The following is a 44,875-nucleotide window of genomic DNA, read 5'->3' as shown; positions in this document are numbered from 1 at the left end:
AAATAATAATTAAGTTTAATTTATTTATTAAAAATAAAGGTGCGAAAGTAGTAATTTTAAATAACACAAAAAATTGAAATTAAAATTTATTGTAATAACTTAAAATTGTGTACATTTGCTTAAATTTTTAAAAATGAACTCCTCGGAGCAAATAGAATTTTACATTAAACTTTTTGAAACAACCCCTGATATTAAGTATGTTTATGACTTAGAAACGAAAAAAGTCATTTATGTAAATAATAATGTTAATGAACTTTTAAATTATACTACCGAAGAAATAATAAAATCCAATGAAAGTTTCATATCAATATTCCATCCCGATTCACGGGATTTGTTTTTTAATGAAATTAATAAAAGTAGAAATTTAAAAGATAACGAAGTTAATGTGGTTGATTATAAATTATTGCATAAAAACGGAGAACATCTTTGGTTTAACTGTCGCACAATGGTTTTTAAAAGAAATGCCGAAGGAAATCCTGTTCAATTAATTGGCATTGCTCAAAATATTACTGAGCTGAGGCAAAAAGAAAAAGCGTTGAATTTAAGTGAAACCAGATTCAATGATATTATTGATTTGGTTCCTGCCGCAATAGGTGAATGGGATGCAGAGGGTAAAATTACTTTTGTTAACGACATTGTATTAGAGTATACCGGGTATTCAAGAGAAGAATTTCATAATAATTTTAATATCACAAAACTTTTAGTTCCCGAGGATAGAGAAAGAGCATCAGAGAATATAAAAAAAGTTTCTAAAGGAGAAGAATTACCAATTAATGAATATCATGCTTTACGTAAGGATGGTTCTACTTATCATGTAATTGCAAAAACACATCCTATTTTAAAAGATGGGAAAATAATCGGTTCAAGGGGAGTATTTCTAAATATAAATGACCGCAAAAAAGCCGAACTTGCTTTAAAAGAAAGCGAAGAAAAATTTCGTACAATCTTTGATAATAGCAACGATGCAATATTGATTCATGATTTTGAAGGTAATTTTATTGATTTTAATAAGAAAGCTCATGAGATAAACGAATACGCTAAAGAAGAATTTCAAAAACTTTCGTTAAAAGACATTAATACCGAAGAAAGCGCAAAATTTATTGAACCTCACATTAAAGAAATAATTAAAAACGGGTCAAATATTTTTGAGGTTTTTCATAAAACTAAAAGCGGAAAAATCATGCCCGTAGAAGTGAGTGCTAAAATAGTTAATTACTTTGGCAAACCTATAATACTTAGTATTTTTCGTGATATTACAGAACGTAAAAGAGCTGAATTTGCTTTGAAAGAAAGTGAAGAACGCTTCAGAAATCTTACTGATACGCTTCCTGTTTTTGTTTATGAACTGGATACTCAATTTAAAGTTACTTATGTTAACAAATTTGGAATCGAATTCATGAAAGCCAAAAAGGAAGAAGTTGACGAAGGCATTTACGCTTTTGATTTTTTTACACCTGAATATAAACAAAAAGCCATTGATAATGTAAAAAGCATAATGGCAGGAATTAAAATTTCTTCACACGGATACGACTTAACTGACAAAAAAGGCAATATCTTTCATGTCATATCAAAATCTACACCTATAATTAATGAAGGAAAATTTTGTGGGTTACGAGGTGTTTTTATTGATATAACTGAACGTAAAAAAGCTGAAGAAGATTTGCGTGAAAGTGAAGAAAAGTTTCGTGTTCTCATTGAAAATACTCCAGATATTATTATTAGAGTTAATAAAGACCTGAAATTTTTATATATAAATCAGTCGGTAGAGAAAATTACAAAAATTCCTGTAGAAAAATTTATTGATAGGACACTTTCCGAACTCGGAATTAACGAGGAGTTTTGCAACTTCTGGGAAAGCAATATCACAAGGGTTTTTAAAACAGGTAAATCTCTTGAAACTGAGTATTTGTATAAAGGAAAAAAGAGAATTATTTATGTTAATATAAGAATAATTCCCGAATTTGACTATTTGAAAGAAGTAAAATCTGTATTGGTTATTGGACAGGACATAACCGAACAAAAAAGCAATGAAATAAAAATATCCGAAACTCTTCTGGAAAAAGAAACTTTGCTTAATGAGCTTCATCACAGGGTTAAAAATAATTTTCAGATTATTACAAGTTTATTCAATCTGCAGGAAGAGGAAATCAAAGATTCAAAGCAATTTGAAATATTTTTAAAAGCAAAAGCAAGAATAAGAGCAATGACTTTGGTTCATGAAAAATTATACGAATCGAAGAATTTTTCAAAAATTGATTTTGCCGAGTATATTAAATTAATAACTGAAGAATTGCATCATACTTTTTTTAAGAAAACAAAAAAAGTTAAAATAATTTATAATCTTAATAAAATCTCAATAAACATTGATAAAGCTATACCATGCGGAATTATTGTGAACGAACTTATTACAAATTCTTTTAAACACGCTTTCAATGGAAATATTAATAAATCATACACTATCAAAATATTACTTATTAAAACACCAGGTAAAAAAATAAATTTAATTATAAATGATAACGGAAAAGGAATCGGAGAAAAAATAAATGTAGAAAATCCTAAAACACTTGGTCTGCAACTTGTTTCCCTCCTTACAAAACAAATTAGAGCTTCAATATCCCTCGACAGGAAAAAAGGAACAAAATGGAGTATTACTTTTTAATTTGACTTATGTCAATTATTTGTTATTGAATTTTATTATTTCAAGAATTTCTTCTTTTCCTGTTTTTAATTCAGAAGATGTAATAATTGCAATGGGAAGCTCTTTCCAGTATTTTTCAAGTTCGGTTTTATAAAATAAAATATTTTTCTGAAGCTCCTGTTTTTTTAATTTATCAGTTTTTGTATAAAGCAATACAAAATTTATTTTTTTCTCGCCAAGCCATTCTAAAAATTTTAAATCGCTTTGCTGTGGCTCAATCCGCGAATCAATCAATATGAATGTTGTAACTAATTTTTCCCTTTTCAGAATAAAATTTTTAATCATCCCTTCCCATTTTTCTTTTATCTGTTTTGAAACTTTTGCAAATCCATAACCGGGTAAATCAACAAAATAAAATTCTTTATTTATTAAAAAATAATTTATAAGTTGTGTTTTTCCAGGAGTAGAAGATGTTTTGGCAAGATTTTTTTCATTAACAAGCATATTTATTAATGACGATTTTCCAACATTCGACCTGCCTATAAAAGCAAATTCACGCAGATTATCTTTTGGACAATTGCTCACATCAGTCGCACTCTTAATAAACTCTGCCGATTTGATTATCATATAAATTTGTTGTTAGTTGACAGTTGTTAGATTATTGTTTAATTGCTGAGAGCATTATTGAAAACTTTTTTCTTATTTCTTGCGACCTATTTCTTTATTCACTACCTACTTCTTTTTTGGAACCTTTATAGATTTCAAATTTTACAAACCTACATTCAAGCGGTCCATTAAAAAGTGCAATCTTTCTTGATGTTTTTAATCCTATAGATTTCAATGCTTCAAAGTTTGAACTTATGAGCCACGCATCATAACCGTCATATTTTTTTTTCAATGTATCACCTAAACTTTTGTAAAAACCATTAATATCTTCTTTTTTCATTCTTTCATCATAAGGCGGGTTTGTTATGATTATGCCTTTTTCTTCAGGTGGAACAAAATCTTCAAATGAAGAAATATTTAATTCAATATCTTTGTGAAGCTTTGCGTATTTTATGTTTTTTTCTGCAATGCTTATTGACCTTTCCGAAATATCAGAACCGAGAATTTTATTTTCAAATTCTGTTTGTTCTAATAAGGAATTTTTCTTGATTTCATCCCATAGCTCTTTATCAAAATCTTTCCATTTTTCAAAACCGAATCTTCGGCGGTAATATCCGGGAGGAATATTATTTGCTATTAACGCTGTTTCAATTAAAATTGTTCCTGAACCACACATCGGGTCAATGAAATTGCATTTTTTATCCCAGCCACTAAGTAAAATCATGCCTGCAGCCAATACTTCATTTATCGGTGCTTCGAAACTTGCAATTTTATAACCTCTTTTATATAAAACATCGCCTGAACTATCAAGCGAAACCGTGCAGTTATTATTGCTCAGGTGAATATTTATTCTCAATGTTGAATTTTCCAAATCAACTGAAGGTCGTTTATTGAATTTGTGGCGAAACCTGTCAACTACCGCATCTTTTGCCTTTTGGGCAGCATATTTCGAATGTGTGATAATTGAATTATTTGTAACACAATCAATTTGCAAAGTATTGTTAACATTCAAATATTCCTCCCAGTTTATTTTATAAATTTCATTGTAAAAATCACTTTCATTTATAATGCTGAAATATTTTACAGGTTTAAGAATTTTTAAAGCTGTCCTACACCATAAATTCGCTTTATACATCAATTCCTTATTTCCGGTAAAACTAACGGCGCGTGTCAATATTTCAACTTCGCCTGCATTAAGCGATTTTAATTCATCAGCTAAAATATTCTCAAGTCCGGCAAGAGTTGTGGCAACAATTTTATATGTTTCTGTAGTAGACATTTTGATGGAATAAAAAAATGCAATTTATATAAAATTTTCCTACTTGTTGCTATATTTGAAAAATAGTACCTTTGTTGCTGGAATTTGTTATAAAAAAATAAAATCATGTTTTTGAAAAAAATATTTTTATTGCTATTTCTAATTTCAGCGTTTCAGCTTTATTCTCAGAATGTCATCATCAAAGGGAAAGCAAAATTATTTGAAGGAGAAAAGGTAAAACTTAATATTTACGCAAACCAAATCAGCTATCATGAAAAAACAATTGCTGTTGCCATTGTTGACAATAAAAGTAATTTCATACTTAATGCCAGCATAAGTGAAACGGTTTTTGCAAAAATAAAAATTAACAATTTCAGCGGTGATGTTTATCTTGAGTCCGGAAGAACTTATGAAATAATTTTTCCTCCTAGAGATTCTTTGGTTAAGGAAACTGAAAACATTGAAAATTCAATATTACCTCAGGAAGTATATATAAGCATAATGAATAACGATTCAACTGAACTTAATTATCAGATTCAAAAATTCAATATGCTTTATAATAATTTTATGGCTGAAAATAAATCAAGATTTATTTATTTTACACCTAAAAACAGAAGTTTTGTTGATACGCTTAAACAAAGAATAAAAAATACATTCGGAAATCCGAAAAATAAATATTTGTCTGCATATATAGAATATAGAATTGCCGGATTGGAACAGATGAATAGTTTGCTGAGCAGAAAAAAACTTGCCAATAAATATTTTGCCCGAAGGCCTGTTATGAATGAAAATATTGAATATATGTATTTTTTCAACCAGTTTTTTGTAAAATATTTTTCCAATTTCACTGCAAACGGTAAATATGAAGAAATTTTAAATGAAATAAATAAAAATAAAAGTTATACCGGTATGGTGAGAGTTCTTTCTTTCGACTCACTTTTATTGCTCAATGATACTTTAAAGGAATTGATTTTACTGAAAGGGTTATACGAAGTATACAACGAACCGGCTTTTGAAAAGAAAAGCGTTATCGAAGTAATTAAAGCATTAGCAAAGCAAAGTATTATTAAAAAAGACATAGAAATTGCAAAAGATTTTATTGCAACTCTTGAAAAGCTATCTCCGACAACAAAAGCTCCCGATTTCGCTTTATATAATGCAAATAAAAAACTTGTAAAACTAAGCGATTTTAAGGGTAGATACGTTTATCTTGGATTCTGGACAACGTGGAGTGTGCCTTCTTTACAAGAAATTCAGATGTTTTCAAACATACAGAAAGAACTTAAAGATACTGTCGAATTTATAGGAATTTGTGCTGATAAAAAATACGAAAATTTTGAAACTTATGTAAAAAAACAGAATTTCGATTGGAATGCTCTTTATTATGGAAACCAGCCTGAAGTATTAGAAAATTATAATGTAATAGTATTCCCGACTTTTATTTTACTCGACCGCGATTGCAAAATAATGGAATCGAATGTAAAAAAACCAAGTGAAAATTTCCACGATTATATCCACACAATTATTGAAAAGGAAAAACAAAAAAAGAAAGAAGAAGATAAATTAAAGAAAAATCCGAAAGACAATATTTATCATTGATGCTCCGCTTTACTAAACCTTGAAGGTTTAGTAAAGCTCTGCCATCAACATAATAATTTTCTCAATTTTCTTTTTCATTTCTGCAGGTGTGCATTCATAGTTGTTTACTAAAAATGAAAAAGCCAATTGTTGCTTTGATTTAGTGTCAACATAACCGACATAAGCTCTTACATTTTTCATAAAACCACTTTTAGCTCTTACATTTCCGTCTGCCTGCGAATTTTTACAAATGTTTTTTATGCTTCCCGATTGTCCGACAACTGGCAATGATTCGTAAAAAGTTTGAAAAAACGGTTCTTTTGTTGCTGCAATCAATATTTCAACAAATTGATTTGCGGAAACTCTGTTTGAAGCTGAAAGTCCGCTGCCATCTTTCATTATAAGATTATTCAAATTTACGCCTCTTGATTTCCAATAATCAAGTATGGCTGAAATTCCTTTAGTTGTCGAGCCATAATTGTACTTTATTTTTCCACACATTTTTAATAATGCTTCCGCAAAAATATTCACACTTTTAAGATTTGTTTCTTTAATAATTTCTTTTAGTGAAGGAGAATAAATTGTATCAATAATAATTAAATTATCCGATTTAAGATTCTTGTTTTTTCTTGTGGTTGTTGCATTTCCGCTTATAGTAATTTTATTTGCAGCAAGAGTTTTGTATAATTGAAAAGCGCAAAAGTAAGCAGGGTCGGGAACAGAGCCTTTTACAATAAATTTTTTTGCACCGAAAGGAATTGTTCCCTCACACCTTATTTCATCAGAATACGGGTGTGAATAAATAATCACATTATCTCCGGACCACTTATTTCCTGTTTTGACATTATTAATAAATTTAATATTGGAAATTTCAGAACTGACAGAAACGATGGAAGTAGCATCGCCAATATATTTTCCGGATTTAAAATAAATATTATATGAATTTTCGTTGAAATTTAAACCGGCACAACCGGCACCATAATAATTACCTATATCAGCAGTATCCCATGATGCAGGAATAATTGAATCTTTAAAAAAATCAGCATTTGCAATAATATTTCCATCAATTTTTTTAATTCCTTTATTTTTTATTATTTCTGTCCAGTGAGATAATACTAATGAATCATTACTTCCGAACCTGCATGAGCCAAGTGTTGGGTCGCCGCCGCCAATTATAAAAATGTTTCCTTTTAATATACTGTCTTTATTTATTTTTCCGTCATATCCGAGAAAAGTTTTAAATCTAAATTCTTCACCGAGAATTTTTATTGCGGCAATGGTTGTTATTACTTTCATTGTTGAAGCAGGAATCAATCCTGTATCACTTTTGTATTTGCAAATTAAACTATCGTTATCAATTTTTTTTACACAAAAACTCCATTGTTCGTTTTTTAAAGTTTTGTCTTTTTTTAAGCTATCTATTGTGAATTTGAGTTTATTTAAAGGAGAGAGGGAATCATTTTTATTTTGCGAAAATGAAGAAAGTGTTATTGAAACCGATATTATAAAAAATATTAACTTTGTTTTCATAATTGCAAAATTAAGTGTTTATAGTTTTTAATTTGTAATTATTTTAAAAAAATAAAATGTTTGTAATTTGTTGTTAACCTCTTTTTTCTCATAGCTTTTAGCTCGTAGCTCGAAGCTTGTGACTTATTGCTACAGTTGTTAAAAATATTTTAAAAATCGGATTTAAAGTAAAATAAATTAAATACATAAAAATGGAAGATTTTAAAAACAAATATGTTTTAATAACCGGCGGCTCAAGAGGTATTGGAAAAGCTACTGCTAAGGCATTTGCCGAACTTGGAGCAAACGTTGCGATTTCATTTAATGTTAATGAAAAAGCTACAAAACAAACATTGGAAGAATTGAATGGAAGCAATCATATAATGATTAAAGCCGATATAAGCAATCCTGATGATTGTGAAAAAATGGTAAATGAAGTTATCGGAAAATTCGGAAGAATAGATGTACTTGTCAATAATGCGGGATTATATAAAAAACACAGTATTGACGAAGTAAGTTACAGTGATTGGAAAAACTCATGGAAGCAGACGATTGATTTGAATCTCATTGGCGTTGCAAATGTTTGTTATCTTGTTTCACAACACATGATAAAACAAAAATACGGTAAAATAATAAATATTTCTTCGAGAGGTGCATTCAGGGGCGAACCCGATTATACTGCTTATGGTGCAAGCAAAGCAGGAGTGAATTCATTAAGTCAGTCGCTGGCGTTGAAACTTGGTAAATACAATATTTTCGTCGGAGTTATTGCTCCCGGATTTGTTGATACGGATATGGCAACTGAGTTTATTCATGGCAGCGATAAAGAAAAAATTCTTGCACAAAGTCCTTTGAACAGAGCTGCAAAACCTGAAGAAATAGCTTATGCAGTTTCGATGCTGGCTTCCGATAAAGCAGGATATATGACTGGATGCATAATTGATGTAAATGGTGCATCTTATTTGAGAACATAGTTTTTTCATTTGGGTTAAATAAGTTGAAACCCCCGCAAGGGTTCTAAACCCTTGCGGGGGTTTTCAATATAAAATTCATCAATTTTAATAAACAACATTTTTTAAAATGGAAATAAAATCAAGAATAATTCTTAAAAAGAGAAAAGAAGAATCGCTGCTGCGCTATCATCCATGGGTGTTTTCGGGTGCTGTTAAAAGCATTGAAGGAAATCCTGCAAACGGAGATTGGGTTAATGTTTACAGTGCAAAAAATAATTTTCTCGGTGCAGGGCATTATCAGAACAAAGGTTCAATATCGGTTAGAATATTATCATTCGAAGAATGTATTCCCGATATTGAATTCTGGAAAATGAAATTATCTGCTGCTTACAAATTCAGAAAAGAAATAAATTTACCTTCAGCAGAAACAAATTCATATCGCTTGGTTTATGGCGAAGGAGATGGATTACCGGGGTTGATAATTGATGTTTACGCTCAAACTGCCGTTATTCAGGCACATTCTGCCGGAATTCAAAATGACAGGAAACTAATTGCAGAAGCATTATTAAAAGTGATGCAAGAAGAAATAAATTCTGTTTATTTTAAAAGCGAATCTTCGGGAAATAGTATAAATGAATATTTGGTTGGTAATTTAGAAACACCTTCAATAATTACAGAAAATTGCAATAAATTTTATGTTGATTGGGTTAACGGGCAAAAGACAGGCTTTTTCATTGACCAGAGAGAAAACAGAAACCTTCTTTCAAAATATTCAAATGGGAAAAAAGTTTTAAATACATTTTGTTACACGGGAGGATTTTCGGTTTATGCAATTAAAGCCGGCGCTGCAATCGTTCATTCTGTTGATTCATCAAAGTCGGCTGTTGAACTTACAAATAAAAATATAGAATTAAATTTTCCCGATTATAAAAATCATGAAGCAATTGCTGCTGATACATTTGATTTTTTAGAAGAAAATAAAAATAAATACAATCTCATTATCTTAGACCCACCTGCATTTGCCAAACATAAGGATGCAAGGCATAATGCCATAAGAGGATACCAGCGTTTGAATACATTGGCAATAAAAAATATTGAAGAAGGTGGAATTATTTTTACTTTTTCTTGTTCGCAGGTTATTTCACGAGAAATGTTTTATAGAACAATAATGTCAGCTTCGATAATTGCAAAAAGAAAAGTTAAGGTTTTGCATCATTTATCGCAATCACCCGACCATCCCGTTTCCGTGTATCATCCCGAAGGCGAATATTTGAAAGGGCTTGTTTTGTATATTGAGTAAAATTTATTTGAAGATGTCTTCAATAACGAATATTGAATCATGAAGTTTTTTTTACTTCAATATTCATTATTCGATATTCGATATTTATTTTTTTTATTTTGCCAACGCCACAGCCCTTGTTTCGCGGATGACAGTAATTTTTATTTGTCCCGGGTAAGTCATTTCGCTTTGTATCTTTTGCGATAAATCGTAAGCAAGCTGATTTGCTTCGGTATCTGAAACTTTATCGCTGCCTACCATAACTCTTAACTCTCTTCCTGCCTGAATTGCATAAGTAGAAACAACGCCGGGATAAGAAAGAGCAATTGTTTCGAGGTCTTTTAATCTTTTTATGTATGATTCAACAACTTCACGCCTTGCACCCGGACGTGCTCCAGAAATAGAATCACAAACTTGTACTATCGGAGATATTAATGTGTCCATGTCAATTTCATCATGGTGAGCACCGATAGCATTGCATATTTCAGGAAGTTCTTTAAATTTTTCAGCAAGTTTCATTCCTGAAATGGCATGTGGCAATTCAGTTTCGGTTTCTGCAACTTTCCCTATATCATGTAGTAATCCTGCTCTTTTGGCATATTTCACATTTAGTCCGAGTTCAGATGCCATTGTTGCACAAAGATTAGCAACTTCACGAGAATGTTGCAGCAAATTTTGTCCATAAGAAGAACGGTATTTCATTTTGCCGATTAAGCGGATTAACTCATGATGCAAGCCATGAATACCAAAGTCAATAGAAGTTTGTTTTCCTATTTCGATAATTTCCACTTCAAGTTGCTTTTTAACTTTTGCAACTACTTCTTCAATTCGTGCAGGATGTATTCTGCCGTCAACAACAAGTTTATGCAGAGCCATACGTGCAATTTCGCGTTTTAACGGGTCAAAACATGAAAGAATAATTGCTTCGGGAGTATCATCAACAATAATTTCAACACCAGTAGCTGCTTCCAAAGCTCTTATATTTCTTCCTTCTCTGCCTATTATTCTGCCTTTCATCTCATCGTTCTCGATATTGAAAACAGTAACGGCATTTTCAATTGCATATTCCGAAGCAGTACGTTGAATAGTTTCTATTACAATTTTCTTTGCCTCAAGGTTTGCCGTTTGCTTGGATTCTTCAATAGTATCTTTTATGTACGACATTGCTTCGGTTTTTGCTTCTCCCTTTAATGACTCTACGAGTTGTTCTTTGGCTTCTTTTGCAGATAACCCTGAAATTACTTCCAACTGCTCAACATGCATTTTATGAGTTTTTTCAAGGTCTGACTGTTTTTTACTGATGATTTCAAGCTGATTGGTAAGGTTTTCTTTTATTACGGTCAACTCTTTTTGCTTCCTCTGCATTTCTTCCATTCGCTGTGAATAAGATGATTCCCTTTGTTTTAAACGATTTTCGGCAGAAGAAATGTTAATATTTTTTTCGTTAATTATTTTTTCATGTTCCGCTTTTAATTGAAGAAATTTTTCTTTTGCCTGCAGTATTCTTTCTTTTTTTGTTAATTCTCCTTGTTCCTGAGCATCTTTTAAAATTCTTCTTGCTTTCTTTTCGATATTTTTTCTTAAAACGACACCTGCAATAAAAGCACCAACAAGTAATCCGACCGCTCCTGCTATAATTGTTATCAGTTCCATAATTTTTTTTTTAACAGTTAGTAATTAATTCTTAAAATAAATGTCATTAACCTCAAAACAAAGTTTCGGGTTATTTGACCAATTCCGAATCGCTTCGCTCTCGGAATTTTTCGACTTAATGATTTCATTGCACTTTCGGTTTATGAAATCATAGTATCAAAAAAAATCCCACATTATTTCAATACAAAATATTTACTTCTACCTGTAAACTCAGGTAAATTGTATGAATTAATGCGGGATTTGCAATATTAAACTGCCAAAGAACTCGACGCTTCTTTTAAACAATCTGTTACTGAACTATCAATCTCATTTATTATTTGTAAAACTTTACTTTCGCTTTCCTGTTTGCTTTTCTCAATTTCAAGCTTGTTTGATGAAAAATCCAATGCTACCATTGCCAGCAAATCCTGCTTGTCCTTGTAAAAATAAGCTTGTGAATATTCGCTTATTTTCTTATTTATAAGCTTTGCCGATTGCCTTACAATTTCTTCTTCACTTTCTTCAATTTTCAACTTATATGGCCTGTCTGCTATTGTTAATGTTATTGTTAGTTCTCCCATTTGGGTTTATTAGGTCAATTTAATTGTTTAAAAGAATTACACATTTGTCAATTTCCCGCACTATTTCATTTATCTTTTTCTTGACTTCAACATTTTCCGACCCAGAAAATGTTTTAGTTACTTTTATTATTTTATTCTCTTCCTGTAAATTTTTTAATTGAGTTTGTAAATTTTCTATTATTTTTAATAATTCTACTTTTTCGTTTATTAATTTTTGACTTAACTCGTTGGTTGATTTTTGCAAATATAACAATTTTTTTATCTTGCAGCTAAGATTTTCTATTTCGTTTGCTATATTGCTCATAATCAATTATAAAAAATAATTTGCAAATATAGCTTATTAAAAAAAATTATGCAATTTTCTTTCTTAATATATTTTTATTATACTTTAAACGGCTACATTGTTAAATTGTTGTTTTATTTCTTATATATTTTGCTGATGATTGATTTATAATAATTTTTTTAAAAAAAAGCTATATTTTTAATCACTTGCAGTATATCATAATCATTTGATAATAAACTTAAAAACTTATAAACCGTGACCGAAGAATTTTTACATTACATCTGGAAATACAGATTGTTTAATCAAGACAACCTGATTTCTTCAAACGGAGAAAAAATTGTAATTCAGAGAGTTGGTGAATATAACTCTGATTCAGGTCCCGACTTTTTTAATGCACAAATAAAAATAGGTAAAACAACATGGGCAGGAAATGTTGAAATACATCTTGATTCTTCTTCATGGAATAAACATAATCATAATAAAGATAATGCATACAACAACCTGATTTTACACGTTGTATACAATAACGACCAAAATAATTTCAGGAAAAATGGTGAACTTATTCCAACTCTGGAACTGAAAAATTATTTCGATGAAATAATTTATGACAGATATATCGCTCTTAAAAACAGTATTTTATGGATTCCATGCCAAAATTCCATTTCCTCTGTTAACAAGTTTACTTTAAATAATTGGGTTGAACGCTTATTAGTTGAACGGCTCGAAAGAAAGACAACTTCAATTTATAATTCTCTGAAATTAAATAAAAATAACTGGGAAGAAACATTTTACCAATATCTTGCCGCCAATTTTGGTTTCAATACAAATTCGCAGGCATTTGAAATGCTTGCAAAATCACTTCCGCAAAAATATATTGCAAAACATAAAAATAATTTGTTTCAGGTTGAAGCACTTCTTTTCGGTCAAGCCGGAATGCTTGAAAAAAAATTCAATGATGAGTATCCTCAAAAATTAAAAAGAGAATATGATTTTCTGAAAGCAAAATTTTCGCTTGTTCCTCTTCAGGAGCATTTATGGAAATTTTTTCGTGTTCGTCCTTCTAATTTTCCAACAATACGAATAGCGCAGTTTGCCGAACTTATATATAATTCATCAAAATTATTTTCGAAAATTATTGAAATGCCAAATATGAAAGAGTTGAAAAAAATATTTTCTGTTTCTCCTTCTTCATACTGGCTCACTCATTATTATTTCGACAAGTCATCTCCGCGAAAAACAAAAAAAATAAGTGATTCTTCTGTCAATTTGATTTTGCTCAATACCGTAATTCCTTTGGTCTTTGCATACTCAAAACAAAAAGATGATGAAAAATTAAAACAGAAAATTTTAAGCTTGTATGAAATAATTGAAGGAGAAAATAATTCGGTAATAGCAAAATGGAAAGAACTTGGTATTCCTGTCAAAACCGCATATTATACGCAGGCGCTTCTTGAACTTAAAAAACAATATTGCAACAATAAAAAATGTCTTGAATGTGCAGTAGGGGTTTGTATTTTGAAGAAAAATTAGGAGATTTTAGTATGTTTTTTTAAGTGGGAAGTTACAAACTTCGCACAACTGATGTCGTTATGTTAGACCCTTGAATTCACCACAAACTTAAATTTTTCTGTTTGTAAGCTTTGGTTCTACAAATAATTTAAAATTTCTTTGGAATAATATTTTTCGTTTTTCGAAATCGAATTTATTATAATATCGAGCTCTTCTTTTTTTGTATTTTTAAGTAAAAAACCTTTAGATATAACTTCGAGCTTGTTTTGTGCATTTCCAATTTTATTGTATAAGGACAGAGCAACAACCTTGAGTTCGGGGTTTTTTTGAAGTGTACCTTTTGTTGCTTTAATGCCATCTGTTACGGGCACTTTAATATCCATTAATATTACATCGGGGTTATGCAAATTTAGTAATTCAATGAGTTCTTGCCCACTATTCGGATGAACATTAATTTTAGTGGTTTCTAAGTTTTTGGCAACTATTTTTAATTCTTTATTAAAAACATTGTGTCCGTTTGTTGTAATTGCATTGATTTTATTTTTCATATTTAAACCTGTGTTATTTTTATTTTGTATAATTTCAACAACAAACATAGAGTAAGAAAATATACATAACAAGTGCCTTTTAGAATTTGCTGCAGTTTTTTGAGAATTTGCCGGAAAGTTTTTAGAATTCGTAAAAAATATATTCAGGTTATTAAAAATTCAACCCTTGATTCACATTACTTACTCTATTTTAGAAAATAAAATTTTGGAATAAGTATGAAGTTGCAATCTGCACAATTTATGCCTTTGCCAGTGTGTAAGCCATTATGATTTCCATAGCTTTATGGATACATAAATTCCCATTATAATATATGTTATTAAGGCAACCAAATGTATTAATGGATGCAAATGGCTTTTAACTATTTCAGGCATATTTAACACAATAGGTAATAAATTAAGTATGCTAAATATTATCGCAGGTACTATCGGCACTATAATTATCAAGATTTGTATTGCCGGTTTATACAATGGAAACTTCGGAAAGTTTTCTTGGAAATAATGTTCCCAATTAATCCACCGGCTTTCAGGTGTGTCGTCAGTACCGTCTCCGGAAAGCAAGTTTGGAAAAATTTTTTCTTCCAATACTTTAAGATAGCCACCCATTATAACTATTACATTTTGCTCCCAAATATATCTTAAACTTAATGCTATAGAAAAAATAGGGATTACAAGTAATGCATCATAAACATTTTTTGTAATTACCCAACCAAGTATTATTGTAATAGCTGTTACTATTATTGAATATATTTGTAAATGGTGTTGGAACTTCTGGAGCATCTCAGAACGTATCGCCTGATATTCTGCGAGGACAGCTTGAAGTCGTAATTGCTTTAATTCTTTAGTATTTATTGGTCCTTTCAACATGAATTTCACTTTTATAAAAAATTATTTTACACGCAAATTACAAAAAATTAATATTAAAAAAGCAGAAAAGGGGAAAAATAATCTGATACAGTTTATATTATATTCCCTCTATCCCAACCTTTTCTGAAGCTCAAACATTTCATCTCTCAATCTTGCAGCTTCTAAAAAGTCAAATTCTTTAGCTGCTTTTTCCATTTCTCTTTTTGTTTTTGCAATGGCTTTTTTCAGTTGCTCTTTTGTCATGTATTGAACAACGGGGTCGGCAGCGATATTGTTTTTTTCATTTTCAATATAAACATTTTTAAAAGCAGCGTTTGTATTTGCAATAAATGTTTGTCCGAGAATTTCTTCTCTTGTTTTTGTAATTTGTGTCGGTGTTATATTATTTTCCGAATTATATTTAAGTTGTTTTTCTCTTCTTCTGTTTGTCTCGTCAATTGTACGTCGCATTGATTCGGTGATTTTATCGGCATACATTATTACTTTGCTGTTAATATTTCTTGCTGCTCTTCCTGCGGTTTGCGTAAGTGAACGCTCCGAACGTAAAAATCCTTCTTTGTCGGCATCGAGAATCGCAACAAGTGAAACTTCAGGCAAGTCAAGTCCTTCACGCAAAAGATTAACGCCAATGAGAACATCAAACAAACCGAGTCGTAAATCACGCAGTATTTCAATTCTTTCAACTGTGTCAACATCAGAATGAATATAACGACATTTGATGTTGAATCCATGTAAATATTTTGTAAGTTCTTCTGCCATGCGTTTTGTAAGAGTTGTTACCAAAACTCTTTCTTTAACTTTTGTTCTCTGATTTATTTCTTCGAGCAAATCGTCAATCTGGTTTAAACTCGGCTTTACTTCAATTATCGGCTCAAGCAAACCGGTAGGACGAATTAACTGTTCAACTATTACTCCTTCACTTAGCTGCAGTTCATATTCGGCAGGCGTTGCGCTTACAAAAATAACCTGATTTATTTCCGATTCAAATTCTTCAAATTTCAGTGGTCTGTTGTCCATCGCAGCCGGTAAGCGAAAGCCATATTCAACAAGATTTTGTTTTCTTGCTCTGTCGCCTCCATACATTGCGCGAACCTGCGGAACCGTAACATGGCTTTCATCAACAAATAAAATAAAATCATCGGGAAAATAATCGAGCAAACAAAAAGGACGCGAGCCCGCAGGACGCTTGTCGAAATATCTCGAATAATTTTCAATTCCCGAGCAATATCCCAATTCACGCATCATTTCAATATCATAAGTTACCCTGTCATTTAATCTTTTTGCTTCTTCAATTTTTCCTGTTTCGTTGAAATATTCAACCTGCTTAACCATATCGTCTTGTATTTCATTTAAAACGTCATGAAGCTGCTCCTGCGATGTAACAAAAATATTTGCCGGATAAATTGCAATGCTGTCCAAATCTTCGAGTTTATGCCCGGTGGCTGGTTCAAACGATTCCATGGTTTCTATTTCATCACCAAGAAAAATTATTCTGTATGCAAAGTCAGCATAAGCAAGAAATACATCAACAGTATCGCCTTTCACCCTGAAATTTCCTCTGTGGAAATCGGCTTCAGTTCTCGAATATAAAGCATTGACAAGTGAAAATAAAAATTTATTCCTGCTGATTAACTGACCTTTTTTTGCTCGCACAACGTTATTTTTAAAATCTTCGGGATTACCGATTCCATAAATACATGATACCGACGAAACAACAATAACATCACGTCTTCCCGATAGTAACGAAGACGAAGCACTCAAACGGAATTTTTCAATTTCATCATTTATTGATAAATCTTTTTCGATGTAAGTATTTGTGGAAGGAATATAAGCTTCGGGTTGATAATAGTCATAATACGAAACAAAATATTCTACGGCATTTTGAGGAAAAAATTGTTTGAATTCACCATACAACTGGGCAGCAAGAGTTTTGTTATGACTTAAAACAATTGTTGGTCGCTGGGTTTGGGCAATTACATTTGCCATTGTGAATGTTTTTCCCGAACCCGTAACACCCATCAATGCCTGCGCCCTGACATTTCCGTTGATGCCTTCAACCAATTGCTTTATTGCTTCGGGCTGGTCGCCGGTGGGCTTGAAATCGGAAATGAGTTTGAACTTCACAATTAATATTTTATGCAAAATTATCGAAAAAAATGTGAGGATTTGAATAAACCAATAAAATAATATATAAATTTGAGTTTTACAATTTGTGACAGAAAAATAAGATGATAAAAAGATTATTTTTAATATTAATTTCAATATTTTTATTGAATGGTTTAAAATCTCAGCCTACTGCAAATTCTATGTTTGATGCAGGAGTGAGATGTTTAAGTGCTAAAGATTACCAACAGGCAATAAAGCAATTCACAGCTTGTCTGAAAAAAGCCCCGTATTTTTTTGATGCTTATTTTGAAAGAGGAAATACATATTTTGCAATGGGCAATAAAACCAATGCAATTAATGATTATACCGATTGCATTAAAATAAATAAAGCATATATGCCTGCGTATTACAGAAGAGGAATGGCTTATGAGGCGATTGGAAACGACAATTTTGCTCTTGTCGATTATAATGAATGCATTGCGAAAAACTCAAAATTCGTTGACGGATACAGCGGAAGAGGTTTGATTTATTATAAACTCGGAAAGTTCGACCTTGCACTTGCCGACTTGAACAAGGCAATTGAAATGAAAAGTGATAAGCCGGAAATATTTTTCAACAGAGCGTTGCTTTACGAAGCTCAAGGCAAGGATGCACTTGCAATAAATGATTATACAACCGTTCTTGAAAAAGAAAAAGATAATGTAAAAGCATATTACAACAGAGGAAAATTGTTTTATAAAGTAAATAAAAAAGCAGAAGCAGTTGCGGATTTCACAAAAACAATAGAATTAAAATTTGATGTAATAGAAGTTTACTCGCTTAGAGCAACTTCATATAGGGGAATGAATAAATTAAATGAAGCAATTGCCGATTACACAAAAATTATTGATGGCTTCAAATCGAAAGATGATACGTTTATTGTTTGCAGAGCTTTATGTTATATGACTCAGAAAAATTATGCAGCAGCAATTAAAGATTTCAATAAATTGATTATGCTAAAACCTGCGGAAGAAAAGGGATACATATACAGAGCAAAATGCAATTTTAAATTAAATAAAGGAAATGCTTCACTTATGGATTACAATAAAATTTTATTAAATATAAATCCGCAAAGCACGCAGGCATTAGAAGGCAGAGCTACAATTTATTTCAATCAAAAAAAATATCCACTTGCCAAAGCCGATTTGGACAAGGTTATTGAAATTAAACCAACTGCAGATGCATATTATTACAGGGCAACATGCAAAGAAATGATGAAAGATCCGGCAGGACCTTGCGATGATTTGAAAATGGCTGCGAGCATGGGCAATCAGGAAGCAAAAAGAATTGCAGATAAAAATTGTAAGGATTTTGTACTCCCCGATGAAAGCATAAAATCAAATAAACACTAAAAAGATATTTGTGGTTTGTAGTTTGTTGTTATTTTATTGTTGAATTGTTAAATTGCTGAATTGTTAATCACATTAGTCATTAACAAAAAGATTTGAGCTAAAAATTATGTAACTTTGAACTTTAAACCATAAACTTTAAACTAATTTCATGTTTCGTCCGCGAGTCATACCCTGTTTACTGCTGAAAAATCTCGGATTGGTAAAATCCGTGAAATTCAAAGAATACAGGTATATCGGCGACCCGATAAATGCAGTGAAAATTTTTAATGATAAAAAAGCTGATGAGCTTGTTTTTCTTGATATTACTGCTTCCGGTGAAAAAAGAAATGTTTCCTTGAAATTAATAAAAGATATAGGTGATGAATGTAATATGCCTTTCTCGGTTGGTGGAGGAATAAGAACAATTGAAAACATAAAAGAAACATTAAATGCTGGAGCGGAAAAAATTTGCATTAATTCTCATGCATTCGAAAATCCTGAATTTATCCGAAAAGCATCGGAAACATTCGGAAGTTCAACAATTGTAGTTTCTATTGACGTGAAAAAAAATATTTTCGGCAAGCAAAATGTATATATTTACAGCGGAACAAAAAATACGCGAACAGATGCGGTTACTCATGCAAAGAATATGGAAATGTTCGGAGCAGGAGAAATTATTATCAATTCAATTGATAATGACGGAACAATGAATGGCTATGACATTGAATTGATAAAAAAAGTTTCAGACGCAGTTTCCATTCCCGTGATTGCACTCGGTGGTGCAGGAAAAATCGAGGATTTCAGAAAAGCCGTTGACGAAGGAAATGCTTCGGCAGTGGCTGCGGGAAGTTTTTTTGTTTATCACGGTCCGCGTAGAGCCGTGCTTATTAGTTTTCCGAAAAATGAGGAATTGGTAGAGATTTTTAAAAATTAAATATAAAAAACTTTGCGTCTTTGTGGTAAAAAATTACCGCTAAGACGCAAAGTCGCAGAGAAAAAGAAATATTATGGAATTTTTATTTTTATTAATTGGGTTGGTTGATGGTTTTGCGATTGCGTATTTTATGAACAAATCAAAAATACAAAATCTCGAAAAACAAAATCAGGAAAAAATTACAGGCATTGATAAAGAAAAAAGTAATTTGGAAGTTGAAATAAATTTTTTGAAATCGGAAAAGGAAAAAACAGAAAAAGAAATAATTACTGAAAGAGAAGAATCGAAACGCTTAAATGACCGATTAGCAAGGGCAGAAGAAGTTTTCAAAAATCAGGAAGAAAAAATAAAAACTCAAAAAGAAGAACTCGAACAATTACAAAATAAATTAATAACCGAGTTTGAAAATTTGGCAAATAAAATATTAAAAGAAAATTCAAAAGAATTTACCGAGAAAAATCAAAAAAATATTGGTGATATTTTAAATCCGTTAAAAGAAAAAATTGAAAAGTTTGAAAAGAAAGTTGAAGAAACTTATGATAAGGAAGTGCGCGATAAAATAAGCTTGCGCGAAGAAGTAAAAAAACTTTATGAGTTAAATACTAAAATAAGTCAGGAAGCAAACAACCTCACAAAAGCACTTAAAGGCGATACGAAAAAACAAGGCAACTGGGGCGAAATTGTTTTGGAAAAAGTTCTTGAACGCTCGGGTTTGCGAAAAGGTGAAGAATATGACACGCAAGTTAATCTTAAAACAACAGATGGCGAAATATTTATTCCCGATGCAATAATTTATTTGCCCGAAAATAAAAATGTAATTGTTGATTCTAAGGTTTCGCTTATTGCTTATGAGAATTACATTAATTCCGAAATTCCCGAAGAAAAGGAAAAGTTCTTAAAACAACATATTGATTCACTCAAAAATCATATTAAAGGATTGAGTGAAAAAAATTATCAAAATTTGGAAGGGATAAATTCTCCCGATTTCGTTCTAATGTTTTTGCCTATTGAATCATCATTCAGCATTACAATACAAGCCGAAAACGAATTATTTAATTTTGCATGGGATAAGAAAATTGTAATTGTAAGTCCAACAACTTTGCTTGCAACATTACGAACCATTGCATCAATATGGAAACAGGAAAATCAAACAAAAAATGCAATGGAAATTGCACGACAAAGCGGTGGTTTATACGATAAATTCGTATTACTTTTAAAAGATATTGAAAATATCGGAAATTACATATCGAAATCAAGTGAAGCATATAACGATGCTGTAAAAGCAATTTCAACAGAAAAGGGAAATATTATTGGCAGAATTGAAAATATTCGTAAACTTGGAGCTAAAGCAACAAAAACAATTCCTAATAAATTTTTAAATAATGAAGATAAAGATATAATTGTATCAGAAGAATAATGTTAAAAAATTCAGAAATAAAATATTTTGTATTAATACTTTCATTGCTCGTTTTTATTGAAGGATGCAAAGTAAGTACAAATTCCGTGGGCAGGCAAAATATGTCATATCTGTATAATAAAGCAGAGGCGGCTATTCATCCCGAATATCAGATTTATCACATTTCCGATAGCATATCAAGATTGTTTTATAAAGTTAATTCATCGGAATTGCTTTTTGCGAGGCAAACCGATAAAGAAGAGTTTAACGCAAAGTTTTCCATAACATATAAAATATATTCATCATACAACTCAGGTGTGGTATCTGATACGGGCAGTGTAATTGAGATACGTAAATCCGAATCAGACTCGGCAGTTGTATTTTTCGGACAGGTTGATTTTAAAGCAAAAACAGGAAGTAATTATCTTCTCGAAGTAGTGATAAAAGATTTGAATAAAAACAAATTATTGAAAACATTTCTGAATGTTCAGAAAAAAAATAAGTTTGTGAGGCAGAACTTCCTTTTAACAGATACAAACGATATTCCTCTTTTCAGATATTATATGGGAAGCAATACAAAATTCAAAATAAAATTTAATAATTCCGGAAAATCAAAATTTTTCGTGAAATATTATAAAAATGATTTTCCTTTAGCTTCGCCGCCATTCTCGTCTGGTTCCGAAAAATATTATTTAGTTAAGCCCGATAGTATTTTTATATTGGATTTGAAAATAAATGATAAATATTTAAAATTCGCTAAATCCGGAATATATCACATATTAACTGATACATTAAATAATGATGGATTAAGTGTAATGGTATTTTATAGTGATTTTCCGCACATTGCACATTCTGAAAATTTACTGAATCCATTAAGATATATTACAACAAAACAGGAATATGATAAAATGTCGGAAATCCCGAATAAAAAAATATCGGTTGACAATTTCTGGCTTGAAAATGCGAGTAATCCGGAAAGAGCAAAGATGATGATAAAAAACTTTTATCAGAAAGTTCAGTATGCAAATGAATTTTTTACTTCATATACCGAAGGATGGAAAACCGACAGGGGCATGATATATATTGTTTTCGGCGAACCTAATATTGTTTATAAATCGGAAAGCCAGGAAGTATGGATTTACGGTGAAGTTAATAATATGAATTCGGTAACGTTCAGCTTTAATAAAATGACAAATAATTTTTCTGATAATGATTATTCTTTAAGCCGTTCGCCGGTTTATAAAAATGTATGGTATAATGCTGTGGATATGTGGAGGAGGTAGAGATTTAGGAATTAGGAATTAGAATTTAGGATTTTAAAAATAATTAATAATTTGTCTTGTTGATAAAGTTAATTTATTTAGAATAAACCCGATAGGGTTTAAATGTTAATAGCCCCGTGCTTTAGCACGGGGTAAAGAAATAGTAACATTTTAGCGTCGCAAGTAAAAAATCCTTAAATGTTAAAATGTATGATGCGACGCAAGGTAGAGAGTTTAAAATACGGTCACTAATTAATAATAAAAGCAATATAAAAAAATTGAAAAAAGAAAATATTATATACGGAATTCGACCGATTATTGAGGCAATAAAATCGGGAAAAGAAATTGACAAGGTCATATTTCAGGATGGATTAAAAGGACAATTATTTTTTGAACTCAGGGATTTATTAAAAGAATTTGAAATTCCGTTTCAGTTTGTTCCAGCAGAAAAGCTAAATCAAATTACAACTAAAAATCATCAGGGAGTTGTTTGTTTTATTTCATCAATAGAATATCAGAAAATTGAAGATATAATTCCTTTGTTATTTGAAAACGGAGAAGTTCCTTTAATTATGATGCTCGACAGAATTACCGATGTTAGAAATTTCGGGGCGATTTCGCGAACAGCCGAATGTGCAGGAGTTCACGCAATAATAATTCCCGTTAAAGGTTCGGCACAAATAAATGAAGTTGCAATTAAAACTTCTGCCGGAGCATTGAATAAAATTCCTGTTTGCAGAACAATCAAAACAGAGGAAACAATAACTTTTCTTAAAAATAGCGGGTTGCAGATTGTTTCCTGCACCGAAAAAACCGAAAAATTATTTTATGATATTGATTATACTTTGCCTTCATTGATAATAATCGGTTCCGAAGAAGACGGCATCTCAAAAAGCATTTTGGATAAATCGGATGAGATTGTTAGAATTCCATTAAAAGGCGAAATAGAATCATTAAATGTTTCTGTGGCAGCCGGAATTGTTTTGTTTGAAGTGGTGAAGCAAAGAGGAATGAAATAAAATTTCTAACAATTTCTTTCAGTTAATTTTTCTTCCTTTACTAATTTCTTAAATAAAACTGTCAGAAAAATTAAAGACAAAACAAATAACAAAATCCAGATTGCATTTGCAATTATAGGTTTTGTGCCTAAAAGCATTGTGAGCAGATTATTTTCATTAAAATTTTGTTTAAGAATATTTGGTATTAATACCTGAGTTATAGGATTGTTAATTTCGGAAGGCAAAGAATATAAAACGGTAAACTTAGCCATTAAAGCACAAATCAAGCCAAAAATACTCAAACACCAGAATAAAATTTTAGAAAAATTTATTTTAGAAACAAGCGAAATTCCTTCGTAAAAAATCAAAATCACTATACATGTCAGGTATCTTGGTCCGTAAGTCCAACCACCATACCAAGTAGCGCTTAATGCAATATAAGTAAAATAAATCAAGCAAAATAAAGGTAAATAACTTTTAAAAAACTGCTTAAAATACTTTATTTTAAAAACACTTAATAAAATTAAAATCAAAAAAGGAGCATAAAAAAATACTCCACGGTAAACACCGAAAGTAATTTTCCATATTTTACTTAAACTTATAATATCTAATGAATAAGGTGCTGCATCTGGATTAGCATTAATGTAATACTTATAAATCATGTCAAATGGATTGCCTGTAAAATAAAAATTATAAATAAATATAAAGATTAATGAAGGCAAAAATCCGGTTATAAAATCAAATGACTTTTTAAAATTTTTCTTGTTAAAATATATTTGAAATGCCCAAATAGGCAAAGCTATACCAACTGTGAATTCTGATAAAAAACTTAATCCCAATAAAACGCCACTTAATAAATATTTTTCTTTTTTTAATAAAATGTAAGATAGAAGCAAAAGGAAACCGGCAAAAATATGTGCGAAATAAGAAGCAGAAAAAACAAATATAAAAGAACCGTATAAAGGCAGCATACATAACAAAACAGGTGAAAAGCTCAATTTCTTTTTATTTAAATGTTTGAATGTTATTAATATTATAAAAAGAAAAGGCAATACACTGCATATTACGCTTCCTAAAACAAAAACCTCCTTTCCATAAAAACTTCCATCATGCATCTTTATAATTCCAAGAGTTTTAAAAAGCCAGAAAAAAGGCATGACAATAAATGTTGGCAATGGTGCTTTTTCAGGATAATAATGATTGTTTACATAACTTATATCACAAGTTTGTGTGTGATATTTGTCAAGTTGAAAAGTATGATTTTCAAAATATGTAATTACAGGTAATGCTCTTGCTGTTGTATTTCCATTTTCCCATGTATCAATATAAAAGATGGTGAGTAGAAAATTTATTAAAATAAATATGTATAAAAATTTCTTCATATCCGATTTGTTTTGCAATGTTAAAAAAAATAAATAATTTAGCTTTGCATTAACAGAAAAAGTAATAGAATTAAACAAAAATTCAATAATTAAATCATATAAAATAAGCGTTGATATATATTCTGAATTCGATTTAAAGGGTGCTACTCTTGTTTGTCAGGTTTCATCGGATGACAAAATATATGAATGGCGCGGAAGCAGTTTCAACTATTTTACTTTTAAAGACAATTGGAATAAAGTATTTTTAAACTGGGTTTTACCTGATGCAATTTCAAATAATGATGAAATTAGCATTTATGTTTGGAATCCACAAAAAGAAAAATTTTATATTGATAATTTTAAAATTGAATTTTATTCGGAAAATTTATATAATAATTTTAATTAATCTTAATATTTAAAAAGATGATAGCAATAGACATACTTGTTTTTAATAGTTTCAGTGTGAATACATATATTTTGTCAGATGAAAACGGCGATTGTATTATTATTGACCCGGCTTGTCATTCAAAAAAGGAAAAACAGGAACTAATTGACTTTATTGAAAAAGACGAATTAACGCCGCTCAGAATCATTAATACACACACTCACATCGACCATATTATGGGAAACAGATTTCTTGCCGACAAATACAATTTAATTCCCGAGTCGCATAAAAACGGACAACTTTTTCTTGAAATAGCTGTAGAATCGGGCTATCGTTTCGGAATGGTTGTTGACGACCCACCGAAAAAAGTAAAATTTATTGATGAAAAAGAAAAAATAAAATCGGGAAATATTGAACTCGAAGTTTTATATACACCGGGACATGCCGATGGAAGCGTTTGTTTGTTGAGCCGCGATGAAAAATTTGTAATTGTAGGCGATGTTCTTTTTAACGGAAGTATAGGTAGAACAGATATACTTACCGGTAGCATCGAAGTTCTTAAAAATTCTATAAAAACAAAACTCTTTACTTTACCCGACAATTTTATCGTTTACCCGGGTCACGGTCCCGAAACTACTATCGGCTTCGAAAAAATGAATAATCCGTTTTTGAAAGATTGATTTTCTCTGTGTCTTAGAGTTTTTGCGAGAAACTTTTTTCTTTTGAAAATTTAATTTTCCACCCAATCTCCGTTTTCTTTTATTAATTTAATAAGACAATCAACAGCAATTTTAGGTTCAATATTTTTTTTAAATAATATTTTTTGCTTGTAAAGATTTACTTTTCCGTTTGTAGTGCCAATGTATCCGTAATCGGCATCAGCCATTTCGCCCAAGCCGTTTACAATACAGCCCATTACTGCTATCTTCAATCCTTTTAAATGTTTTGTTTTAGCACGGATTTTTTTTGTTATTTCCAAAACATTGTATGTTGTTCTTCCGCAAGTTGGACATGAAATATATTCTGTTCTTGTAATTTTTTTTCCGGTTGATTGCAATATTGAAAATAAAATGTTGTCAATAAATGCGGAACTGAATTTATTTTTTGTATCAAGCCAAAGTCCGTCAATAAAGTTGTTTAGTAATAAATAACCGAAATCAATTGAAGAAAATACTTGAAGTTCCATTTTTGAATTGCATGAATAATTGAGTTTGGCAATTACCGGTAAATTATTTTTTTGTTTTTTTGCTTTTAAAATTTCTTTTTTAATTTCATTAACTTTGTTTTCCGCAGATGCTTCAATAATCAAAACGGATTTTGTTTTTATTATTTTGTTTTTATTATTTGAAATAACAGGAAAATCAATATTTCCCTTTGTTGATGTAAATTTATTTTCCGAACTGAAAAATTTTGTATAAAACTTTTTTTCTTTTTCAAATCTTGAATTATATCGCTGTGCAATAATTTTAGCAACAGGAATTTCTTTTTCGGGATTGCCGGTAAGCGAAACCCTTATTGTATCGCCAATTCCGTCTTCAAGCAATGTTCCTATGCCAACCGATGACTTTATAATTCCGTTTTCACCATCTCCTGCTTCAGTAACGCCAAGATGAACAGGATAATTCATTTTTTCCTGAGTCATTCTTTTAACCATTAATTTGTTTGCCTGAACCATTACAAGAGCATTGCTCGCTTTCATGGAAACAACAATATTGAAAAAATTAAAATCTTCACATATTCTTATAAATTCCATTGCAGATTCAACCATTCCTTCAACGGTATCGCCATATCTGCCAATAATTCTGTCGGACAAGGAACCGTGATTTGTTCCGATTCGCATGGCTGTTCCGTATTCTTTGCAGATTTTAATTAAAGGAGAAAATCTTTTTCTTATTCTTTCAAGTTCGTTTAAATAATCCGAATCAGAAAAATGTAATTTTTTAAAGTTTTTTTTATCAGAATAATTTCCGGGATTAATTCTTACTTTATCAACAAGCGGAGCAACGTATTCGGCTATAGATGGATTAAAATGCACATCTGCAATTAAAGGAATTTTAATTCCTCTTTTTTTTAGTTCTTTTTTTATTTCATTGATATTTTCAGCTTTTTTTAATGTAGGAGTTGTAATTCTCACATATTCGCATCCTTCTTTAACCAAACGAATTATCTGCTTTACCGTGGTTTTGGTATCAAGAGTATTAGTATTTGTCATTGATTGAATGCGTATGGGATAACCGCCGCCAAGCGGAATATTGCCAATATCAATAACTCTAGTTTTAAACCGCAAATATGAAAATTGATTATTTTGCATTATGTTCAGAATTCTGTAATCTCCAGAACTCGTTTTTCATTTTCTTCACTCATTTTAATAACAACATAATTATATGGAAGGAGATTTTCGGCTTTTTCGGGCCATTCAATAAAGCAATATGAATCGGAATAAAAATAATCTTCGTAACCCAAATCATAAATTTCTTTAATATCTTTTATTCTGTAAAAGTCAAAATGATAAACTTTTTCGTTTTTAAAAGTTTCGTATTCGTTGATAATGGAGAAAGTGGGGCTTGCCGAATCGTTTTTAACATTTAATACTTTGCAAAATGCTTTTATAAATGTAGTTTTACCAACACCCAAAGGACCGTAAAAAACAAAAACTTTTGTATTTGGATGAATTAAAAGTATCTTTATTGCAATACTTTCAAGTTCTTCAACTTTGCTGCAAGTGTATTTAATCATTCAAATAATTGTATAATATTTTATTCTTTTACAAACCTACATTATTTTTTATTAAAAAAAAAACTTATAAGAAAAATCATGTATTGTTTATTCTGTTATTAATTAGTGACCGTCCATAAAGCCAATACTTGTCCTTAATTTGTAATTAATAATTAGTTAAATAAAATAGTTATTTTTTTGAAAATGCAGGAAAACATTTGATTTATTTGATAAAACAGATAATTTTGTTTGTTCCTTTAAATTATTTAGAGTAGTATTGTTTAATAAAAAACAATATAATGAATATTTCATTTCTTACATCCGGACATTATCCTTTTGACGACAGGATTTTTTTTCACATGGCAAAATCCTTATTCGAGAATGGCGATAACATTGAAGTTGCCAGCAGTAAAATAGATATGAAGAATTTTGTTGATGGAATTAGTTTGAATTGTTTTTTTGGAGATAATCTTTCAAAGAATGATAAAATCAAACATTTCATATTAATTTTATCCGATTTTTCTCCTGATATAATTATTTGTTCAGAACCACTAACAATTTTGGCTGCTAAAAAATATGCAAAAAGACAATCTAAAAAAATCAAGATTGTTTATGATATAACAGAATGGTATCCATCCAAGAAAAATTTGAATGCTTATAAATACCCATTAAAAATATTTCAATTTTTGAAATTTACAATGTTTAACATATATGCATCCTGCATGGCAGATGCTTTTATTTTTGGCGAATGGTATAAAAGCAAACCATTTAGATTCATATTTTCAGGCAAGCCTTTTGCATACATAACATATTATCCGGATTTAAAATATATTGTTAAAAGAAAACCTGAATTTTCTGAAAATAAAATAAGGTTGAGTTATTCCGGTAAAATAACTTCTGAGAAAGGTTTTAATAATTTTATTAGTGTTTTAAAAGTGCTTTCGGAATACCAAAACAATCTAAAGATAGAAGCTAAAATTATTGGGTGGTATGAAAACGAACGGGATAAAGAGAAATACAAAAAGCTGATTCAATCATTAAATGAAAATATAAATTTATCATTCCACGATAAACAATCTTTTTGCGACTTTATTAATTTGATTAATGATTCTGATATTTTTCTTGACTTACGCTCAACTGATTTTGAAAACCGGCATTGCCTGCCAATTAAATTATTTTATTATGCAGCTTTGGAACGACCGGTTATTTTTTCCAATTCGAAAGCGATAAGAAAAGAAGTTGAAATTTCTAAATTTGGCTTTCTCGTTGAGCCAACCGACACAAATCAAATTGTAAAAATAATTTTAAGATATTTAGAAAATCCCAACCAATATTATGAACATTGTATGAATGCACGAAATTTGACTGAAACACACTATAATTGGGAAAAATTAAAACCTGCTTTTTCCAATTTTATTCATAGTTTGTAGACTTGTATTACTTTACCATAAAGAAATCATCCTTGATGTTTGTATTCACTTCAACGCTTTCAACCGAAAATACAATAGTTTGAGCACCCAAAGTCATGGTATTTGTGAAAGGAAATTTAACACCTTTAATTTCTTTAAAGTCGGAATAATCAATTGTAACGCCTTCGTCTTCAATAGACCTTATTTTCATGCCCGTTGCAATATCAAAATAATCATAATATTTATCTCCATCGGGCATAAGAAGTTCAACTTTGTAAGATTCCTTGTCATTTATTTTTTCGATTCCGAGTAAGTTTAGCTTTATTCCGAGTTCAGCAAATTTTAATTCAGGAAACATTACCGATTGGATTTTCATATCTGCAAGTTCCTTGTCTTTCAATTCCTGTGTACCCTGTGGGGAAAAAGTTTTTCCGCTTGTTCCGTCAAAAATAGTTTTCTTGATAACATTACCGCTCATACTCATTTCGAGCAATGATTTATTTGGAGCTTTCTTATAAATAGCAGACGATAACTCCATTCCCTGAATAGTGCCTTTCATTTTCGTTGTACAGTCATTAATTTTGCTGATATTTTTTTCGCCTCCTATTGCATCAATATATTTTTTAATAACGGATTCGGCAATTATATCTTTTGGTGCTGGTTTTAGTTTTGTCTGATAATTATATGTTTCACCGTTGAAATCATAATATGTTATTGAGCCGGGGTTGGAGAATTTTTTCACTTTATCGGCAATTTCAGAAGAGTTTCCAACAATAAAAATATAAGCATTATCGGGTTTGATATATTTTTTTGCTACTGCCAGTATATCATCGGAAGTAACAGCAGCAATTTTTTTCAGATAAGTGGCATAATAATCTTTTGGCAGATTATATCTTTCAATGTTGATTGCAAAATTTGCCAATGTTTGAGGTTTTTCTAACGACAAAGCAAAATTTCCGGAAATATAATTTTTCACAAGTTCAAGTTCTTTTTCAGGAACTTTTTCTGTTCTGATTCTATTCATTTCAGCCAGTATTTCTGTGATAGCGCTATCGGTAACGGAATTCCTTGTACTTGCATAAGCATTGAAGTTTGAAATCAGAATATCGGGAGAAATTGATGAATAAGCTCCGTAAGTCCAGCCGTGTTTTTCGCGCAAATTGGTGAATAAACGTGTACTCCCTCCGCCAAGTATGCCATTCATAACTCTTACTTTTATGGCATCCTCGCTTCCGGGTTTGAGGTCAACCGGATAAGCTATGTTTATAACTGATTGCACAGCATCAGATTTATCAACCATTGCCACCATGTTTAGCGGTGGAGCTGTTGGTGTAGTATATGTGTTTTTTTGCACATCTCCTTTTTGCCAGCTACCAAAATATTTTTCAATCAGGGGTTTTATCTCTTTCATATTTGTATTTCCCACTATTGCGAGATATGAAATATTCGGTCTGAAATAATTTTTATAAAAATTTGTACATATATCAAGTGTAATATCATCAATGGATTTTGCAGTTATTACTTCACCGTAAGGATGTTTTTTGCTGAAAAGAACTACAGGAAATATTCTTTCCGACAAGGCATCGGGATTATTATGTATTGCCTCCAATGATGATTTAGCTTGCTTTTTTAACTTATCAAGTTCTTCTTGTTTGAATTTTGCATTAATAACAATATCAGAAATCACTTCGAGAAGTTTTTCAGTATGTTTTTTTAACGAAGAAGCATATATGCTGTTTGAACTTGTATTTAATGTAGCACCTATGAAATCTATTTGTTCGTCAATCTGGTCTTTTGTGTGAGTAGTGGTTCCTGTTTTCAAAAGCTGTCCTGTAAAATCAGTATATCCTTTTGCGCTATTTTCAAGAACATCATCATAATTAAAAATCAACGAATAAGAAATTACAGGTAATTTATTGTTTTCAATTACGAAAACTTTTAAACCGTTTGGCAAAACTAAAGATTCGTAATTTCCCAATTTTATTACCGGAGCAGGAGCAGGTACAGGTTGTTTGCTTCTATCAACTTGTGCAAATATTGAAAGGGACAACAATAAAAGTAAAGCGCAAAAAATATTTTTTTTCATTTTTTTTCTCCTTTATTTTTTTGAAGATTGTGGTAAATAATATAAAACAACCCTGTTTTCTTTTGTCAGGTATTGATTGGCAACGCGACTGATATCATCTTTCGTGACATTCATAAATTTATTAATTTCGGTATTAATAAGACCGGCATCGCCGAAGTAAACATGATAATCGGAAAGATTTTCGGCAATTCCGATCATAGTGGAGTTTTTGTTTATGAAATCATTTTCGACCTTATTTTTTAATTTCTGATATTCATTTTCGTTTAATGTTTCAGTTTTTACTTTCGAGATTTCGGCCTCAATTGATTTTTCGAGTTCTTCGAGAGCCACGCCCATATTGGGAAGACCGAAAACAAGAAACAACCCCGGGTCTTCAAGTGCGAACGGAAAAGCAGCAACCTGTATTGCTTTTTGCTGCTTATCGACTATGGATTTATATAAACGTGAACTTTCTCCATCGGAAATAAGAGTTGTAAGCATGCTCAAAGCATAGTAATCTTTCGTGCCTTGTGCAGGTATATGATAAGCCATTATAATTGCAGGAATCTGAATATTATCATAAATTGTATCTCTTACTTCTTTTGCCTGCGGCGGTTCAATTTCTTTGGGACGCTCAATTTTCTTAACTCCTTTTGGAATATTGCCGAAATAATTTTTTACCATTTCTTTTGTTTTATTTATATCAATATCTCCGGCTATTGAAATAGTTGCATTCTGCGGAACATAATAAGTATCGTGAAATTCCTTGAATTCTTCAACCTTTGCCATGTCAATATACTGAACAGAACCAATCGGAGTCCATCGGTAAGGATGAACTTTATATGCATGAGAAAAAGTTTGTTCAAGGATTGTGCCATAAGGAGTGTTGTCAAATCTTTGTTTGCGTTCTTCCTTTATAACATTTCTTTGTGTTTCAACACCCGTCGAGTCAATTCTGAGATGAAAAAGTCGTTCTGATTCGAGCCATAATCCGAGTTCAAGCTGATTCGATGGCAACATTTCATAATAAAAAGTCCTGTCTTGAGTTGTATTCGCATTATTGTTTCCTCCTGCATTTTGAACTATTTTATAAAATTCACCTCTTTTGATATTTGGTGAACCCTCGAACATAAGATGTTCAAAAAAATGAGCAAATCCTGTTCTGTCGGGCTTTTCATTTTTTGAACCTACATGATAAGAAATTGTAACGGCAACAACAGGCGTGGAATTATCCTGGTGCAGTATTACATGCAGTCCGTTCGGCAAGTCGTATTCCGTAAAATTAATTTTGTTTTCACTGAGGTTGCTTTTATGAGGCGTTTTCTGCTGTGCATTAACTTTACAGAAAAAGCAAACGAGCAAAACAGGTAGTAAGATTTTTAAGAATTTGAGCATAATAATAGATTTTTATTTAAAAAATTAAATTGACGGCGAAATTAGATAAAATTTTTTATTTACAAAATGAGAATAATTTTTATTTGGAAAGGAAATAGTTTACAAAAACAAAACCCCAACACCACTAACAGCTATAAATGCTCCGAGTATTTCTTTCCATGTGGGTTTTTCTTTAAAAATTAAAACCGATGGAACAATAATCAACACTGGAACAATAGCCATGATTGTAGAAGCAACGCCTGTTGTAGTATATTGAACAGCGAGCAGGGAAAACGAAACACCAAGAAAAGGACCGAATATTGAACCTATAAAAATTCTTAACATTCCCTCTTTGTTTTTAATTGCATTTTTAATATTAACCCAGCGTTTAAGCAATGTTACAATCACAATGAAGCCGATTATTCCGGTTATAACTCTTATCTGAGTTGCTGCAAAAGCGTTGTAATTGCCCATTCCGTATTTGCTTAAAACCAGACCTATTGCCTGACCTAAAGCACCACCAAATGCAAACAATAATCCTTTAAGAGGATATGAAATTTTCATTTTCGAATTATTACCTTCCGTATTTTTTTTCTTTTGAAGAATTACTATTGTTACTCCGCTTATAGTAACAAGCATTCCCAAAGAACTTTTTGTTGAAAGAATTTCGCCCATCAATATCCAACCGATAAGAGCTGTGAGAGGCGGAACCAAGCTCATTACCAACATTGAAATTCTTGCTCCAATTATTAAGTAAGACCTGAAGAGAAACAAATCGCCAATTACAAAACCTATAAAACCCGATAACGACAACCATAACCATAAATGTAAACCGGCATCGGAAGGGAAAAATAACCCCCTTGACAAATATGTATAAATACTGAGTAAAAAGAATGCAATACTCAAACGGATGATATTTACAGGCAAAGAACCCACTTTTTTGCCGGCAGATTCGAAAGCAAGAGCCGTAAAAGTCCAGCAGATTGCTGTGAGCAGTGCTATAAATTCTCCGATGTGATTTGAAAACATTTAAAATAAAAAATTAAAAGATTAAAAAAATAAAGATTAAAAAATTGAAAAATTATTTTTTTCAAAAGTATAAAATGTATTTAGGATTTAGTTTAAGAATTCTAAAATCATTTTTATAAAAAATATGTTTTTGGTTTGCACAATTATCAATAAACTTAAAATAAGATTTGTTAGATTATTCATTTTTTCTATTTTTACAAAATACAAGTACAAGGTTTTGACATTAAAGTAATAATTTTCTTGCATTTTTTTTGAAAATATATTTGCATCAAACCCTGCAAGGGTTTCGACCCCTTGCAGAGTTTGATGCGGGTTTAATCCAATAGCTGTTTTTTATGCCCGAAATAATTATTTATACCGATGGTGCGGCATCCGGAAACCCCGGCAGAGGCGGCTATGGTGTTGTATTGAAATCGGGAAAATTCAGAAAAGAACTTTCCGAAGGTTTTAGGTTGACTACAAACAATCGTATGGAATTGCTTGCCGTTATTGTCGGATTAGAAGCTTTGAAAATCGAAAACTCAAATGTAAAAATTTATTCCGATTCAAAATATGTTGTCGAATCGGTTGAAAAAGGCTGGCTTTTTGAATGGGAAAAGAAAAGCTTTAAGAAAAAAAAGAATGAAGACCTCTGGCGACGATTTCTTGAAGTTTACGAAAAACATAATGTTAAATTTATCTGGATTAAAGGTCATGCAAGCAATATCGAAAATAATTGCTGCGATGAACTTGCTGTAAAAGCTTCAAAAAAAGCAAACCTCCTTGTTGATGAAGAATATGAAAAAAATTTATAAAATAGTTTAAAGTCTAAAGTTTAAAGTTATTCGATTAGTTGTTTTAAATTATGCGAATCAATTTGCAATCCAGCCAAGTTTTTGGCAAAACTTTAAACCTTAAACTTCAAACTATTTTTTTATTCAGTTTCTTCTTTCTGTTCTGCTTCATAAGTTTTTAGAAGTTGGTCTTGAATTTCGCCCGGTACTTGCTGATAGTCGGCAAATTTTAATGTATATGTTGCCCTGCCGCTTGTAAGCGAACTTAAAGTTGTGGAATATTTGTTTAATTCAGCAAGAGGAGCTCTTACTTTAATTTTCTGATAATTTCCTTCGCCATCCATTCCCATTACTATTGCTCTTCTGCCTTGTAGGTCGGTCATCACATCTCCCATTCTGTCGCTGGGAACAATAACTTCAACATCGTATATGGGTTCAAGAATCTTAGGTCCTGCATTTTTGAAAGCTTCTTTGAAAGCATTTCTTCCGGCAAGTTTGAATGATATGTCGTTTGAATCAACAGGGTGCATTTTACCGTCATATACGCTCACAACAATATCGCGTGCATAAGAGCCGGTAAGCGGTCCTTCTTCAATTTTTTCCATAATACCCTTTAAAATTGAAGGCAAAAATCTTGCGTCAATAGCACCACCAACAATGCAATTATGAAACATGAGCTTTCCGCCCCAACTGAGGTTTATTTCTTCCCTGCCTCTGATAGGAAATTCCTTCTGGTCGGTTTTTCCTTCAAAATATGGCTCAATCATCATATATACCTCAGCAAACTGTCCGGCACCACCAGATTGCTTTTTATGGCGGTACATTGATTTTGCTGATTTGGTAATGGTTTCCCTATATGGAATTTTAGGTGTAAAATATTCTATTTCTATTTTATTTATGTTTTCAATAAGCCATTTTGCGGCATTAAGATGCAGTTCGCCCTGACCATGTACTATCATTTGTTTTAATTCTACAGATTGCTCAATAATTAAAGTCGGGTCTTCATCATGTATGGCTTTTAGTATTGTACCAAGCTTTTCATCATCGGCTGCACTTTTTGCTCTTATTGCTGCGCGGTATCGTGGTTCGGGATATGCAGTCGACTCAATAGGTTCCGAATTGCTTTTGGGTGAATTGAGTGTATTGTTTGTATTTGTATCTTTAAGTTTTATTGTGGCGACAATGTCGCCGGCAACTGCTTTTTCAACCTTTGTGCGGTTTTTCCCGGACATTACAAATATCTGCGAAATTCTTTCTTTGGAACTTGTTTGAACATTTACCATATCCATTCCTTCGGAAATTGTTCCCGATGCAACTTTAAAGTATGAAACTTCACCAAGGTGCTGTTCAATGGTTGTTTTAAAAACATACAGTTGTGGCACACCATCTGCTTTGCAAATAACATCTTTGCCATCGGTTGTTTTCATCGGAGACATTTCATCAGGAGAAGGAACTGCTGCTGCAATAAATTCAAGTAATCGCGATACACCCATATTGTGTTTTGAACTTATGCAAAATACAGGTAAAATATTTCTGCTGATAATTCCTTTTTTAATTCCTTTTTTTAATTCTTCTTCGGTGAGAGTGCCATTTTCAAAAAACTTTTCCATCAATACTTCTTCGCTTTCTGCTGCAGTTTCAACAAGTTTATTGCGCAGTTCTTCGGCTTTTGATTTTTCATTTTCGGGTATTGCAGTATATTCAACTTTGCCATCACCCGAAAATTTGAGCATTTGCATTTTTAAAATATCAATAACCGCATTAAATCCTATTCCGGTATTTATTGGGTATTGGAACAAAGTAACTTTTGAGCCGAATTGTGAAATGGCTTGTCTTATAGTTTCTTCAAAATTGGCTTTTTCATGGTCAAGTTGGTTTACTGCAATAATAACAGGAATATGCTCTTTATTTGTGTGTCTCCATACTATTTCCGTTCCGACTTCAATACCGTTTTGTGCATTTAGCACCATCACTGCCGTATCAGAAACTCTAAGTGCCGACACCACTTCGCCAAGAAAATCATCAATACCGGGAGTATCAATTATATTTATTTTATGTTCATCTTTTTCAGCGTAAAGTATTGACGAAAAAACAGAACTCTGTCGTTCCAGTTCTATTTCCTTATAATCCGAAACGGTATTTTTGTCTTCAACTACTCCTCTTCTGTTGATTAAGCCGCTTTCAAATGTGATTGCTTCTCCGAGGGTGGTCTTTCCCGACCGTGTGCTTCCTATCAAAGCAATGTTCTTTATTTCGTTTGTCTGATAAATCTTCATATATTTTATGTATTAAATATTTTAAAAAAGGACTGCAAAATTATTAAAACTTCGGGAATAAACAAGTATTTTTATATATTTTGATAAATGCCGAGCACCACATATTTTTGCCGCTAAGGCGCTGAGTCGCAAAGTTAAAAAAGTTTTTATTTGTGATTTCTTTGTGTCTTCGTGTCTTCGTGGCATTTTTATTATTTTTTTATTTGGAAAATTTGTGGGAGTATTTTTTATATTGCCAACCAATATAATTTTTATTTCTTTAAAAATATTTCGTAAATTAGCACGTTTTATACTTAACATAATGTCAATTAGGAAAAATGAAATATTAAATTTTTTAATTGCAAAACTTGCAATAATTCTTTTTTTTATATTTTTTATTTTTTCATTTTCTTCAAGAGCACAATTTTCCAACGGCTCGCAGCAAAACTTTGGCAAGAGCAAAGTTCAGTATAATCAATATTTCTGGACATACTATCGTTACGACAGGTTTGAAGTTTATTTTTATCAAGAAGGGAAAAATCTGGCATTATTTACTGCAAAAACCGCAAACACCGAACTTGAAGAAGTTGAAAAAATGTTTGATTACAAACTTGATAAAGATAAAAAAATACAATTCATAGTTTTCAATAAATACACCGATTTCAAACAAAGTAATATAGGTTTCATAAGTGAAGAGCAATATAACACGGGTGGAATAACGTACATTGCAGGTAATAAGGTTTTGCTGTATTTTGAAGGCGACCACAAAAAGCTTCAACAGCAGATAAGAGCCGGAATTGCAGAAGTTATTGTCAATGAAATGATTTTCGGCGATAATGTGGGGAGCAATATTAAAAACTCTACACTTATGGCAATTCCCGATTGGTATATAAACGGGCTTGTTTCGTATATTGCTGTTGGCTGGGATGAAGAAATTGATAATATTGTAAGAGACGGAATTTTATCAAAGAAATTTGAAAAATTCAACAATCTCTCAGGTGGTGATGCCACTTATGCAGGACATTCAATTTGGAAATTTATTGCCGACAGGTACGGAGTAAATGTTCTTTCGAATATTTTATACATGACAAGAATAAGCAGAAGCATTGAAAACGGATTTCTTTTCGTACTCGGAGTATCATTGAAAAATTTAGCAAAGGACTGGCTCAATTATTACGACAGCAGATATTATTTTCAGGATAAAGAAAGAACATTGCCAAAAGATGAAGAACTTTTTAAGAAAGGGAAAAAAGATGTTGTTTTTGAGCAATTCAAAATCAGTCCCGATGGGAAATATGCAATTTATGTTACAAATGAACTCGGAAAAAATAGAGTTTGGCTTTATAATTTTGATACAAAAAAAAGAAAAAAGATTTTAAAATCCGGTTTCAAACTCGATTTCAAAAACGATTTTTCATATCCTATTCTCGCATGGCATCCAACATCTGAGTTGTTTTCAATTATTATGGAAAAAAAAGGAAAACTTTTTTTGATGCAATATACAATTTCAGACAGGCAAAAAACATACATAAGATTGATGAACATTGAAAAAGTATTGAGCTTTGATTATTCTGATGATGGAAAAACTTTCGTTTTGTCGGGAATCCAGAACGGACAATCTGACATCTTTGTATATAACAATATAGCTCACGTTTTTGAACAAATAACAAATGACGGATATGACGACCTTTATCCACATTTTGCAAATAATTCAAAAGAAATATTATTCAGCTCGAACAGAAACAGCGATACAATACGTTATGATGAAAAAAATATAAAACCACAAAAAAATAAGGATGTTTTTATTTATAATTATTCATCAAAATCGAACATACTAAAACGACTTACCAATACTCCTCTTACCGATGAAATATTTCCTATGGAATATGATAAGAAAAACTATTGTTATATAAGCAGCGAAAACGGAATATATAATAAATATTTGGCACATATTGACAGTATCATAAGTTTTGTTGATACTGTAGCTCATTACAGATATAATATAACTTCATTTCCAATTACAAATTATTCCAGAAATATACGTGAATTTGAAATTAACCTGAAACAAAAAAAATCAACGGAAATTATTTTTGCAAACGGAAAGTATTCGCTTTATTCTATTCCGCTTGTTTCATCAGACAGTATATTGCCGCAAAAACTTTTGAATACTTATTATAAAGATGATTTGATAAAAGAAAGTACTCTTTCTAAAAGTCCCGACAACTCCGATAAAAATACAATTGAAAGAGTAAAAAAGAAAAAAAAGAAAACATCCAATGTAATGTTAACTCCTAAAAACAATGCACCCGATACTTTTAAAATTAATATTAACGATTATAAGTTTGGAAATGAAGTTGACGAAAGTAAAGAAAAAAATACTTCTCAAGGAGATAGTACTGTTGATAAAACAAAAAAAGATTCGGTTTATACATTTATACCAAAGCAAAGAAACTATGATGTAGCATACAACATAAACAAACTTGTATATCAGTTGAATTTTGCCTATCTGAATGATTCATACGAGCCAATGGATAATGGTAATCATAAATTTCCCGGCTTTAATGCTCTTTTAATGCTTGGAGTAACCGACTTGCTCGAAGATTACAGAATAGTAGGCGCGGCAATACCTCCAATTTTTAATTCGAGCGAATATTTATTGAGTTATGAAAACCTAAAAAGACGATGTGATGAGCAATTTATTTTACACCGTCAAACAATACCTGCAAACTTTCAAACCTTACCAGTAAAATTATATATTAATGAAGGTTTTTATATTTTAAAATACCCTTTTTCAGAAATATCATGTGTGAGAGGAACAATAAACGTTGGAAATATAAGAGCTGTTTTAAAATCAACTATGACATCAGACGATTCTTTAAATGTTCTGATTTTAAAAGAACCCAATCAATATACCACACTTGGCGGACTGAAAATTGAATATATTTTCGACAATACAAAAAACAAGGCATTAAATATTTATTACGGATTACGGTTTAAAATATTTGGTGAATATTATAAAGTGCTTGATGAAAAGAAAACAAATATGTTTTCGCTCGGAATTGATTTCAGGCATTATCAGAAGTTATTCAAAACATTCATCTGGGCAAACAGATTTGCCGGCTGCACTTCTTTCGGCGACCAGAGAATACTATTTTATATGGGTGGAGTTGATAACTCGCTTAATCCAAAATTTGACAATATGGCTCCTATCCATTCCGACCAGAATTATGCCTACATGGGAAGAGCCACAAATATGAGAGGATTTAAAGTAAATGTCCGTAACGGAAATAGCTTTGCTCTTATTAACAGTGAACTTCGTTTCCCTGTATTCAAATGCTTAATCAATCGCCCGATAAAATCAGATTTCTTTTCAAATTTTCAAATTGTTGGATTTGGTGATATAGGCGCTGCGTGGATAGGATGGAACCCTTATTCTGATGATAATACTTTGTTTACTGAAGAAATAAATAAATATCCTTTTAACATTGTCATTGAAAATAAAGAAAATCCAATTGTCGAAGGAGTAGGGTTCGGATTAAGAAGCCGCCTGCTCGGATACTTTGTTAGAGCCGACTGGGCATGGGGAATTAGAAACGGAATTATTCAACCGAAAATATTTTATTTATCATTGAGTTTGGATTTTTGATAATTTTAAATTATCCTAAATATTTTATACCTTACCTTTATCAATAAATTAATTTTGCAACAATCTGCATCTGATTTTTTTACGCTGAAATTTTTTTTTTAAATTTGCAAATACTTAAAAATTCATCAAAATGAAAAAAAATATTTTGTTATTCTTTGCAGCTACACTTATGTGTGTTTGTTCGATTTCAGCACAAACTCCGCTCGAAAAAGGGTGGGATAGTTTTTACAACAACGATACCAAAAAAGCAAGAGAGTATTTTACTCAGGCAGCCGCTTCTTCCGATAAGAAAATAAAAGCCGAAGCATCGTTAGTTTTATCAATGTTATCGAATATAGATAAAACAAATAAAGAATCGTTCAAAGAATTCATGAATTTCTTTAATGCTTCCGATAACCCATATCCGTACATATATGCGCTGTGGAGCAGTGGCTGTATTTTTGAAGGCGCCAAAAAAACAAGTGAGCAACTTGAACTCCTGAATAAAATTATTGCAGATACAAAAGCTGAAGGAACGATTCAGGCAATGGCAAATTCTTCTCTCGGCGACCATTATGAAGCAATAAAGGATTTAAAGAGAGCGGAAAAAGAATATGAAAAGCTTGGTGCAAATTCTACATGGCAGATTGTAGGTGAGTTTGAAAATATTTCAGGAAGCGGTTTTGATAAAAACTACGAACCAATAAAATATGTTGATACCAAACATCCTTTCGTTAACAGATACGGAGCAAATGTATATTGGTTTGATATGCCCGCAAACAAAAGAAATAAATGGATGTATCTTACTTATCATTTTTATTATCACAATGCAATAATTTATGCACAAACATTTGTTAACAGCCCTTCCGACCAAGATGTGCAGCTTAGAATAGGAACATCGGGTTCATTGAAAGCATGGGTTAATGATAATCTTGTTTATTCCGAACCGGAAGAAAGAAATAATGACCTTGATACATACATTGCCTCAATTAAACTCAAAAAAGGATATAACCGCATTCTGCTCCAGATTGGCGAAAGCGAAATTGGTGCTTCAAATTTTATGATGAGAATTACAGATGCTAAAGGCAGACCTATTTCTAATTTATTATATTCAAAATCTCCACGTGAGTACACTGCCGATAATACATATAAATCAACGTATATTCCAAATTTTGCCGAAGATTTTTTTATAAAAGAAATAGAAAAAAATCCGGATAAAATGCTAAATTATTTATTGCTTGCAAAAACTTATCTTAGAAATCAGAAAACTTATGAAGCCAGAAAGGTATTGCTGAAAGCTCAGAAAATAGCACCTAAATGCAGTTACATATATTATGATTTGCTTAATGTTTATTACAGTGAAAAAAATAATACCGATTATACTGCGGCACTCGAATGGCTGAAAGACAATGACGCAACAAGTCTTTTTTCCCTGAATAGTTTATATAGGGAAAATGTAGATAAAGAAGATTATAAAGCGGCAGAAGAAAAACTTAACCAGATAGAAAATCTTTATGGCGTAAGGGAAGCAACAATATCTAAGAGAATTGAGCTTGCTGCAAAAAATAAAAAACAAGAAGAACTTATAAAATTAGCTGAAGATGCTTATAAAAAATATCCTGAAGAAGCGGGTTTTGTTGAGTTGAAACATTCAATTGAAGTGGAAGTAAATAAAGATTACAGGGAAGCAATTAAAGTAATGAAAAAATATTCGGGTAATCATTATAACACATCTAATCTGGCGACCATTATCGATGATTATTTTCATATCGGAGATATTACAAACGGATTTGCCGCTTTTAAAGAACTTATAGAATTGAATCCTGGTGAAGCTGAATATCCCAAGCAAATCGGAGATGTTTATTTTCAGTTGCAAAAATATTCTGAAGCTGAAAACTGGTATAAAAAAGCATTAGAATTAGCTCCATACATTGGCATATATTGGGGTAAATTAGCTTCCGCTTATGAAAATCAATCCAAAAAGAAAGATGCAATAGATGCATATAAAAAATCCATCACATTTTCTCCTAATCAATACGAGAATAGAAAAAAACTTATAAAGCTCGAAGATAAAAAAGACCCTTACGATTATTTTGTTCAGCCGGATGTTTATTCGATTTTTAAAAGTTCTCCAAAAGCTACTGAATATCCCGAAGATAATAGTATTGTACTTTTGGATGAAACGCAAAAAATTGTTTATAGTGGTGGCGCTTCAGAAGAAAAACATATACTTTTAATTAAGGTTTTGAATGCACAGGGTATTGATACATGGAAAAACTATTCAATATCTTATTATTATATGCAACGGCTTTTAATCGAAAAAGCCGAAGTGATAAAACCCAGCGGAAGTAAAATTGCTGCGGAAACCGATGATAATAAAATTGTTTTTACTTCACTTGAGGTTGGCGATGCCATTCATATTACTTATAAAATTGAAAATTATTATGTCGGAAAATTAGCTCCTTATTTTTCCGACAAATGTTATTTCAGCCATGCGTATCCTTATTTGAAAACAAAGTATAGTTTGCTGATTTCACCCGAAATAAAATTTGCTTCAAAATTCAGTCAGGAAGAAATAACTCCTCAAATTAAGAAAGATAAAGATTTTGATTTGTATGTATGGGAAAAAACAAATCAGCCGAGTATTAAAAATGAAGATAAAATGCCTGAATTTGATGATTATGCAAATATTTTACACTTGTCATCTTTTCCTGATTGGACATATATTTCCAACTGGTACTACGACCTTGCTTCAACCAAGGCAAAATCCGATTTTGAAGTTAAAGAAACAGTTGCTTCTTTGTTCGAAGACAAGAAAAACCTTTCAACTATGGCTAAAGTGAAAGAAATTTATAATTACATTGTAAAAAATGTCAGATACAGCTCGGTGTCATTTTTACAAAGCAATTTTATTCCGCAAAAAGCATCAAAAGTCCTCAATACAAAACTTGGTGACTGCAAGGATGTTTCGACTTTGTTCATTGCAATGTGCAAAGAAATAGGCGTTAGTGCCGAATGGGTTTTGATTGATACAAGAGATAACGGGAAAAAAGATTTATTACTGCCTTCTGTTGCTTTCAATCATTGTATCGCAAAAGTTATTATTGACGGAAAAGATTATTTCATTGAGCTGACTTCTGATTATCTTCCGTTCAATAGCTTTTATGGAAATCTTATTGAATCGTATGCTCTTGAAATAAAAAATGAAAAAGAAAAAATTGCAATAAATCCTTTTTATCTTAATCCACCTACAAGAAAATTAAATATAATATCGCGCACAGGAACTGTTAATGTTGAAGATGAAAATCTTGTAATAAATAAAACAAATTTTAAAACGGGCGTTTTTGCTGCGGAAATGAGAAGTTCATATCGCGACCTCGGAAAAAAAGAACAGGAGAAAAATATGCTTGAGTCACTTACAGGCGAATATCCTAATGTGAAAATTAATTCTCTTGAATTTAAACACCTCGACGATAGAACAGATTCAGTGGTATACAAGTATAATTATACTGCTTCGGGTGCTGTAACAAAAGTAAGCGGACTATCTTTATTCATCTTACCATGGGCAATGAAAACCGATGCAAAAGATTTTATTTTCAATCAGGAAAGAAAATATCCTATAGACATTTCTGGCTCATATCGTTCTGATTCAAATGTCGAAACGCTTGTTATCACTATTCTTCCGGCTAAGTTGCTCGCAGAAATTCCAAAAACAATAAAATATTCCTGTGCAGTGGCAGATTATACCCTTACTTTTACAATAGTAAAAAATAAAATCACAGCAAAAAGGGAGTTAAAATATAAAAAAGATAACATTCAACTTTCCGAAATAAAAGAATTTGCTGATTTTTATAAAAAGGTGATTACCGCCGATACAAAACAAATTGCTTTTAAATAAGCGAAAAACAAATTTGCCATAGATTCACAGATTTTTTAAAATTAAAATTATTTTTTTTTAAATCTGTGAATTTGTGGCGTTTTCATTATTAATCAAAAAGGAGTTCGGATAACGTTTATAATGAACCTCACTCACAGTTTTCAGAAGAATTTTTTTCAGTGTATCAATATTTGTTTTGTTTTTTGCAGAAATAAAAATGCAGGGAATATTTTCTTTTGCCATCCATGTTTTGTTTAATTCTTCTATTGTCAATATTTCCGAACCATCAGTATAATCAAAATCTTTAGCGGAATTTTCAAAAACATCAATTTTATTAAACACTAATAGTGTGGGTTTGTTAACAACATTAATATCAATAAGAGTTTGCTTAACAATATTTATCTGGTCTTCAAAACAAGCATGTGAAATATCAACAACATGAATTAAAACATCGGCTTCGCGCACTTCATCGAGTGTTGATTTGAACGATTCGATTAAATCATGCGGAAGTTTTCTGATAAATCCCACGGTATCGCTCAATAGAAAAGGAATACTTTCAATAACAACTTTTCTCACAGTAGTGTCGAGTGTTGCAAACAGTTTATTTTCGGCAAACACATCCGACTTGCTTAAAAGATTCATTATTGTTGATTTTCCAACATTTGTATAACCCACTAAAGCAACTCTTACAAGTGCTCCACGG

32 protein-coding genes are annotated in these 44,875 nt (G+C 31.2%); 15 read left to right on the top strand and 17 right to left on the bottom strand.

Annotated features, from left to right (window positions below; translation table 11 throughout):
* The first annotated feature begins 133 nt into the window (after nt 1-133).
* Entirely contained in the window at nt 134-2,659 is a 2,526-nt protein-coding gene (locus WC223_09425) for a PAS domain S-box protein (GenBank protein MFA6924459.1), read from the top strand.
* A gap of 15 nt (nt 2,660-2,674) precedes the next feature.
* On the opposite strand, the gene yihA is transcribed toward WC223_09425, so the two are convergent.
* Both yihA and WC223_09415 read right to left on the bottom strand, forming a co-directional pair.
* Nucleotides 2,675-3,265, bottom strand: coding sequence for a ribosome biogenesis GTP-binding protein YihA/YsxC (gene yihA / locus WC223_09420; protein MFA6924458.1), 591 nt, complete (start codon nt 3,263-3,265; stop codon nt 2,675-2,677).
* Nucleotides 3,266-3,359: 94 nt separating this feature from the next.
* Entirely contained in the window at nt 3,360-4,523 is a 1,164-nt protein-coding gene (locus tag WC223_09415) for a THUMP domain-containing protein (GenBank protein ID MFA6924457.1), read from the bottom strand.
* 111 nt (nt 4,524-4,634) lie between these two features.
* Between WC223_09415 and WC223_09410 the strand changes: the two genes are divergently transcribed.
* Nucleotides 4,635-6,101: a TlpA disulfide reductase family protein gene (locus tag WC223_09410; protein MFA6924456.1), complete on the top strand. Its 1,467-nt coding sequence runs from the start codon at nt 4,635-4,637 to the stop codon at nt 6,099-6,101.
* Nucleotides 6,102-6,128: 27 nt separating this feature from the next.
* Here WC223_09410 and dacB read toward each other — a convergent pair whose 3' ends face one another.
* Nucleotides 6,129-7,610, bottom strand: a complete 1,482-nt coding sequence (gene dacB, locus WC223_09405; GenBank protein MFA6924455.1) for a D-alanyl-D-alanine carboxypeptidase/D-alanyl-D-alanine-endopeptidase — start codon at nt 7,608-7,610, stop codon at nt 6,129-6,131.
* 191 nt (nt 7,611-7,801) lie between these two features.
* On the opposite strand from dacB, the gene WC223_09400 reads away from it, so the two are divergent.
* The gene (locus tag WC223_09400; protein MFA6924454.1) at nt 7,802-8,563 is read left to right on the top strand and encodes an SDR family oxidoreductase; all 762 of its coding nucleotides are present in this window, start codon (nt 7,802-7,804) and stop codon (nt 8,561-8,563) included.
* 106 nt (nt 8,564-8,669) lie between these two features.
* Nucleotides 8,670-9,842: a class I SAM-dependent rRNA methyltransferase gene (locus tag WC223_09395; GenBank protein MFA6924453.1), complete on the top strand. Its 1,173-nt coding sequence runs from the start codon at nt 8,670-8,672 to the stop codon at nt 9,840-9,842.
* 93 nt (nt 9,843-9,935) lie between these two features.
* Here the strand turns inward: WC223_09395 and rny are convergent, their stop codons facing one another.
* The 3 genes from rny to WC223_09380 form a co-directional block, all read right to left on the bottom strand.
* Complete coding sequence (gene rny / locus WC223_09390) at nt 9,936-11,474, bottom strand: ribonuclease Y (protein ID MFA6924452.1); 1,539 nt, start codon at nt 11,472-11,474, stop codon at nt 9,936-9,938.
* A 248-nt stretch (nt 11,475-11,722) separates the two neighbouring features.
* Nucleotides 11,723-12,034 carry a cell division protein ZapA gene (locus WC223_09385; protein MFA6924451.1) on the bottom strand — a complete coding sequence of 104 codons (312 nt, stop codon included), beginning with the start codon at nt 12,032-12,034 and terminating at the stop codon, nt 11,723-11,725.
* Nucleotides 12,035-12,053: 19 nt separating this feature from the next.
* Nucleotides 12,054-12,338, bottom strand: a complete 285-nt coding sequence (locus WC223_09380; GenBank protein MFA6924450.1) for a hypothetical protein — start codon at nt 12,336-12,338, stop codon at nt 12,054-12,056.
* A gap of 234 nt (nt 12,339-12,572) precedes the next feature.
* On the opposite strand from WC223_09380, the gene WC223_09375 reads away from it, so the two are divergent.
* Nucleotides 12,573-13,847 (top strand): DUF2851 family protein, encoded by a 1,275-nt coding sequence (locus WC223_09375; GenBank protein ID MFA6924449.1) that lies wholly within the window; start codon nt 12,573-12,575, stop codon nt 13,845-13,847.
* 116 nt (nt 13,848-13,963) lie between these two features.
* On the opposite strand, the gene WC223_09370 is transcribed toward WC223_09375, so the two are convergent.
* From WC223_09370 to uvrB, 3 genes are all read right to left on the bottom strand, one after another.
* On the bottom strand, nt 13,964-14,374 hold the full coding sequence (locus WC223_09370; GenBank protein MFA6924448.1) for a response regulator: 411 nt from the start codon (nt 14,372-14,374) through the stop codon (nt 13,964-13,966).
* Between the two features lie 264 nt (nt 14,375-14,638).
* Complete coding sequence (locus tag WC223_09365) at nt 14,639-15,238, bottom strand: hypothetical protein (GenBank protein ID MFA6924447.1); 600 nt, start codon at nt 15,236-15,238, stop codon at nt 14,639-14,641.
* 108 nt (nt 15,239-15,346) lie between these two features.
* Nucleotides 15,347-17,362 carry an excinuclease ABC subunit UvrB gene (gene uvrB / locus WC223_09360; protein MFA6924446.1) on the bottom strand — a complete coding sequence of 672 codons (2,016 nt, stop codon included), beginning with the start codon at nt 17,360-17,362 and terminating at the stop codon, nt 15,347-15,349.
* Nucleotides 17,363-17,466: 104 nt separating this feature from the next.
* Between uvrB and WC223_09355 the strand changes: the two genes are divergently transcribed.
* From WC223_09355 to rlmB, 5 genes are all read left to right on the top strand, one after another.
* The gene (locus tag WC223_09355; protein MFA6924445.1) at nt 17,467-18,735 is read left to right on the top strand and encodes a tetratricopeptide repeat protein; all 1,269 of its coding nucleotides are present in this window, start codon (nt 17,467-17,469) and stop codon (nt 18,733-18,735) included.
* Between the two features lie 148 nt (nt 18,736-18,883).
* Complete coding sequence (locus WC223_09350; protein MFA6924444.1) at nt 18,884-19,648, top strand: AglZ/HisF2 family acetamidino modification protein; 765 nt, start codon at nt 18,884-18,886, stop codon at nt 19,646-19,648.
* Between the two features lie 73 nt (nt 19,649-19,721).
* Nucleotides 19,722-21,065 carry a DNA recombination protein RmuC gene (gene rmuC / locus WC223_09345; GenBank protein ID MFA6924443.1) on the top strand — a complete coding sequence of 448 codons (1,344 nt, stop codon included), beginning with the start codon at nt 19,722-19,724 and terminating at the stop codon, nt 21,063-21,065.
* Complete coding sequence (locus WC223_09340; GenBank protein MFA6924442.1) at nt 21,065-22,327, top strand: GWxTD domain-containing protein; 1,263 nt, start codon at nt 21,065-21,067, stop codon at nt 22,325-22,327. The genes rmuC and WC223_09340 overlap by 1 nt, the downstream gene beginning before the upstream one ends.
* A 257-nt stretch (nt 22,328-22,584) precedes the next feature.
* The gene (gene rlmB / locus WC223_09335; GenBank protein MFA6924441.1) at nt 22,585-23,325 is read left to right on the top strand and encodes a 23S rRNA (guanosine(2251)-2'-O)-methyltransferase RlmB; all 741 of its coding nucleotides are present in this window, start codon (nt 22,585-22,587) and stop codon (nt 23,323-23,325) included.
* 5 nt (nt 23,326-23,330) lie between these two features.
* Here the strand turns inward: rlmB and WC223_09330 are convergent, their stop codons facing one another.
* Nucleotides 23,331-24,686, bottom strand: coding sequence for a hypothetical protein (locus tag WC223_09330; GenBank protein MFA6924440.1), 1,356 nt, complete (start codon nt 24,684-24,686; stop codon nt 23,331-23,333).
* A gap of 402 nt (nt 24,687-25,088) precedes the next feature.
* On the opposite strand from WC223_09330, the gene WC223_09325 reads away from it, so the two are divergent.
* The gene (locus WC223_09325; GenBank protein MFA6924439.1) at nt 25,089-25,730 is read left to right on the top strand and encodes an MBL fold metallo-hydrolase; all 642 of its coding nucleotides are present in this window, start codon (nt 25,089-25,091) and stop codon (nt 25,728-25,730) included.
* A gap of 50 nt (nt 25,731-25,780) precedes the next feature.
* Here WC223_09325 and ispG read toward each other — a convergent pair whose 3' ends face one another.
* Nucleotides 25,781-27,361, bottom strand: coding sequence for a (E)-4-hydroxy-3-methylbut-2-enyl-diphosphate synthase (gene ispG / locus WC223_09320; GenBank protein ID MFA6924438.1), 1,581 nt, complete (start codon nt 27,359-27,361; stop codon nt 25,781-25,783).
* A gap of 5 nt (nt 27,362-27,366) precedes the next feature.
* Nucleotides 27,367-27,786, bottom strand: coding sequence for a tRNA (adenosine(37)-N6)-threonylcarbamoyltransferase complex ATPase subunit type 1 TsaE (gene tsaE / locus WC223_09315; GenBank protein MFA6924437.1), 420 nt, complete (start codon nt 27,784-27,786; stop codon nt 27,367-27,369).
* 278 nt (nt 27,787-28,064) lie between these two features.
* Between tsaE and WC223_09310 the strand changes: the two genes are divergently transcribed.
* Nucleotides 28,065-29,195, top strand: coding sequence for a glycosyltransferase (locus WC223_09310; protein MFA6924436.1), 1,131 nt, complete (start codon nt 28,065-28,067; stop codon nt 29,193-29,195).
* A gap of 7 nt (nt 29,196-29,202) precedes the next feature.
* Here the strand turns inward: WC223_09310 and WC223_09305 are convergent, their stop codons facing one another.
* The 3 genes from WC223_09305 to WC223_09295 all read right to left on the bottom strand — a co-directional run bounded on the left by WC223_09305 (nt 29,203) and on the right by WC223_09295 (nt 33,642).
* A complete protein-coding gene (locus tag WC223_09305; protein ID MFA6924435.1) occupies nt 29,203-31,260 on the bottom strand; it encodes an insulinase family protein in 2,058 nt (685 codons plus the stop codon).
* A gap of 12 nt (nt 31,261-31,272) precedes the next feature.
* On the bottom strand, nt 31,273-32,634 hold the full coding sequence (locus WC223_09300) for a pitrilysin family protein (GenBank protein MFA6924434.1): 1,362 nt from the start codon (nt 32,632-32,634) through the stop codon (nt 31,273-31,275).
* Nucleotides 32,635-32,733: 99 nt separating this feature from the next.
* Nucleotides 32,734-33,642, bottom strand: a complete 909-nt coding sequence (locus WC223_09295) for a DMT family transporter (protein MFA6924433.1) — start codon at nt 33,640-33,642, stop codon at nt 32,734-32,736.
* A gap of 335 nt (nt 33,643-33,977) precedes the next feature.
* On the opposite strand from WC223_09295, the gene rnhA reads away from it, so the two are divergent.
* Nucleotides 33,978-34,436: a ribonuclease HI gene (gene rnhA / locus WC223_09290; GenBank protein MFA6924432.1), complete on the top strand. Its 459-nt coding sequence runs from the start codon at nt 33,978-33,980 to the stop codon at nt 34,434-34,436.
* Between the two features lie 119 nt (nt 34,437-34,555).
* Here rnhA and WC223_09285 read toward each other — a convergent pair whose 3' ends face one another.
* The gene (locus WC223_09285) at nt 34,556-36,691 is read right to left on the bottom strand and encodes an elongation factor G (protein ID MFA6924431.1); all 2,136 of its coding nucleotides are present in this window, start codon (nt 36,689-36,691) and stop codon (nt 34,556-34,558) included.
* Between the two features lie 301 nt (nt 36,692-36,992).
* Between WC223_09285 and WC223_09280 the strand changes: the two genes are divergently transcribed.
* Both WC223_09280 and WC223_09275 read left to right on the top strand, forming a co-directional pair.
* The gene (locus WC223_09280) at nt 36,993-40,316 is read left to right on the top strand and encodes a hypothetical protein (protein ID MFA6924430.1); all 3,324 of its coding nucleotides are present in this window, start codon (nt 36,993-36,995) and stop codon (nt 40,314-40,316) included.
* Between the two features lie 130 nt (nt 40,317-40,446).
* Nucleotides 40,447-44,193: a tetratricopeptide repeat protein gene (locus WC223_09275; protein MFA6924429.1), complete on the top strand. Its 3,747-nt coding sequence runs from the start codon at nt 40,447-40,449 to the stop codon at nt 44,191-44,193.
* 57 nt (nt 44,194-44,250) lie between these two features.
* Here the strand turns inward: WC223_09275 and WC223_09270 are convergent.
* Nucleotides 44,251-44,875 (bottom strand): GTPase (locus WC223_09270; protein ID MFA6924428.1); only part of this gene is annotated, 625 nt, incomplete at its 5' end.

Source organism: Bacteroidales bacterium, assembly GCA_041671145.1.
GTDB lineage: Bacteria > Bacteroidota > Bacteroidia > Bacteroidales > JAHJDW01 > JAQUPB01.
Note: the sequence above shows the minus strand (reverse complement) of the source record. Positions and strands in the feature narration are given on the sequence as shown.

What these genes read in the sequence shown, in the direction of transcription:
- WC223_09365 (MFA6924447.1), bottom strand. Translation starts at nt 15,238, where the DNA reads ATGTTGAAAGGACCAATAAATACTAAAGAATTAAAGCAATTACGACTT.
- WC223_09385 (MFA6924451.1), bottom strand. Translation starts at nt 12,034, where the DNA reads ATGGGAGAACTAACAATAACATTAACAATAGCAGACAGGCCATATAAG.
- WC223_09415 (MFA6924457.1), bottom strand. Translation starts at nt 4,523, where the DNA reads ATGTCTACTACAGAAACATATAAAATTGTTGCCACAACTCTTGCCGGA.
- WC223_09310 (MFA6924436.1), top strand. Translation starts at nt 28,065, where the DNA reads ATGAATATTTCATTTCTTACATCCGGACATTATCCTTTTGACGACAGG.
- yihA (MFA6924458.1), bottom strand. Translation starts at nt 3,265, where the DNA reads ATGATAATCAAATCGGCAGAGTTTATTAAGAGTGCGACTGATGTGAGC.
- WC223_09395 (MFA6924453.1), top strand. Translation starts at nt 8,670, where the DNA reads ATGGAAATAAAATCAAGAATAATTCTTAAAAAGAGAAAAGAAGAATCG.
- WC223_09370 (MFA6924448.1), bottom strand. Translation starts at nt 14,374, where the DNA reads ATGAAAAATAAAATCAATGCAATTACAACAAACGGACACAATGTTTTT.
- rny (MFA6924452.1), bottom strand. Translation starts at nt 11,474, where the DNA reads ATGGAACTGATAACAATTATAGCAGGAGCGGTCGGATTACTTGTTGGT.
- WC223_09285 (MFA6924431.1), bottom strand. Translation starts at nt 36,691, where the DNA reads ATGAAGATTTATCAGACAAACGAAATAAAGAACATTGCTTTGATAGGA.
- WC223_09380 (MFA6924450.1), bottom strand. Translation starts at nt 12,338, where the DNA reads ATGAGCAATATAGCAAACGAAATAGAAAATCTTAGCTGCAAGATAAAA.
- WC223_09425 (MFA6924459.1), top strand. Translation starts at nt 134, where the DNA reads ATGAACTCCTCGGAGCAAATAGAATTTTACATTAAACTTTTTGAAACA.
- rmuC (MFA6924443.1), top strand. Translation starts at nt 19,722, where the DNA reads ATGGAATTTTTATTTTTATTAATTGGGTTGGTTGATGGTTTTGCGATT.
- WC223_09300 (MFA6924434.1), bottom strand. Translation starts at nt 32,634, where the DNA reads ATGCTCAAATTCTTAAAAATCTTACTACCTGTTTTGCTCGTTTGCTTT.
- rnhA (MFA6924432.1), top strand. Translation starts at nt 33,978, where the DNA reads ATGCCCGAAATAATTATTTATACCGATGGTGCGGCATCCGGAAACCCC.
- WC223_09305 (MFA6924435.1), bottom strand. Translation starts at nt 31,260, where the DNA reads ATGAAAAAAAATATTTTTTGCGCTTTACTTTTATTGTTGTCCCTTTCA.
- WC223_09330 (MFA6924440.1), bottom strand. Translation starts at nt 24,686, where the DNA reads ATGAAGAAATTTTTATACATATTTATTTTAATAAATTTTCTACTCACC.
- WC223_09280 (MFA6924430.1), top strand. Translation starts at nt 36,993, where the DNA reads ATGTCAATTAGGAAAAATGAAATATTAAATTTTTTAATTGCAAAACTT.
- WC223_09340 (MFA6924442.1), top strand. Translation starts at nt 21,065, where the DNA reads ATGTTAAAAAATTCAGAAATAAAATATTTTGTATTAATACTTTCATTG.
- WC223_09400 (MFA6924454.1), top strand. Translation starts at nt 7,802, where the DNA reads ATGGAAGATTTTAAAAACAAATATGTTTTAATAACCGGCGGCTCAAGA.
- WC223_09295 (MFA6924433.1), bottom strand. Translation starts at nt 33,642, where the DNA reads ATGTTTTCAAATCACATCGGAGAATTTATAGCACTGCTCACAGCAATC.
- WC223_09350 (MFA6924444.1), top strand. Translation starts at nt 18,884, where the DNA reads ATGTTTCGTCCGCGAGTCATACCCTGTTTACTGCTGAAAAATCTCGGA.
- dacB (MFA6924455.1), bottom strand. Translation starts at nt 7,610, where the DNA reads ATGAAAACAAAGTTAATATTTTTTATAATATCGGTTTCAATAACACTT.
- ispG (MFA6924438.1), bottom strand. Translation starts at nt 27,361, where the DNA reads ATGCAAAATAATCAATTTTCATATTTGCGGTTTAAAACTAGAGTTATT.
- tsaE (MFA6924437.1), bottom strand. Translation starts at nt 27,786, where the DNA reads ATGATTAAATACACTTGCAGCAAAGTTGAAGAACTTGAAAGTATTGCA.
- WC223_09275 (MFA6924429.1), top strand. Translation starts at nt 40,447, where the DNA reads ATGAAAAAAAATATTTTGTTATTCTTTGCAGCTACACTTATGTGTGTT.
- WC223_09355 (MFA6924445.1), top strand. Translation starts at nt 17,467, where the DNA reads ATGATAAAAAGATTATTTTTAATATTAATTTCAATATTTTTATTGAAT.
- WC223_09325 (MFA6924439.1), top strand. Translation starts at nt 25,089, where the DNA reads ATGATAGCAATAGACATACTTGTTTTTAATAGTTTCAGTGTGAATACA.